Genomic DNA, 57671 nt, shown 5'->3' with positions numbered 1-57671 from the left:
CTTCTATCGTGAAGAAATACAAGGGTCGCGAAAAAATGTTGATTTTGGTGCTTATGCCTTTGTTTGCCCTTGGTGGTACAACTTATGGTATGGGTGAAGAAACCATGGCCTTCTATCCTCTCCTTGTGCCAGTTATGATGGCCGTTGGATTTGATAGCTTGACTGGGGTAGCCATTATCTTGCTTGGTTCACAGATTGGATGTTTGGCATCTACCTTGAACCCATTCGCGACAGGTATTGCATCTTCAACTGCAGGTGTTGGTCTTGGTGAAGGGATCATCCTTCGTTTGATCTTCTGGGTTGTCTTGACTGGTCTTAGCACTTGGTTTGTATACAAGTATGCAGATAAGATTCAAAAAGATCCAACTAAATCCCTCACTTATGCAACTCGTGAAGAAGATATGAAATTCTTCAATGTTGGTGAAGATGAAGAAAATGTTAATTCAACTCTTTCAAAGAAACAAAAACAAGTCTTTGTACTCTTTGTATTGACCTTTGTTTTGATGGTCTTGAGTTTCATCCCATGGGGTGACTTAGGTATTTCCTTCTTTAAAGACTTTAACACTTGGTTAACTAGTCTTCCAGTAGTTGGTAAGATTGTTGGTGGCTCAACTGCAGCTCTTGGTACTTGGTACTTCCCTGAAGGAGCAATGCTCTTCGCCTTTATGGGTATCTTGATTGGTATTGTCTACGGATTGAAAGAAGAACAAATCATTTCTTCATTCATGACTGGTGCAGCTGACTTGCTCAGCGTAGCCTTGATCGTAGCGATCGCACGTGGTATCCAAGTTATCATGAACAACGGTATGATTACAGATACGATCCTTAACTGGGGTAAACAAGGACTCAGTGGTCTATCTTCTCAAGTCTTCATCGTCTTGACTTATATCTTCTACTTGCCAATGTCATTCTTGATCCCATCTTCATCTGGTCTTGCCAGTGCGACAATGGGTATCATGGCTCCATTGGGAGAATTCGTCAATGTACGTCCTAGCTTGATTATCACTGCCTACCAATCTGCATCTGGTGTCTTGAACTTGATTGCACCAACTTCTGGTATCGTAATGGGAGCTCTTGCTCTTGGACGTATCAACATTGCAACTTGGTGGAAATTCATGGCAAAACTTGTTGTTGCCGTTATTGTGATCACCATTGCCCTCCTTCTTCTCGGAACTTTCGTTCCATTCCTATAAGAAGTAAAGAGGTGATTCCATGAAAATTGAGATTACAAATCAAGTCAAAGATGACTTTCTAGCTTCATTAAAGACTCTGATTTCTTATCCTTCGGTTTTAAACGAAGGTGAAAATGGAACACCGTTTGGACAAGCTATCCAAGATGTCCTTGAGAAAACGTTAGAAATTGCTCAAGAAATGGGCTTTCAAACCTATCTAGATCCTGAAGGATACTATGGATATGCAGAGATCGGTCAGGGGGAAGAACTCCTGGCCGTTCTTTGTCACTTGGATGTTGTTCCAGCCGGTGATTTAGAAGATTGGCAAACGCCACCTTTTGAGGCGACTCTGAAAGATGGATGGTTGATTGGACGTGGAGTACAAGATGATAAGGGACCATCGCTTGCGGCGCTTTACGCAGTTAAGAGCCTGCTCGACCAAGGAGTTGTCTTTACCAAACGGATCCGCTTTATATTTGGTACGGACGAAGAAACTCTCTGGCGCTGTATGAACCGCTACAATCAGCTAGAAGAAAAAGCAGATCTTGGCTTTGCTCCAGATTCGGCCTTCCCATTAACCTATGCTGAAAAAGGCTTGCTTCAAGTGAAGCTCCATGGACCAGGCTGGGAGGATCATCCCTTACAAGCTGGTCGTGCCCTTAATGTGGTGCCAGATAAGGCGACTTATAAGGGTGACCGCTTAGAGGAACTCTTACCAGTCATCGAGCAAAGTGGTGTGAAGTATACAGAAGAAGCAGGAGCAGTAACCGTTCTTGGTCTGTCTAAACACTCCAAGGATGCGGCTGAGGGTGTCAATGCTATTGTCGGTTTAGCTGAAAGTCTTTCCTTGATTCAGCCTCATCCAGCCCTTCTCTTTATCGCAGATGCCGTTGGGGAAGATGCGACAGGAGCAGCTCTCTTTGGTAAAATCAAAGATGAACCAAGTGGTGCTCTTTCCTTCAATATTGCAACTCTCTCCATTGATGAACAGCAATCTGAAATCGGGATCGATATTCGGATCCCTGTCTTAGCGGATAAGGATGCCTTGGTAGAGCGTTTAACTGAAGTAGCGGCTAGCTATCAACTTCAGTATGAAGAGTTTGATTATGTAGCTCCGCTTTACGTCCCATTAGACAGTCCATTGGTGAGTACTCTGATGGCGGTCTATCAAGAGGAAACAGGAGATCAGACCCCAGCTATGTCCTCAGGGGGAGCGACCTTTGCGCGAACCATGGAAAATTGTGTGGCTTATGGGGCCCTCTTCCCTGATGCTCTCCAAACAGAGCACCAGGCGAATGAACGAGCTAAACTGGATGATTTATATCGTGCAATGGAAATCTATGCAGAGACCATTCGACGATTAGCAGCCAAGGAAGCCTGATAGAGATTAGAAAAAAGAGGCTGGGACAAAAGTCCTAGCCTCTCAATTATTTTTGGATTGTCGAGAAAGACGCAGTGGTTGAGTGGGCTCTACTACGCTGATTTCATCAGCTTTTACAGCCCTACTCAACTGTGCGGAGGTGGGACGACGAAATCGAATTCTAACGAATTACCGATTTCTGTCCCACTCTCTTTCTTTTATTTGCTAAAGAAGAAGGGAGGGGTGAATTCTTTTAATTTTTCAAAGCAGTCCAAAGCTCCCTGATTGTCTTCACAAATGATGAGGCAGACGTCATCCCCACAGACGGTTGCGACAATTTGCGGCAATTCAAGGGCATCTAAGATGGCTCCGAAGGACTGGGCCAAACCAGGTAGGGTTTTGACGACTACTTGGTTTTGGACGGGACGAAGCATGACAAGGGCATCCTCCATATAAAAACGCAGTCGGTTTTCCCAGCGAGATGGGGCAATGCTATTGATGGCATAGTAAGAGCTATCCCCTTCGTTAATTTTTACCAGATTCAAGGATTTGACATCTCTTGAGAGAGTGGACTGGGTCACGATGATACCGTTCGCTTCCAGGCTGTCCTGCAATTCTTGTTGGGTTCGAATTTTCTTTTCTGAAATAATAGACCGGATCAGGCGGTGGCGACTTTCAATCTTATTCATAAGGGGATCTCCTTATTTGATAAACATAGCATCTCCAAAGCTAAAGAAACGGTAGCCTTGGTCGATAGCGTGCTGATAAGCATCCAGAGTGAGTTCTCGACCTGCGAAGGCAGAAACGAGCATGACTAAGGTTGATTTTGGTAAGTGGAAGTTGGTTGAAAAGGCGTCGACAACCTGCCACTGATAGCCTGGTTTGATAAAGATATTGGTCCAACCAGAGTCGGCTTGTAACTCTCCATTAAACTTGTTCCCAATTGTTTCTAAAGTTCGGATAGAAGTGGTCCCAACGGCAACGATGCGGTGTCCACTTGCTTTGACTTGTCGAAGAGTTTGAGCGGCTTCTTCAGAGAGTTGATAAAATTCAGAATGCATTTCATGTTGGTCGAGATCATCGACGGATACAGGACGGAAGGTACCTAGTCCGACATGAAGGGTTAGATAAACCAAGTGAACCCCTTTGTCTTCGATCCTCTGTAAGAGCTCAGGTGTGAAATGGAGGCCAGCAGTAGGAGCTGCGGCAGATCCATTTTCTTTGGCATAGACTGTCTGGTAACGTTCCTGATCTTCTAATTTTTCATGGATGTAAGGTGGTAGGGGCATTTCTCCTAAACTTTCCAAGACTTCAAGGAAAATTCCTTGGTAAGAAAACTCTACGATACATCCACCGTGTTCCAGCTTTTTGATTAGGGTCGCTTGAAGACGTCCATCGCCAAAGCTGACGACCCCTCCCTCTTTGAGACGTTTGGCAGGTTTAGCAAGAACCTCCCATTGATCGCCCTCAATATTTTTTAAGAGAAGAAGCTCCACATGCCCTCCTGTATCCGGTTTGACCCCATGGAGACGAGCCGGAAGGACACGGGTATTGTTCATGACCAAAGCATCCCCTGGTTCTAATTCATTGATAATGGCGTCAAAATGCTGGTCTTCCATCTGACCTGTTTGTCGATTGAGGATTAGTAGTTTTGAGGCATCGCGCTTCTCTAGTGGAGTTTGCGCAATTAACTCCTCGGGGAGGTGGAAATCAAAGTCATTCGTGTTCATGTTCTCTCCTTGTATCTAAATTCTTCTATTTCTTACATTTAACCTTCCCCATTATATCATGAAATAAGAGTGAAACAAAGGAAATCACTAGCCGAATTTTAAAGGGATGAAGGTAAAAAATCCTTTTCTAACATCAAGAAAGCGCTTGACAAAAATTGGTCTATACCATATAATGAATATAAGAAATAAGCGGAGGATTTATCATGAAAGTTATTGAAGTAGCTAATCAAATCGAAGGGGGACAGGTTGCTTTTGACCTGCTAAAAGAAAAGTTAGAGCAGGGTGCCAAAACTCTGGGGCTTGCGACTGGAAGCAGTCCACTTGAATTTTATAAATTGATTCGGGAGAGTGATTTGGATTTCTCAGACATGGTCAGTGTCAACTTGGATGAGTATGTCGGCTTGACGGGAGAAGATCCTCAATCTTACCGTTACTTTATGCAAGAAAATTTATTCAATGAGAAGCCGTTTAAAGTTAGCTATCTTCCAAAAGGAAACGAAGATACTGCAGAAGAAGAAACAGCCCATTACAATGAAATCTTGGCCCAACATCCAGTAGATCTGCAAATTCTAGGGATCGGTCGCAACGGCCACATTGGTTTTAACGAACCAGGTACGCCATTTGACAGCCAAACGCATTTGGTCCATTTGGATCAATCAACGATTGAAGCCAACTCTCGTTTCTTTGAAAAAATTGAAGACGTTCCAACTCAAGCCATCTCTATGGGGATTGCAAACATTCTCGCTGCTAAATCCATCATTCTCTTTGCCTATGGAGAATCAAAGGCGCAAGCAATCGCAGGAACGGTCAATGGTCCAAAAACAGAGAGTTTACCAGCGAGTGCCCTTCAAGGTCATCCAGATGTCGTGATTATTGCAGACCAAGCAGCCTTGAGCCTACTGTAACCAGTTGAAAAAAAGAGACCTATCTGAAATATCCTGAAAGATAGGTTTTTTTATAGATTGAAGTATGGTACAATAAGATAAAATTCTATATTTGAGGAAAATATATTTTGAAAAAGAAGTTGCTCGTTTTAGGAATCGTCATTCTATCTCTACTCCGCCCTCTGTCGATTGCGGCGGATGAGCTAGTGGATATGGCGCAAAAAATGTATCCCAATGATCATGTGCAGGCCTATAACCGACCAAGGTCTTCTCTCGTTATCGATGCGAATACCGGGGATGTTTTGTGGAGAGACAATATTGATGAAGTGCGGGATCCAGCAAGTATGAGTAAGCTCATGACCCTGTATCTGCTCTTCGAAACCATGAAAGAGGGAAAAATTACCAAAGATACGGTTGTCACTGCAACAGCTGCGGATCAATCCATGTCAAAAATCTATGAGATTTCCAACAATAACATCGTTGCAGGCGTGGACTATACGGTCTCTGAATTGATTACCATGACAGCTGTTCCATCCTCCAATGTGGCTACGATTATGTTGGCCAATCTCCTTTCTAACCACGATGCGGATGCCTTTATTCAGCGGATGAACGAAAAGTCCAAGGAGTTGGGGATGACCAATACCATTTGGAACAATCCGAGTGGAGCGGCCATTTCAACCTTCCAAGGTTTATATACCTGTTATAACTATCCAAATGATGCTGCCAACCAGACAACTGCAAGAGATTTGGCGATTCTCGTCTATCATTTCGTGAAAGAATATCCAGAGATCCTTAGCTATACCAATCAGGCTAAGGTGACTGTAAAACAAGGAACGCCTTATGAGGAGACTTTTGATACCTATAACTATTCCTTGCCAGGAGCTAGATATGCTCTTGAAGGAGTAGATGGTCTGAAGACAGGTTCGAGTCCACGTGGTGCCTTTAACTATATCGCAACCGCTAAACGAGGAGACCAACGAATTATCTCCGTAGTCATGGGAGTTGGTGATTGGTCCGACCAGGATGGCGAATACTATCGACATCCATTTGGTAATGCCTTGATCGAAAAGGCTTTTGCAGATTATAGTTATAAGAAGTTGTTGGACAAGGGTGTTCAGACGATCGATGGAAAGACCTACACCTTAGATCAACCTTTCTATGCCACGGTCAAAAAGGGAGAAGAGGATCCGAAACTCGTTGTCAAAGATGGACAGGTTGAAGCGGATTCAGGCTTGGTGACCCTATCAGAAAAGATTTCTGATGGACTTCCAGTCAAAGAAGGAGCAGTGAATCAATCGGATTCCCAAAGTACTGCGGCCCCAGCAAGAGAGAAATCCTTCCAGTTTCCTCTTGAAAGCCTGGTCATTCTGATTCCAATTTTCATTCTCGCTATGATTCTGTATTTAGAAAGAGCCCGTCGCAAAGGACGTGCGCGCAAGGCTCAGGATCGCTACAAAAAATAACTGATCAAAACTCAACTGAAATCCAGTTGGGTTTTGTCATTGCCTTTTATTTCTCAAATTGAAAGGAAACTTATGAAAGCATTTCGAAATTCCTATCCTGCTTATTTATTTTTATATAGTTTTTACTTCATGTCGACTGCTCTCTTTACGACTTTGATCTCTGTCTATCTGATAGGGCGGCAGTATTCAGCCAGTCAGGTCTCTAATTTGGTATCGACTGCCTTTTTCCTATCCATGATTACCCAGCCCTTATTTGGTTATATCAACGAACGGTTTGGCATTGTTAAAATCACGACCTTGAGCTTAGGAGTTCTCATGGCAGGAGTGGGTGGCTTTATCTGGGCCCCTAACTTCTTTTGGTTGACGATCTTTTATGGCTTGGTATTACTGTGTCTAAATGGGACGGCTCCCATGATGGAGATTTTAGCTACCCAGAGTCCCTATGCTTTTGGAAAAATCCGCGTTTGGGGGACGCTAGGGTATGCGGCTGGAGCCCACCTAGCTGGTTGGCTCTATGCTCATCTTAGTCCCCAGTCTGTATACTATTGTGTATTGGTCACGATCCTTCTTAGTTTCTTCAGTTTAGGGGCTATCCGTATCTCCAAGACCAATCGGGTACAGAAAGAAGCTGTCTCGATACGTCCTTTGCTCCATAATGGACCCTATCTCTTTTTCCTACTACTGATGGGGCTTGTGTCGGGCGTGGGTAATATTGGCCATACCTATATTCCAGCTCTCTTGATGGATAGTGGCCTTCCTGTTCAGATAGCCTCTACGGTTGTGGCCCTATCTGTCGTTGTAGAAGCGCCTCTCATCTTTTTTTCAGACCGTTTTATGGACCATTGGCCCTTGCGTTTACTAATCTTGCTTCCTGTGGGGATCCTCTTGCTCCAGTATTTCATTTATGCTCTTCCGACTCCTGTCTTCTTAAAAGTGATGGTCACCCTCTTGGCTAAGCATACGACAGGGATGGTCTTAATCATGGTCTCCTTGCGTTTTATCTCCCAACAGGTGGATAAAAAAGATCTAGTCTTAGCCATGGCTCTTGTGCAAGGAGTCCGCTATCTTGGTACCATTCTCTTGCAACCGCTAGCAGCTTTCTTTGTGGATCACGGAGGATTTTCAATGATGAGTTACTTCTTGGTGGCTGTCCTGGTCCTCGTCCTTCTACTAAGTCTCTTTTTAAAGATGCCAAAAGGAAAATCTCCAGGTCTCTTTGGGAACACGAAGGAGTAAAAAGTTTAGGAAATAGAGTTTGTGAATAGAAGGACTTATGCTATAATGGAGAACGATGATGTTTATGAAAGAAATGAGAGAGAATGAAGTTTAAACGTGCCTTATTTGCGACACTTTCCCTTGGTTGCCTATGTTTCCCAATGCTAGCAAAGGCAGATGATATTTACCAACAAGAAGATATCATGTCGATCACAGAAAAATCTGGGACTTCGGTGGATGAATTTTTCCGTCCCAAGGCTGATATTGTCGTTGATGCTCATACAGGAGCTATTCTTTATGGTGATAATATTGATGCTCCTCGTGACTCGGGTAGTATGGCTAAATTGATGTCTGTTTATGTTCTTCTGAGAGCTATTAAAGAAGGGCAGCTGGATTATGATACCATGATTACCGCGACAGATACAGATGTGATCATTTCTCAAAATCAGAAGTTGAGCAATAGTCCCATTGTGGCGGGTGCTCAATACAAGGTATCGACCCTCCTAAATATGATTTTTGTTCCTTCATCCAGTGCTGCGACCATCATGATTGCCAATAAGGTGTCTGGAGGAGATCCAGATAAATTCTTGGATTTGATGAACCAGCGGGCCCAGGAAATTGGAATGACCAATACCAAGTGGAACAATCCTAATGGTGCCCCAACTGCAGTCTTAGATGGCTACTATAATCCGACCCGCTATGATCAAAATGCCATTAACCAAACAACCGCAAGAGATATGTCTATTTTGGCCTATCACATAGTTAACGAGTTCCCTGAAATTCTCAACTATACTAAAAATGCCAAGATAACTCTCTTCCAAGGTACAGATTATGAAGAAACCCATGAAAATTATAATTATTCCTTGGAAGGTGGAAGATATTCTCTAAAGGGAGCAGATGGCCTAAAAACCGGCTCTAGCCCGACAGCAGATTATAATTACACCTTGACGGTTAATCGCGGAAATCAGCGATTTGTTCAAGTCATTATGGGAGTCGGCAACTATGATGTGGAAATTGCAGAGAGCCTGCGCCACGTCATTGGGAATGCCCTGATTGAAAGACTATATCAGGATTATGAATACAAAGAGGTGCTGCCTGCGGGGGATCACACGATTCAGGGACAAACCTATCACTTAGACAAACCCTTCTATGCTACAGTGAAAAGAGGGACCAATCCAGAGATCAGTGTTCAAAATGGCCAACTACAAATCGCCAATGGCTTGCAAACAGTATCTCCGTCCATTCAGCAAACGCAGGCTGTAAGCGCCGTAGAAGCGCCCCATCAGAAGACAACGAGTAGTCGTCAAAAAGGCTGGGATCCAATGTGGCTCTTTTGCTTCCTTCCCTTCATTTTCTTAAGAGTTTTCTTTAACATAAGATATAAGAGAAAATAAAAAGATTTCCAGATTTGGAAATCTTTTTTTTGTAGTGAAGCAAAGGAACATCTGCTTTCTGGGAGGAGAGAAGCAGTGCTAGAGCAGTTGTTCTCCCCATTTTCGGATATTATTTCACAATCTATCATCAGTTAGTGCTTGGTTTGACTGTCAAATTATTTGATGATACAATGGTTTCGAATCAATATTAAAGGAGTAATCAAATGAAAAAATTGATTTTATCTACTACAGCCTTGTTGGCAGCTGCTTCGCTTGCAGCTTGTTCAGGTAAGCAAGAAGTAAAAACCGAAGCTTCTTCATCTACTGAGAAGACAGAAAAGGTAACAAGCAAATCTTCTAGCTCATCTAAGGCAGAAAAGACTTCCTCTAATACTAGCTCTCAAACAACCAATGATGAATTACCATCAGACGAAGAGTTTGAAAACTTAAAAACAGTTGGTGATTTTAAAAAGTGTTACGCAAAAATCGTGGAAGAATCCAATCGCCTGATGACTGAATCAATGGAATCTCTTCCTGAAAGTGCCAAAGAGACATTTGCTCAAACGGCAGATTCTCTTAAGGAGACTCTTGCAAAATCTAAGGAAGCATTTAACAAAGCGGTTGAGAAATATGGAGATGATAATGCGGAAGTTCCAAAAGAGTTTCGTGAAACCTTTATTGAACAGTTGAAAGATGCTCGCGACTCTGCTAAAGACTCAGCAGAGTCACCAGTGGACCAAGATTCAGACGATGATGATTCTGATTCTGATGAATAAATAGATTGTTACATTGGACTTTTTGGTTAAAAGCCAAAAGAAGGCGAAGAGTGGAGGGATTTTCTACTTGCAAGAATCTCCCTCTTCCCATAGAGTATCCTCTCTTATACCTCATGTTGGATAAGTTGTAGAGACAGAAGAACTTGTCCACGTGATGCCGATATTTTCTAGGATTCCGACAGTGAATCAATCTTTAAGTATCTGGAGATAAGGGAGAAGTGTGCTTCATCCAAATAAATCGATAGACCGGAGATAGACTGATCTCTGGTCTTTTTTTAAGAAAGTCTCAGGGAGAATACAAGAATTGACGGCAACCTAGCTTGATGCTAAAATGGTAGTGGAAGGTTAAAAAGGAGAGATTGAATGAAAAAAATATTGTTATCGATGCTTGCTTTACTGGGAGTGATGGGGCTAGTAGCCTGCTCGAATCAAGAAGGGACCTCGTCCAGTGAAAAGTCGGTTAAGGGAACACGCCAGTCTACAACCTCCTCTCAGGGCAAGAAAGTGACTAGCTTAAAAGGATCCTCAGAGTCTCCTTTTGTCTTGTATACAGATGAGGAACTTGAAACTGCTAGAACTGTTGGAGACTTTAAAGCGCTCTATGCTTTGATGATGGACCGAACCGTTGCTCATTCGGAGGAAGCAGGAGCATCACTGACGGGCTCAGCTAAAGAGACCTATGAGACCTATCTGAAAGACTTGAAAGAGAAAATGGAAACGAGCAAGGCCCGCTTCAATGAATCCATGGATACGATAGGGTCCGAAGACACCGAAGTCCCGGAAGCTGCTCGTACAACCATTGTTGAAAAATTCGAAACGGCTCGAAAACAAGCTGAAGCATCTGAAAATGGGACTGCTCCATCATCGGAAGCTCCAAATCCGGCATCAGGCGAGAAAACGAGTGAGCCAGGTCAATAAGCGAGGGACGTTTTTAAACGTCTCGTCTAGGATGGATGAGTAGTTGCTTTACATGTAAGAACGATTATATCTAAACAAGGAGCTGGGCTCCTTTCAGATTGAAGATAAAGTAATTTTAGAAACTTTCCTTAGGTGAGTACGGACGTCAGCGAACTTCTACGAAGTTCCATGACTTAGTTTTGAGCCTAAGGTCTCAAAACTCCCGAGTGCCTGAAACACAGTTGTTTCAGGCACTTTTCTCACGGCGGAAAGTTTTTCATTTTTTTAAATGACTAAAAAATGAAAGTCATTTTTTGAAAATCATCCAGCTGTTTTATAAAAAATAATAGTTTGTCTGCATTCAACAAGGAGCTGGGCTCCTTTTTTTCTTTCTCCTCTATAGAAACGTCTTCGGTTACGAATTATATAAGTGGAGGTGATGACATGTTTATTGCGACAGATGCAAAGCAACAGCGTTGGAATTGTTTGGAGAAGATCCCGATGAAAAAGGAAGGTCCTTTTTTCTGTATCCTGTGTGGAAAGGAAGTCCGCTTAAAGAAAGGGCCCGTGATGCGTCCTCATTTTGCTCACATCAGTTTAGAGGATTGTCCCTTTCATCATGAGACGGAGAGTCCAGAACATTTGGAGTTGAAATTGGGGATTTATCAATGGGCCAAGCAAAACTCTAATGCTGAAGTGGAAAGTCCTCTGCAGGCTTTCCAACAGATTGCGGATGTTCTCCTTCCGGATCAAAAGATTGCCTTAGAAGTGCAATGTAGTTCCTTGTCTATGGAGCGTTTAAAAGAACGGAGCGATGCCTATCACAGGCATGGCTATCATGTCTATTGGTTGTTAGGGAAGAACTTATGGCTCAAGAAAAGCTTGTCTGCTCTGCAAGAAGGTTTTGTCTATTTTAGTCAAAATAGGGGCTTTCATCTCTGGGAGTTGGACCTAGAGAAGCAGGAAGTTCGACTCCACTATCTCATTCATCAAGACTTGCGAGGGCGTCTTCATTATCGGACTCAACATTTTCCTTTTTATGGAGGGAACCTGTTAGAAGTTTTGCGGACGCCTTATGCCCAACAGAGCTTGCAACTAATGACAGTCCCTCTAGACAGACAGTTTAAGGACTATCTTCGTCAACAGCTGTATTACCGCCATCCTAAATGGATGGCTCTTCAGGAACAACTCTATCTGAAAGGAAAGCATCTCCTGGAATTGGACTTGGAAGCTTTTTATCCCCTTTGTCGTCCACTGAAGTCTTCCGATTTTATCCAGATTAGGGGAGATTGGCGAAGCTATTACCAGGACTTTATGACCTACTATCGTCGAACTGGAATGAAAGCGACGCAGACTCTTTATTCCCCTCGTTTTTATCAGAATGGGAAAGCTTAAATTTCCGTGAATCAAATACCCCCAAATGCTAATATATATAATTTTATTAACATATAAGACACACCCCCTCCCTATTCGGGAGGTTTTTTTATTTTTCTGAATAAATCCCAAGGTATTCATTGACAAAGCTATTGTATGATGTATAATATAATCATAATGCCTAAACGCAAAAGTTTAAATTTTGGAGGGAACTGCTTTGATTAAATTTGCAAAACAACCCCAATATGCAAAGTCATTTTTACTTGGCATTTCAGCAATTATTTTACCTACATTTATTTGTGGTCAACAAATTCAAAGAATTAATAAAGAAATATTAAGTGATGGTAGAAAAGTTAGAAATGATTATTTGAAATCTGTTGAAGGTATTCAAAACGAGGTAAGAAAATTTGAATATCAAAGATAAAAACGAATTAGAGATCGAAGAAATAGTTGAGGAAGTTGAAAAACTACCTCATGAAAAACGTCAAGTTGTACTGCAAAAACTAGAAATATATCAAGGAGATTTACCTCATCCAGATATTTTGAAAGGGTATAACTCACTATACCCAGATGCAGCCCAAAAAATAATTGATAATGGAATAGCGGAAAGTGATCACAGAAGAAGGATGGAAGAAAAATATCTTTCAGGGAATATTTCTGCTCATAGATTAGGTCAATTTTTTGGCCTAATCGTTGCGATGACCATCATTATTGGTGGAATTTATCTTATTGCAAGTGGAAAACAAGTAGCTGGCAGTATTCTAACTGGCACTACTGCTTTAGGAGTGATCGGCTTGTTTACAGGGAAAAAAGATAGTGATAATTGATATTCCAATTGTTCCTGTTTTTTTCCGTAAGATGATAAGTACGGAGATTTCAATATATGAATTGGACTTTTTTAAGAATCATTCAGAAAAGTCACTCGCTTGAGTGGCTTTTTCTGTTGTAACGGCAATTTTAAAGATTGTCTATTGTAACGGACAAAATAAAAAAGCCCTTGGGCTCGTTCTCTCAATTATGCGGGCAATGAATACGAAATTGAATACGTCTTTTTTTAGCTATCAAAAAATGACGAAAACGATATTTTGATAGAATACGCTATTTTTAAACGATTGAGAACGTGCAACGTACCGATGGAAACGGTCGTCGAATTATGATAAAATAGAAGCATTGGAGGATTTTTGTAATGGTAAAACAACGAAATGAAATTGATGAAAAATACCAATGGGATTTGTCGACCATTTTTGCGACAGACCAAGCTTGGGAAGAAGAAGCAACTGCTTTAGCTGCAGCGATTAAAGATGCTGCCCATTTTGCAGGCTCTTTATTGTCTTCTCCAGCCAACCTATTAGAAACAACAGAAGTTTATTTGGACTTGAGCCGTCGTTTGGAGAAGGTCTATGTCTACGCCCATATGAAGAATGACCAGGATACACGCGTAGCCAAATACCAAGAATTCCAATCAAAAGCCATGTCTCTTTACAGCCTTTTAGGGGAGACCTTTGCCTTCTACGAACCAGAATTTATGGAGATCACCGAAGAGCAATATGCCAACTTCTTGAAAGAAGTCCCTGCCTTAGAAGCTTATGCTCATTACTTTGACAAATTGCTCAAAACCAAAGAGCACGTTCTTTCTCAAAAAGAAGAAGAGTTGTTAGCTGGAGCGGGTGAAATCTTTGCTGCGGCAGGTGAAACCTTTGAGATTCTGGACAATGCCGATATCGTCTTCCCAATGGTGAAAGACGACCAAGGGCAAGAAGTTCAGTTGACTCATGGAAACTATATCTCTTTGGTAGAGTCGAAGGATCGCCAAGTCCGTAAGGAAGCTTACCAAGCCTTGTATGGTGTCTACGAACAGTACCAACATACTTATGCCAAGACCCTTCAGACCAACGTCAAGGTCCACAATTACAATGCTAAGGTTCGCAAATTCTCTAGCGCGCGTGAAGCAGCTCTTTCTGCTAACTTCATCCCAGAGAGTGTCTATGATAGCCTGGTAGAGGCAGTGAACAAGCATTTGCCACTCTTGCAACGCTACGTGAAGTTGCGCTCAAAAATCTTGGGAATTGAAGATTTGAAGATGTATGATGTCTACACGCCATTATCTTCTACTGATTACAAGTTCACCTACGAAGAAGCCCTTGCGAAGTCTGAGCAGGCTTTGGCGGTGCTTGGTGATGATTACCTATCCCGCGTGAAGCGTGCCTTCACAGAACGTTGGATCGACGTGCATGTCAACCAAGGGAAACGCTCAGGTGCCTATTCAGGTGGATCGTATGATACCAATGCCTTTATGTTATTGAACTGGCAGGATACATTGGACAATCTCTTCACCTTGGTGCATGAGACAGGCCACAGTATGCACTCTAGCTATACTCGTGAGACTCAGCCTTATGTCTATGGGGATTATTCTATCTTCCTTGCTGAGATTGCTTCCACAACCAATGAAAATATCTTGACTGAGCAATTGTTGGCAGAAGTAGAAGATGATGAAACCCGTTTTGCCATTCTCAACCACTTCTTGGATGGTTTCCGTGGTACCGTCTTCCGTCAAACCCAATTTGCTGAGTTTGAGCATGCCATTCATAAAGCAGATCAAGAAGGACAAGTCTTGACCAGCGAATTCTTGAATGAACTGTATGCGGACTTGAATGAAAAATACTATGGTCTTTCTAAAGAAGACAATCCAGAAATCCAATATGAATGGGCTCGTATTCCTCATTTCTACTATAACTACTATGTTTTCCAATATTCAACTGGTTTTGCGGCAGCCTCTGCCTTGGCTGAGAAAATCGTTCATGGAACACAGGAAGATAAGGACAAATACCTAGAGTATTTGAAGGCCGGAAATTCGGATTATCCACTCAACGTGATCCGCAAGGCGGGTGTTGATATGGAAAAAGAAGACTACCTCAATGCAGCCTTTGAAGTCTTTGAACGTCGTCTCAATGAATTTGAGGCCCTGGTTGAAAAATTAGGATTGGCCTAAGATGGTAGAGTCTTACAGTAAAAATGCCAACCACAATATGCGCCGCCCAGTTGTCAAGGAGGAAATTGTCTCCTTCATGCGGGAGCGCCAAGCGCCGGTAACGGATGCTTTAAAGGAGCTCGAAGAATTTGCTCGGCGGGAAAATATTCCCATCATCCCTCATGAAACGGTCGCTTTCTTTCGTCTCTTTTTGCAGACTATGCAACCCAAGTCGATCTTAGAAATTGGGACAGCGATTGGCTTCTCGGCTCTCTTGATGGCAGAGCAAGTGCCTGATGCAAGGATTACAACCATTGATCGCAATGAGGAAATGATTGGTTTTGCCAAGGAAAACTTTGCTCGTTTGGACCAACGTAACCAAATCACCCTCTTAGAGGGTGACGCAGAGGACCTGCTGGAGCATATCGAGCAACGATTTGACTTGATTTTTATGGATTCGGCTAAGTCCAAGTACATCGTCTTTCTTCCAGAAGTTCTCAAACGGTTGGAAGTCGGGGGAGTAGTGATTTTAGACGATATCTTCCAAGGGGGAGATGTAGCGCGTGATATTATGGAAGTCCGTCGTGGACAACGCACCATCTATCGAGGTTTGCAACGTCTTTTTGACGCCACTTTGGACCATCCTGGCTTGACGGCCAGTCTGATTCCCCTTGGTGATGGCATTCTCATGATCCGTAAAAACGAGGAAGAGATTTCTTTGCCGACAGAAGAGTAGCTTTTAGTCTTATTTAAGTTATCCTTTTGAATTTGTGGTAAAATAGTAGCAGTGAATTTTAGAATGGAGAAATAAACATGAAGAAAAAATTTGTAGCTGGAGCGGTGACCCTTTTATCCGTTGTAACGCTAGCAGCTTGTGCAAAAGGTGGCAGTGACAAGGATATCGTCACTATGAAGGGTGACACGATCACTGTTGGTGATTTCTATGATGAAATCAAACACAACCAAGGTGCACAACAATACTTGTTCCAAATGACCATTAATAAAGTCTTTGAAAAAGAATACGGCTCAAAAGTCTCAGACAAAGATGTTGAGAAAAAAGTTGATGAGCAGAAAAAACAATTGGGTGAAGCCTTCAATAGCTACCTCACTCAACAAGGGTTAACAGAAGAAACTAACAAACAACAAATCCGTAGTAACCTTTTGTTAGAGTATGCGGTTGACCAAGCTATTTCAAAAGAGTTGACAGACGAAGCTTATAAAAAAGCCTTTGAAACCTATACACCAGAAATCACTGCAAATGTGATCAAAGTGGATTCAGAAGAAAAAGCGAATGAAGTTCTTGCAAGTGTAAAAGCTGAAGGCGCTGACTTTGCACAAATTGCCAAAGAAAATTCTACAGATGCTAGCACCAAAGAAAAGGGTGGAGAAATCAAATTTGACTCTGGAACAACAACTGTTCCAACTCGTGTCAAGGAAGCAGCATCTAAGCTTGATGTAAATGGTATTTCAGATGTCGTTATTGATCCTGCTAGTCAAAAAAGCGCTGGTGCCTACTATATCGTTAAAGTAACTAAGAAGGAAGAAAAAGGATCTGACTGGAAGAAATACGAAAAACGCTTGAAAGAAATTCTGACGGCAGAACGTAAAAATGATGCCAACTTTATCCGTAGCATCATTGCCAAAGCAATGACAAATGCCAATATCAAGGTGAAAGATGATGCCTTCAAGGCAACCTTCAACCAATACATGCAAAATATTGGTGCAACAACAGGAGATAGCTCATCTTCTAAATAAGGATATTAGTTGACGGCCATTGTATTTATCTGTATAATGAGATAGTTGAGAATAAATTATTTAGAATCGGATGCAGAGAAGTGGCGGGGGTGCGAGCCATGGAAGAGGAATGATTTTGCTACTCAATAGAACAATTACATAATCGAATGAAGAATGACAAGTTCATTGAATGAAGGTGGTACCGCGGTTTTTCGCCCTTCGTTAGTGAGCTTGTCTTTTTTTCAGCATCTTCTACCGGAGATCCTTTCTAATAAGAGAAAGGCCTTCCTATGGATTTGCAGGAGGAAACTGATGAAATCGTATCTGGTCAAACAAAAGTTTCGACTTGGAGGGGAACGCTTTGACATCAAAAATGATCTGGGAATGGTAGAATACCATGTAGAAGGTTCATTTTTTAAGATTCCTAAGACCTTTACTGTATTTGATGTGGAAGGCCAGAAGATTAGCCATATCACGAAGAAAACCTTTAGCCTCTTACCCCAATTCACTGTAGAGTTGGCGGATGGCTCCAGTTTTTTCATCCGTAAAAAACTGACCTTATTCCGTGATAAGTACGATATTTCTAATTTAGGACTACGCATCGAAGGCAATATCTGGGATTTGAATTTCAAGTTATTGGATGATCGGGACCAGCTGGTTGCAGAGATTAGCAAACAAGTCTTTACCTTGACGTCGACTTATCAGGTAGCTGTCTATGAAGAAAAATATGCCAATCTCGTGATTTCCTTATGTCTTGCAATTGACTATGTAGAAATGACTGAAAATGGCTCTTAAGCCAACCAATAGAAAACATGAAATAGAGGAGAAAACATGAAACAATTATCTAGTGCACAAGTCCGCCAAATGTGGCTTGATTTCTGGGCTACCAAAGGTCACTCAGTAGAACCATCTGTTAGCTTGGTTCCTGTCAACGATCCAACCCTTTTATGGATCAACTCAGGGGTAGCAACCCTTAAGAAATACTTTGATGGGACTATCATCCCTGAAAACCCACGGATTACCAATGCGCAAAAGGCCATCCGTACCAACGATATTGAAAACGTAGGAAAAACAGCTCGTCACCATACCATGTTTGAAATGTTGGGTAACTTCTCAATCGGTGATTACTTCCGTGATGAAGCCATCACTTGGGCTTATGAACTTTTGACAAGTCCTGAATGGTTTGACTTCCCCAAAGACAAACTCTACATGACCTACTACCCAGCTGATACGGATTCTTACAATCGCTGGATTGAAGTGGGTGTAGATCCAAGTCACTTGATCCCAATTGAAGACAACTTCTGGGAAATCGGTGCTGGACCTTCTGGACCAGATACAGAAATCTTCTTCGACCGTGGGGAAGCCTTTGACCCAGAAAACATCGGTATTCGCCTCCTTGCAGAAGATATCGAAAACGACCGTTACATCGAAATCTGGAATATCGTTTTGTCACAATTTAACGCAGATCCAGCTGTACCTCGTAGTGAATACAAGGAATTGCCACACAAGAACATTGATACGGGCGCTGGTTTGGAGCGTTTGGTAGCCGTGATCCAAGGGGCGAAAACTAACTTTGAAACGGACCTCTTCATGCCAATCATCCGTGAAGTGGAAAAATTGTCTGGTAAAGTTTACGACCAAGATGGTGACAACATGAGCTTCAAGGTCATCGCAGACCATATCCGTTCTCTTTCATTTGCTATCGGTGATGGGGCTCTCCCTGGAAATGAAGGCCGTGGTTATGTCCTTCGTCGTCTTCTTCGTCGTGCATCTATGCATGGTCAAAAATTGGGCATCAATGAGCCTTTCCTTTACAAACTGGTTCCAACCGTTGGTAAAATCATGGAAAGCTACTATCCAGAAGTGCTTGAAAAACGTGACTTTATCGAGAAAATTGTGAAGAGCGAGGAAGAGTCATTTGCTCGTACCCTTCACTCAGGTCAACACTTTGCAGAAACAATCGTAGCAGACTTGAAAGAAAAAGGTCAAACGGTTATCGCTGGTCAAGATGTCTTCAAACTCTACGATACTTATGGATTCCCAGTGGAGTTGACAGAAGAAATCGCTGAAGAAGCTGGTATGACAGTTGACCGTGAAGGTTTTGAAGCAGCTATGAAGGAACAACAAGAACGTGCGCGTGCGTCAGCTGTCAAAGGCGGATCCATGGGGATGCAAAACGAAACCCTTCAAAATATCACTGTTGAGAGCGTCTTTAACTACAATGCTAGCCAATTGCCTTCAAAATTAGTGGCTATCGTAGCAGATAACGCAGAAGTAGAAGCTGTTTCAGAAGGAACTGCATCACTGATCTTTGCAGAAACTCCATTCTACGCTGAAATGGGTGGACAGGTTGCTGACCATGGTCAAATCTTGGATGCTACAGGAAATGTCGTAGCGACTGTAACAGACGTTCAAAAAGCACCAAACGGACAAGCTCTTCATACCGTTGAAGTTCATGCTCCACTTGCTTTGAACCAAGAATATACCTTGGCAATCGATACGAACCGTCGTCATCGTGTCATGAAAAACCACACAGCGACTCACTTACTCCATGCAGCTCTTCACAATATCCTTGGCCACCATGCTACTCAAGCAGGATCTCTTAACGAAGTAGAATTCCTTCGTTTTGACTTCACTCATTTCCAAGCGGTAACTCCTGAAGAATTGCGTGCCATTGAACAACAAGTCAATGAAAAGATTTGGGAAGCGATCGCTGTAGAAACAGTTGAGACAGATATTGATACAGCTAAAGAAATGGGAGCTATGGCCCTCTTTGGTGAGAAATACGGTAAGGAAGTCCGTGTTGTCACCATTGGTGACTACTCAGTCGAGCTTTGTGGTGGTACCCACGTTGGCAATACTTCTGAGATCGGTCTTTTCAAGATTGTTAAAGAAGAAGGGATTGGATCAGGAACTCGTCGTATCTTGGCAGTAACTGGTAAAGAAGCCTTCGAAGCCTACCGTAAACAAGAAGATGCACTGAAAGCAGTCGCAGCAACCTTGAAAGCACCTCAACTCAAAGAAGTCCCTCACAAGGTAGAAGGCCTTCAAGAACAACTCCGTCAATTGCAAAAAGAAAATGCAGAATTGAAGGAAAAAGCTGCAGCAGCAGCGGCAGGTGATGTCTTCAAGAATGTCCAAGAAGCAAACGGTCACCGTTACATTGCTAGCCAAGTTTCTGTTTCAGATGCAGGTGCCCTTCGTACCTTTGCGGATAACTGGAAACAAAAAGACTACTCTGATGTGCTTGTTCTTGTCGCAGCAATTGGTGACAAGGTAAATGTCCTTGTAGCCAGCAAGACAAAAGACATCCACGCAGGTAACTTGGTCAAAGAATTGGCTCCAATCGTTGATGGACGTGGTGGTGGGAAACCAGACATGGCCATGGCAGGAGGAAGCAACCAAGCGAAAATCCAAGAATTGTTGGATGCCGTAGCAGGTAAATTGTAAGCAATAGGAGAGAGTGGGACAGAAATCGGTAATTCGTTAGAATTCGATTTCGTCGTCCCACCTCCGCACAGTTGAGTAGGGCTGTAAAAGCTGATGAAATCAGCGTAGTAGAGCCCACTCAACCACTGCGTCTTGCTCGACAATCCAAAAACAATTGAGAGGCTAGGACTTTTGTCCCAGCCTCTCTTTTTTCAAAAAAAGAAACGTACCCAATTAGAAAAAGATTGCAACAAAAAAACCTTTCCAGATGGAAAGGTTTTTCTTCTTATAATCCATAGTTGTAATCGTCATCCTGCATGGCTTCTACTTCACCGAGGAGGTAGCCATTTCCGACTTGTGAGAAGAAGTCGTGGTTGGATGTTCCGGTTGAGATACCATTCATAACGATTGGGTTGACATCGTCCGCTGAGTCAGGGAAGAGCGGATCTTGTCCCAAGTTCATAAGGGCCTTGTTAGCATTGTAGCGAAGGAAAGTCTTGACTTCCTCTGTCCAGCCCACACCGTCATAGAGGCTCTCTGTATAGCCTTCTTCATTCTCATAGAGGGTGTAGAGTAGGTCATACATCCATTCTTTGAGTTTTTCTTGTTCTTCTTCTGGTAATTCGTTAAATCCGAGTTGGAACTTGTAGCCGATATAGGTTCCGTGAACAGATTCGTCCCGAATGATCAACTTGATGATTTCAGCCACGTTGGCTAACTTGTTGTTTCCAAGATAGTAGAGCGGTGTGAAGAAACCAGAGTAGAAGAGGAAAGTTTCAAGAAAGACGCTGGCTACTTTCTTTTCAAGGGGAGTTCCATTGAGGTAGATTTCATTGATGATTTCTGCCTTCTTCTGAAGGAAAGGATTGGTATTGGTCCATTCGAAAATCTCTTCGATTTCTGACTTGGTATTCAAGGTAGAAAAGATTGAAGAGTAAGACTTAGCATGGACAGATTCCATGAATTGGATGTTGTTAAAGACAGCTTCTTCGTGGGGAGTACGGATATCTGCACGAAGAGCTTGCACACCAGTTTCGGACTGCATGGTATCCAAGAGTGTCAATCCACCAAAGACTTTACCAACCAAGTCTTTTTCTTTGAGAGATAACTTTCTCCAGTCGTCCAAGTCGTTTGACAAAGGAATACGTGTATCCAACCAGAATTGTTCGGTTAGCTTTTCCCAAGTAGATTTATCGATGACATCTTCGATGGCATTCCAGTTAATGGCTTTGTAGTAAGTTTCCATTTGAAATCTCTTTCTTTTTCTAATTCATTCGATCATACAATCATTGTTATTCTAACACAATTGTTAGAATACTGCACAAAAAGTCGGCGGACCGACTTTTGGTAGCAATGGATCAGAGTGTCTTAGATGACACAGCTTTCACATTGGTTCGCGCCAACTTCTCCACCATCATCTGTAAAGGTACGGACGTAGTAGATAGACTTGATTCCCTTATTAAAGGCATAGTTACGAAGGATAGACAAGTCACGAGTGGTTTGTTTATTTTCAGTTTTCCATTCGTAAAGACCTTTTGGAATGTCACTGCGCATAAAGAGAGTCAGTGAGAGCCCTTGGTCTACGTGCTCAGTTGCGGCAGCATAGACATCGATGACTTTCCGCATATCCATATCGTAAGCAGAAGTGTAGTAAGGAATGGTATCTGTTGATAATCCTGCTGCAGGGTAGTAGATCTTCCCGATTTTCTTCTCTTGACGTTCTTCAATCCGTTGTGTAATTGGGTGGATAGAAGCAGACACGTCATTGATGTAGCTGATAGAACCATTTGGTGCTACAGCTAAACGGTTTTGGTGGTAAAGACCATCTGCTTTCACTTTATCACGAAGTTCAGCCCAATCTTCTGCACTAGGGATGAAGATGTCTTTAAAGAGTTCTTTGACACGCTCTGATTTTGGAACAAACTCTCCAGTCGTGTACTTATCAAAGTAGCTACCGTTGGCATAGTCTGATTTTTCAAAGTTGTGGAAGGTAACGCCCCGTTCACGCGCGATGTTATTTGATTCCACGAGGGTCCAGTAGTTCATAAGCATGAAGTAGATGCTAGTGAACTCAACAGACTCAGGTGATCCGTACTCGATCAATTGTTGGGCAAGATAGCTATGAAGTCCCATAGCACCAAGACCAAAGGTATGCGCTCGGCTATTTCCATGGTCGATCGTAGGAACAGCTACGATGTGAGAACTATCAGTAACGAAGGTCAAGGCACGTACCATAGCACGAATAGAACGACCAAAGTCAGGCGAGGTCATCATGTTGACCACGTTGGTTGAACCAAGATTACATGAGACGTCGGTTCCCATTTTAATGAACTCTTGAGCATCGTTGATCAAGCTTGGTTCTTGAACCTGGAGGATCTCTGAACACAAGTTACTCATGATGATTTTGCCATCAACTGGGTTGGCGCGGTTAGCAGTATCAATATTGACTACATATGGGTAACCAGATTCTTGTTGCAATTTAGAAATTTCTGTTTCCAAATCACGGGCTTTAATTTTTGTCTTACGGATGTTTGGATTAGCGACCAACTCATCATATTTTTCAGTGATGTCGATGTAGTTGAATGGCACTCCGTATTCACGCTCTACAGAATATGGACTGAAGAGGTACATTTCTTCATTTTTACGTGCCAATTCGTAGAATTTATCAGGTACCACAACACCAAGTGATAGAGTTTTCACACGAACTTTTTCATCGGCATTTTCTTTCTTAGTAGAAAGGAAGGCGATAATGTCTGGGTGGAAGACGTTGAGGTAAACAACCCCAGCCCCTTGACGTTGACCCAATTGGTTTGAGTAAGAGAAGCTATCTTCAAAGAGTTTCATAACAGGAACGACCCCAGAAGCAGCTCCTTCATAACCCTTGATCGGTGCTCCAGCTTCACGAAGGTTGCTGAGAGAGATTCCAACCCCACCACCGATACGTGACAGTTGAAGGGCAGAGTTGATAGAGCGTCCAATCGCATTCATATCATCTGTTACTTGGATCAAGAAACAGGAAACCAATTCTCCACGGCGGGCACGTCCAGCATTTAAGAAAGAAGGAGTAGCTGGTTGGTAGCGTTGGTGGATGATTTCGTTTGCGATGTCTTTGGCAATGTCTTCATTTCCATCTGCAAAATAGAGAGCATTGAAGAAGACGCGGTCTTCCATGCTTTCGAGATAGTATTCTCCATCATTTGTTTTAAGCGCATACTGGTTATAGAATTTATAGGCAGCCATGAAGGACTTGAATTGGAAGTTTTGGTCTTTGATAAATTGATAAAGTTCTTCCAAGAATTCTGGACGATATTTCTTGATAAAAGCTGTTTCGATATAGTTGTGTTCAATAAGGTAGTTGATTTTATCCGTTATTGAATCAAAGGCCATAGTATTTGGCGCAACATTTTCTTTAAAGAAAGCATCCAAGGCTTCTTTGTCTTTATGAAGCATGATTTGACCGTTTACTGGACGGTTGATTTCATTATTAAGACGGAAGTAGGTTACGTCTTCAAGTGATTTTAATCCCATAATGTTCCTTTTTCTAATTCAAAAACAAAGGGGAGGCAAGCTCCCCTGTACAAGTAAAAGGGCCAGGGAACACAGTAGTCAAGGACTACAGTCATCCATTCCCTAGACCAATCAAATCCTGTTTGATAATGTTAAGATAATTTCTTGAGCTTAGCTGGTTGGAAGCCAGAGAAGACTTCATCTGCCGTTTGGATAACTGGCGCAGCATTGAAACCAAGGTTCTTCACATGGTCTACAAACTCAGGTTGCTCATCTAGATTAATTTCACGGTATTCAACGTGATTGGTATCTAAAAAACGTTTGGTCATTTTACATTGAACGCAATTATTTTTTGAATAAATTGTCACCATAATGTGATCTAACTCCTCTAAATTCATAAATCTGTATCTAGTATAAACAAAAGGTTTTTCCTTGTCAAGAGTTTTAACTAAATATTGTGCACATAAATTAACTATACCGGAAGATACCACAATATGTAGTATTGTAAGAATTAGTGAAAATTGAGGAAAACGTGATAAAATATAGGTTTTTTAAGTCAAAGGAATTCCTATCTTTTTCCTAAAATTCTATATACTGTGTCCGTGAAAGCAATTCTATTTATTTAATAGAAGAAAGTAAAAAAAGAAGATCAAAAGAAGAGAAAAATTGAGTGCTTCCTGTAAGTATTTTCAGTAAGTGTGTGATAAAAATCTTGAAAAATAATGAAGAAGATGATATAATAGCAAATTGTAAGGGTTATCACAGATAACTCAAAACTAATTTTAAAAGGAGAGTCAAACTATGGCTTCTAAAGATTTCCACATCGTGGCAGAAACAGGTATCCACGCACGTCCAGCAACTTTGTTGGTTCAAACTGCTAGCAAATTTGCTTCAGATATTACTCTTGAATACAAAGGTAAATCAGTTAACTTGAAATCAATCATGGGTGTTATGAGCCTTGGTGTTGGTCAAGGAGCTGACGTTGTAATCTCAGCTGAAGGAGCTGACGCTGATGATGCTCTTGCAGCAATCGCTGAAACAATGGAAAAAGAAGGATTGGCATAAACATGACAGAAATGCTTAAAGGAATTGCAGCATCTGATGGTGTTGCCGTTGCTAAGGCATATCTACTTGTTCAACCCGACTTGTCATTTGAAACAATCTCAGTTGAAGATACAAATGCAGAAGAAGCTCGTTTGGATGCAGCTCTTGAAGCTTCACAAAACGAGCTTTCTCTTATTCGGGAGAATGCAGTAGCGAGCCTTGGTGAGGAAGCAGCACAAGTATTTGATGCTCACATGATGGTTCTTTCTGACCCTGAAATGGTTGGTCAGATCAAGGAAACAATTCGCACGAAGAAGGTGAATGCTGAGGCTGGTTTAAAAGAAGTTACAGACATGTTTATCACCATCTTTGAAGGAATGGAAGATAACCCATACATGCAAGAACGTGCAGCAGATATTCGCGACGTGACCAAACGTGTTCTTGCAAACTTGCTTGGTAAGAAATTGCCAAACCCTGCAACCATCAATGAAGAAGCAATCGTGGTTGCGCATGACTTGACTCCATCCGATACCGCTCAATTGAACAAACAGTTCGTTAAAGCCTTTGTTACAAACATTGGTGGACGTACAAGTCACTCAGCTATCATGGCGCGTACACTTGAAATCGCAGCTGTTCTTGGTACAAACAACATTACAGATCTTGTAAAAGATGGTGATGTTTTGGCCGTATCTGGAATCACTGGTGAAGTGGTAATCAACCCAAGTGAAGAACGAATTGCAGCCTTTAAAGCAGCTGGTGAAGCTTACGCGAAACAAAAAGCTGAATGGGCCCTTTTGAAAGATGCGAAAACCGTTACTGCAGATGGGAAACACTTCGAGTTGGCTGCTAACATCGGTACACCTAAAGACGTTGAAGGTGTGAATGAAAACGGTGCAGAAGCAGTTGGACTCTATCGTACTGAATTCTTGTACATGGACTCTCAAGACTTCCCAACTGAAGATGATCAATACGAAGCATACAAGGCGGTTCTTGAAGGTATGAACGGTAAGCCTGTTGTCGTTCGTACGATGGATATCGGTGGGGATAAAGAACTTCCTTACTTCGATCTTCCGAAAGAAATGAACCCATTCTTGGGTTACCGCGCTTTGCGTATTTCCATCTCTGAAACTGGTAACCAAATGTTCCGTACTCAATTACGTGCCTTGCTTCGTGCATCTGTTCACGGTAAATTGCGGATCATGTTCCCAATGGTTGCTTTGTTGACGGAGTTCCGTACCGCTAAAGGTATTCTTGAAGAAGAAAAAGCGAAATTGGTTGCTGAAGGTGTTGCCGTTGCTGACGACATCGAAGTAGGTATCATGATTGAAATCCCAGCAGCAATGTTGGCTGACCAATTTGCCAAAGAAGTTGACTTCTTCTCAATTGGTACAAACGACTTGATCCAATACACAATGGCTGCTGACCGTATGAACGAACAAGTATCATACCTTTACCAACCATATAACCCATCAATCCTTCGTTTGATTAACAACGTTATCAAGGCAGCTCACGCTGAAGGTAAATGGGCTGGTATGTGTGGTGAAATGGCCGGTGACCAAACGGCTGTTCCACTTCTTGTCGGAATGGGCTTGGATGAGTTCTCTATGTCAGCTACTTCAGTCCTTCGTACACGTAGCTTGATGAAGAAATTGGATACAACTAAGATGCAAGAATACGCTAATCGTGCTCTTACTGAATGTTCAACAATGGAAGAAGTTCTTGAACTTTCTAAAGAATACGTGAACGTAGATTAATTGATTTTAAGAATCTGATAACAAAGTTATCACCTTGGAAGAGGTGGTAGCTTTTTTATTTTACTACTTTATTTGTCTTATAAAGGAAGTAGCTGAATAAAAATAGAGTAGATATCCCTATATCAAAACAAAAAATCTAAATTTTCTAAAAATTTTCGGAAATAGGTTTAATTACAATGATTTTTATAGTATAATGTTAGAAAGATAGTTTGAAAGCTGAACAATTGTGAATTGATTTTAGGAAATTTCAGGGAAATAATGGAAGTTTCAAATTCTTTTCATAAATTTTCATCGTATTATTCAAGAAAAAATCTTGAATATTTCAACTATTTATAGTAGAATAATACTAATAGGAAGCGCTTACATAAAAGCGAGAGAGGTGAGTGAATGGATACGAAACAAGCATTGTATACATTTGGAACTGGGGAGAACTTTCATCTTCAACATTATCTAGGGGCTCATAAAGAGCAAGTAGATGGTGTGGAAGGGTATAGTTTCCGTGTATGGGCTCCAAATGCTCAGGCAGTACACCTAGTAGGTGATTTTACCCAATGGGAAGAAAATGAAATTCCTATGGTGCGAAACGAAGCTGGTGTTTGGGAAGTTTTTACAACTGCACCTCAAGTTGGCGATATCTATAAGTTCCATGTTACAAGACAAAATGGCCATCGCTTGATGAAGGTGGATCCTTTAGCAGTCCGCATGGAAAAACGTCCGGGTACTGGAGCAGTCATTACGGAGATTCCTGAGCGGAAATGGAAAGATGGACTCTGGATGGCGAGACGGAGAAAACTTGGCTTTAGATCTCGTCCAGTAAATATTTATGAAGTTCATGCCGGTTCTTGGAAACGCAACGAAGATGGAAGCCCTTATTCGTTTGCTCAGTTGAAGGAAGACTTGATTCCTTACTTGGTAAAAATGAACTATACCCATGTGGAGTTCATGCCGGTGATGGCTCACCCGCTTGGATTAAGTTGGGGCTACCAATTGATGGGTTACTTTGCCTTAGAGCATACCTACGGAACACCGGAAGAGTTTCAGGATTTTGTTGAGGCCTGTCACTTGAATAACATCGGGGTGATTGTGGACTGGGTTCCAGGACACTTTACCATCAATGATGATGCCTTGGCTTATTACGATGGAACACCAACCTTTGAATACCAAGACCATCATCGTGCCCACAACTATGGCTGGGGAGCTTTGAACTTCGACCTAGGGAAAAACCAGGTCCAATCCTTCCTCATCTCTAGTGTGAAGTTCTGGATTGAGTTTTATCATTTGGATGGAATTCGGGTCGATGCGGTCAGCAACATGCTCTACTTAGACTATGATAGTGGACCATGGACACCAAATATTGATGGTGGAAATCTCAACTATGAGGGGATCCATTTCCTTAAGCGGATGAATGCTGTGATTAAATCAGAACATCCGGATGTTATCATGGTAGCGGAGGAAAGTTCATCTGGCACCAAGATTACTGGTCCAGAAGAGTATGGTGGTTTAGGATTTGACTACAAGTGGAATATGGGTTGGATGAATGATATCCTTCGCTTCTACGAGGAAGATCCTATTTATCGGAAATTTGATTTTAACTTGGTGACCTTTAGCTTTATGTATGCTTTCTCTGAAAACTTCTTGTTGCCATTTTCTCACGATGAAGTGGTCCACGGGAAGAAGAGTCTTATGCATAAGATGTGGGGAGATCGCTACAACCAGTTCGCTGGCTTGCGAAACCTCTTGACCTATCAGATTTGTCACCCAGGTAAGAAATTGCTCTTCATGGGTTCAGAGTTCGGCCAATTCTTAGAATGGAAGTCTGAAGAACAGCTAGAATGGTCCAATCTGGAAGATGACATGAACCGCAAGATGCAAGAGTTTACTTCACAGCTCAATCAATTCTACAAAGATAACAAGATGCTCTGGGAAATTGATGATAGCTATGATGGTATTGAGATTATTGATGCAGATAACCGAGATCAAAGTGTCTTGACCTTTACTCGTAAGGATAAAAAAGGGAATCATCTGCTATGTATCTTTAATATGGCCCCAGTAGAGCGCAAGGACTTTACAGTCGGCGTCCCTGTTGCTGGAGTCTATGAAGAAATTTGGAATACAGAATTAGAGAAATGGGGAGGTGTCTGGAAAGAGCACAACCAGGAAGTGAAGACTCAAGAGGGATTATGGAAAGATTATCCACAAACCTTGACCTTCACCTTACCGGCTCTTGGAGCTAGTGTATGGAAAGTGAAACGTAAACTTCGTTCCAATGTGTCTAAAACAAAAAAATAGTTGTTGGTGATCAACTGATCGCAGTCTATGATCCCATTCCTAACTTTGTAGAAGAAGTTACAGCACCTCTTCTCAGAAGTGGGAAGAAGGTCTCGTCAATCCAAAAAGGAGTAATCAATGAAGAATGAAATGCTAGCTCTGATCCTTGCTGGTGGGCAAGGAACTCGCCTTGGAAAACTCACTCAAAGCATTGCCAAACCTGCAGTGCAATTTGGGGGACGTTATCGTATTATTGACTTTGCCTTATCCAACTGTGCCAACTCAGGTATCCACAATGTTGGCGTGATTACTCAGTATCAACCGCTTGCCTTAAACAACCATATCGGAAATGGTTCTAGTTGGGGTCTTGATGGTATTAATACTGGGGTTTCTATCCTTCAACCTTATTCTGCAAGTGAAGGAAATCGTTGGTTTGAAGGAACAAGTCATGCGATTTTCCAAAATATCGACTACATCGATAGCATCAATCCAGAGTACGTATTGATCCTTTCTGGAGACCATATCTACAAGATGGACTATGACGAAATGCTTCAGTCTCACAAAGACAATAATGCCAGCCTTACCGTAGCTGTATTGGATGTCCCTTTAAAAGAAGCTAGTCGTTTCGGAATTATGAATACGGATGCCAACAATCGAATTGTCGAATTTGAAGAAAAACCTGCAGAGCCAAAATCAACAAAAGCTTCTATGGGGATCTACATTTTTGACTGGTCTCGTCTTCGCAACATGTTAGTAGCTGCAGAGAAGAGTGACATGGATATGTCTGACTTTGGTAAAAACGTTATTCCAACTTACCTTGAATCTGGAGAAAGCGTCTATGCTTATGAATTCAAGGGCTATTGGAAAGACGTGGGAACTATTGAATCTCTCTGGGAAGCGAATATGGAATACATTGATCCAAACAATGCCTTGGACAGCCGTGATCGTCACTGGAAGATCTATTCTCGTAACTTGATTTCACCACCAAACTTCTTTGGCGAACATGCCCATATTGAAGATTCCTTGGTAGTGGATGGGTGCTTGGTAGACGGAACAGTAAAACATTCTATCTTGTCTACGGAAGCACAAGTTCGTAAAGGTGCAGTCGTTGAAGATTCTGTCGTCATGAGTGGTGCCATTATCGGTCAAGGTGCTGTAATTAAACGTGCTATTATCGGTGAAGGAGCAGTTGTTTCAGAAGGTGTTGTCATCGATGGAACGGAAGAAGTACAAGTCGTTGGATATAACGAAAAAGTGGGGGTAGCAACAGATGAAGATTGATAAGTATTCAGCTATTTTAGGAAACACAGTAGGCTTCCATGATATGTCATCATTGACAGATCATCGTCCTGTTGCCAGTCTGCCATTTGATGGGAAATATCGCTTGATCGACTTCCCGCTTTCTAGCCTCGCTAATGCAGGAATCCGTAGTGTATTTGGTATCTTCCAGCAAGAAAATATCAGTTCTGTCTTTGACCATATTCGCTCTGGTCGTGAGTGGGGCTTGTCAACTCTTTTGAGCCACTACTATCTCGGTATCTACAACACTCCAGTAGAAAGTTCAAACGTTGGCAAGGAATATTATGAGCAACTATTGACCTATTTGAAACGCTCTGGTTCGAACCAGACAGTCGCTCTTAACTGTGATATCTTAGTAAACATTGATTTGAACCAAGTCTTCCACTTGCACAATACCGTTGACAGACCAATCACAGTGGTCTACAAAAAGATGCATCATCGTGACATCTCTGAAGTAAATGCGGTTTTAGAAATCGATGAGACAGATCATGTACGTGGACAAAAGTTGTTTGATGGAACAGATCCAGATGCTCTCTATAATATGTCAACGGATATCTTTATCGTTGATACACCATGGTTGATTGAAAAATTGGAACAAGAGGTTCACAAGGAACATCCAGAAAAATTGCGTTATATCCTACGTGATTTGGCGGTTGAATACGGAGCATTCGCATTCGAATACACTGGCTATATTGCCAATATTCATTCTGTTGAATCCTACTACCGCGCTAATCTTGATATGTTGGAAACCAATAAATTCATGTCTCTCTTCTCACCAAATCAAAAAGTTTATACCAAGGTGAAAAATGAAGAGCCAACTTACTATGCTCCTGGTTCGCAAATTAAGAATTCGCAATTTGCATCAGGAAGCATTGTCGAAGCTTTGGTACATGATTCTGTCATTTCTCGTCGTGTTCATCTCCACAAGGGGGCAGAAATTCGTAGCAGTCTCTTATTCCCGGGAGTCGTTGTCCATGAGGGAGCTGTCGTAGAGCATGCGATTCTTGACAAGGGCGTCGTAGTTGAGACTGGTGTAACCATTCGTGGAACCAAAGAAGCACCTCTTGTGATTAAAAAAGGTGCTGTGATTACAGAGGATATTGGATAATGAAATTATTGTTTGTTGCCGCTGAAGGAGCTCCCTTTTCAAAAACAGGGGGCCTAGGAGATGTGATTGGGGCACTTCCTAAATCCTTGGCTAAAAAGGGACATGATGTCCGTGTCGTCCTTCCTTATTACGATATGGTGGAGGCGAAATTTGGCGATCAGATTGAAGATGTGCTACACTTTACTACAAAGGTAGGTTGGAGAAGTGAGTATGTTGGGGTAAAACGTATTTTTAGAGATGGTGTTACCTTTTACTTCATTGATAATCAAAAGTACTTCTTTAGAGGACACGTCTATGGAGATTTTGATGATGGGGAGCGTTTTGCCTTCTTCCAATTGGCAACGCTTGAGATGATGGAACGTGTAGATTTCATTCCAGATATCGTCCACGCTCATGATTATCATACAGCCATGATTCCTTTCCTACTAAAGGAGAAATACCGTTGGATTCAAGCTTACAATGGGATTAAGTCTGTCTTAACCATTCATAATCTGGAGTTCCAAGGTCAGTTTGACCCAGGAATGTTGTGGGATCTGTTTGGAGTTGGTTTTGAGCGCTACGAAGATGGTACCCTTCGGTGGAAGGATTGCTTGAACTGGATGAAGGCTGGGATCCTCTATGCTGATCGAGTGACCACTGTTTCACCAAGTTATAGTTATGAAATCAGGACAGCTGAATATGGTTGTGGCCTTGATCAAATCTTGCGCATGGAATCTGGTAAATTGACGGGGATTGTGAATGGAATCGATACAGACCTCTACAATCCTGAGACAGACCCGCTCTTGACCTATCATTTCAGTAAAGATGATTTATCAGGAAAAGCAGCAAGTAAGCGAGCTCTTCAGGAACGTGTCGGACTTCCGGTTCGTGATGATGTTCCCTTGTTTGGAATCGTTTCTCGTTTGACTCACCAAAAAGGGTTTGATGTGGTAGTTGAAGAATTACATAACCTCTTACAAAAGGATATTCAAATCGTTCTTTTGGGAACAGGAGATCCTGGCTTTGAACATGCCTTTTCTTGGTTTGGTCAAGCTTATCCAGATAAACTCTCTGCCAATATTATGTTTGATGTCCAGTTAGCGCAGGAAATTTATGCTGCTTCTGATGTCTTCTTGATGCCAAGTCGTTTTGAACCATGTGGACTATCTCAAATGATGGCCATGCGCTATGGCACGCTACCATTGGTTCACGAGGTAGGAGGACTTCGAGATACAGTACAAGCCTATAATGTGCTTGATGGTAGTGGTACTGGCTTTAGCTTTAACAACCTTTCTGGTTACTGGCTAAACTGGGCTGTAGATCAAGCATTGACAGTCTATACTCATGATAAGGATGCTTGGCTTGGTCTCCAAAGACAAGCCATGAGCCGTGACTTCTCATGGGATACAGCTAGTCAACATTATGCTGATCTCTATCAATCATTATAAGATGAATGGAAAACGCCTATTTTAGGCGTTTTTTTTGCTTTTGCAGGGAAGAGTTTGCCCAAGGAATGTTGCAAACACCATCTGTATCTAATTCAAATGGGGAATACAAAGCTCTGGGTCTCAATATGGCCTACGAACGTCCCAACGATGGAAACCAATGGTACAATACCAATCCAAATGACCTCACCTCACGCGAGGAGATTGATCGGTAAATGAAGGGGTAAAACGATACGCTCATACTTCTGGATTATCTAGAAGGGGAAGCTGTCCTCAATAAATTCAGTCAAGATTGGAATAAAGCTTACTTCAATCAAGTTGTGACAAGTGCCAAAAAAGGAATTCAATCTATTGAAATCGATGGTAAAACCTACAATAGCTATGAAGACTTGAAACGTGCATTTGCTGAAGCAGTTGATAAAGATAAGGCTACCCTAAGTAACGGATCTGTCAAATTTGGCAATACTGTTTCACTGAAAGAAAAAGTCTTTAAGAAATTGCTGCAAGAAACGGACAGTTTCAAAACCTCTATTTTTAAATAGGAAGAAAATGCTCATCTGCTCGTCAGGTGAGTTTTTTCTATCATTGGTAATAATGCTTCCTCTTCTGATAAAAATAATATAAATTTGTGTGGAATACAAAAATAGACAAAGCGTCTAAAAACGATTAGGGTCTTTTGAAAACTAGTGGCAAGAGGAATTTTGAAAGTAGTAACAGAATTGCTATAAAACGTTTTCTTTCTAGGCAAACATTTGACTATTATATCTTTTAGGAGTAAACTAGAGGAGTAAAATATATTTAAGGAGAATTCATCATGAATTTAACATTTTTAGGTCTTTGTTTAGCCTGTTTTGGTGTGTCACTTGCGGAAGGTTTGATGATGAGCAATCTGTTCAAATCTGCATCACGTCAACCAGAAATTATTGGTCAATTGCGTAGTCTCTTGATTCTTGGTGTTGCCTTTGTAGAAGGTACCTTCTTTGTAACCCTAGCGATGGCATTTGTCATTAAATAGACAACTCTATTTAGAAATGGAGGTGTCAAACCATGGAAGAAAGTTTGAATCCAACCGTTAATATTGGACCAATATCCTTTGATTTGACCCTGCTTGCCATGTCTCTTGTAACTGTTTTGATGGTTTTTGCCTTTGTCTATTGGGCAAGTCGTGAAATGACCATCCGTCCAAAGGGCAAACAAAATGCTCTTGAGATGATTTATGACTTTGTGATTGGTTTTACCAAACCAAACATTGGAGAATCATACATTAAGGATTATTCCTTGTTTCTGTTTTCTCTCTTTCTGTTTATCTTGGTTGCCAATAATATTGGCTTAATGGCAAAAGTACAAACAACAAACGGTTATAACTTGTGGACTTCCCCAACAGCTAACCTTGGATACGATTTATCCCTCTCATTATTGATCACTTTGATCGCCCATGTAGAAGGAGTTCGTCGTAGAGGCGTTAAAGAATATTTGAGAGCATTTGTTACACCTGGCTTTATGACTCCGATGAACATTTTAGAAGAGTTCACCAATTTTGCTTCCTTGGCGATTCGGATCTACGGAAATATTTTTGCCGGTGAGGTCTTAGCTGGATTGCTATTGACCTTGTCACAAAATGCTTTGTATTGGTATCCTTTTGCCTTTATCGCAAACATGTTATGGACAGCCTTTTCAATTTTCATTTCATGTATCCAAGCCTATGTATTTACCATGTTGTCATCCATGTACATAGGTAAAAAAATAAACGGTGAGGAAGAGTAAGTAGAGGAGTAGAAGATGGATTTAACAATTGGTACCATTATTGGTGACTTTATATTGATCGCTGGTTCCTTCCTCTTATTAATCTTTTTAGTAAAGAAATATGCTTGGGGTAATATTACTAGTATTTTGGATGCGCGTGCTGAAAAAATTACCAACGATATTGACGAAGCAGAGGCAGCCCGTAAAAAGGCTGAGGAACTAGCTGCAAAACGCGAAGCGGAGTTGGCAGGTAGTCGTCAAGAAGCAACGACCATTCTTGAAACAGCTAAGGAAACAGCCGAAAAAAATAAGGCTCATATTCTCAGTGAAGCTAACCAAGAAGCCCTTCGCTTGAAAGAAAAAGCGCAATTAGAAATTTCGCAAAATAAAGAGGAAGCGATGAACAGTATCAAGGGAGATGTCGCAGACCTAACCGTCAACTTGGCAGGTAAATTGCTAAGCCAACAGTTGGACTCTGAAGGCCATCGCCAACTGATCGATCGCTACCTAAATGAATTAGGAGATGCCTAATGGACAAAAAGCAATTAATGGTAATTGAGAAATATTCCCAGCCTTTTGTTCAATTGGTATTTGAAAAGAATCAGCAAGATGACGTTTATGAAAAATTAAGTCAAATTAAGGCTGTTTTTGAAGAAACAGGCCTTGCTGCATTTTTAGCTCATATCGGTGTAGAGGATGAAGAGAAAGCGAAGAGTCTTCGACTCTTTCAAAACTCGGATTCAGCATTACTAGACCATTTGATTGAAGTGGTTATTCTCAATCATCGTGAAGCCTTATTTTATGACATTGTCAGAGTGAGTATGGATCAAATTCAACAGCTGAGCAACTGTTTCGAAGTAACCGTTTCTTCGGTTGCCGGACTGGATCAGGCTCAAAAAGAAAAGTTGATCCCTATTATTGAAAAGAAATTTGGTATCCAAGTTCGTTCGCTTAAAGAAGAACTGGATCCAGATCTGATTGGTGGTTTTGTGGTTTCAGCAAATCACAAGACGCTTGATACCAGTCTCAAACGTCAATTGCAAGTCATAAAAGCAAATTTGAAATAGAAAGTGGTGTGAATTTTGGCGATTAACGCACAAGAAATCAGCGCTTTAATTAAGCAACAAATTGAAAATTTCCAGCCAAATTTTGACGTCACAGAGACCGGAGTCGTTACCTATATTGGTGACGGGATTGCGCGTGCTCATGGCCTTGAAAATGCAATGAGTGGGGAGTTGTTGATCTTTGAAAACGGCTCATACGGAATGGCGCAAAACTTGGAAACGACAGATGTCGGGATTATCATCCTTGGAGACTTCACAGACATTCGTGAAGGAGACTCGATTCGTCGGACTGGTAAAATCATGGAAGTCCCTGCTGGGGACGCCTTGATTGGTCGGGTTGTCAATCCTCTTGGTCAGCCAGTGGATGGCTTGGGAGAAATCGTAACTGATACCTTCCGTCCAGTTGAAACACCAGCTCCTGGTGTTATGCAACGGAAATCTGTATCAGAGCCTCTTCAAACGGGCTTGAAAGCCATTGATGCCCTTGTTCCGATTGGACGAGGCCAACGGGAATTGATCATCGGAGACCGTCAAACAGGAAAAACCTCAATTGCCATCGATACTATCTTGAACCAAAAGGATCAAGATATGATCTGTATCTATGTAGCAATTGGACAAAAAGAATCAACGGTTCGGACACAAGTAGAAACACTTCGTAAGTATGGAGCCATGGATTACACCATTGTGGTGACGGCATCAGCCTCACAACCATCTCCACTCTTGTTCCTTGCACCTTATGCAGGGGTTGCTATGGCCGAAGAGTTCATGTACAATGGCAAACACGTTTTAATCGTCTATGATGATTTGTCTAAGCAAGCCGTTGCTTACCGTGAATTGTCTCTTCTTCTTCGTCGTCCGCCAGGACGGGAAGCCTTCCCAGGGGATGTTTTCTACCTTCACAGCCGTTTATTGGAACGTTCTGCGAAAGTATCGGATGAATTGGGTGGTGGTTCCATTACTGCGCTTCCAATCATTGAGACACAAGCAGGGGATATTTCTGCTTATATCGCGACTAACGTGATTTCGATCACAGATGGCCAAATCTTCTTGCAAGATAGCCTCTTTAACTCAGGAATTCGTCCAGCCATTGACGCAGGATCATCTGTGTCACGGGTTGGTGGATCAGCCCAAATCAAGGCTATGAAGAAGGTTGCGGGGACTCTCCGTATTGACCTAGCTTCTTACCGTGAGTTGGAAGCCTTCACCAAGTTTGGTAGTGACTTGGATGCCGCTACTCAAGCTAAGTTGAACCGTGGTCGCCGGACAGTAGAAGTCTTGAAGCAACCAGTCCATGAACCATTAACTGTCGAAAAACAGGTAGTCATCTTGTATGCTTTGACACATGGATTCTTGGATAGTGTACCTGTTGATGATATCCTTCGCTTTGAAGAGGAATTGTTTGCCTTTGTAGAAGTGCATCATCCAGAAATCTTTGAAACCATTCGGACGACCAAAGATCTTCCAAGTGAAGAAACAATGGATGCAGTGATTACTGACTTTGTCAACCAATCAAGTTTCAAATAGAAATAGGAGTGGCAGATGGCAGTTTCTTTAAATGATATCAAAAATAAAATTGCATCGACAAAGAATACCAGTCAAATTACAAATGCTATGCAGATGGTATCTGCTGCCAAACTTGGGAAGTCTGAGCAAGCTGCCAAGGACTTCCAAATTTACGCATCTAAGGTTCGTAAGCTATTGACCGACCTCTTACATGGACATGAGGCTGAGAGTGCTAAGTACCATCCATTTTTAAAGAGTCGGCCTGTCAAAAAGTCTGCTTATATTGTCATCACTTCTGACCGTGGACTAGTGGGTGGCTACAACGCCTCTATTCTCAAGTCTGTCATGGAATTGAAGGAAGAATACCATCCAACGGGTGAGGATTTCGAAGTCATCTGTATTGGAAGTATTGGGGCAGATTTCTTTAGAGCAAGAGGCATCCAGCCGGTTTATGAACTACGTGGCCTAGCTGATCAACCAAGCTTTGATGAAGTGTGGAAGATCATTAACAAGACAGTCCAAATGTATCAAAATGAGTTGTTTGATGAATTGTATGTCTGTTATAACCACCACGTCAATAGTTTGACCAGTCAATTGCGGGTTGAGCAAATGCTTCCGATCATTGACTTGGACCCCAACGAAGCAGATGAAGATTATATCTTGAATCTGGAGTTGGAATCAGACCGAGATGCGATTTTGGATCAATTGCTTCCACAGTTTGCTGAAAGTATGATTTATGGAGCCATCATTGATGCCAAAACAGCTGAAAATGCTGCCGGTATGATGGCCATGCAAACAGCAACAGACAATGCCAAGAAGGTAATTGATGAATTGACCATTCAATACAACCGAGCTCGTCAGGCAACCATTACGCAAGAAATTACGGAAATTGTTGCAGGAGCGAGTGCGCTTGAGTAGTTGATTCGATGCACATTTTAACAATACAAAAATAAGCTTGCTTATATGTATGACCAAGCTTAGAAACTTAATAGAATAGGAGAATGACATGAGTTTAGGCAAAATTTCTCAGGTTGTAGGTCCTGTCGTTGACGTAGCTTTTGCTGCGGGCGATAAACTCCCTGAGATTAATAATGCGCTTGTAGTCTATAAAAATGACCAACAAAAATCAAAAGTCGTTCTTGAAGTAGCTCTTGAACTTGGGGATGGTGTCGTTCGCACCATTGCCATGGAATCAACAGATGGCTTGACTCGTGGGATGGAAGTATTGGACACTGGTCGTCCAATCTCTGTGCCTGTCGGAAAAGAAACTCTTGGACGTGTTTTCAACGTCTTGGGAGATACCATTGACTTGGAAGAAGCATTTCCAGAAGATGCTCCTCGTGAATCCATTCATAAAAAAGCTCCATCCTTTGATGAGCTTTCTACTTCAGAAGAAATTCTTGAAACAGGGATCAAGGTCATTGACCTCTTGGCCCCTTACCTGAAAGGTGGGAAGGTCGGCCTCTTCGGTGGTGCCGGAGTTGGGAAGACCGTCTTAATTCAAGAATTGATCCACAACATTGCCCAAGAGCACGGTGGGATCTCCGTCTTTACCGGGGTTGGTGAACGGACCCGTGAGGGGAATGACTTGTACTGGGAAATGAAGGAATCTGGCGTTATCGAAAAAACAGCCATGGTCTTTGGACAAATGAACGAACCACCAGGAGCACGGATGCGTGTAGCCTTGACTGGTTTGACCATTGCGGAATACTTCCGTGATGTGGAAGGTCAAGACGTTCTCTTGTTTATCGATAATATCTTCCGTTTCACCCAAGCCGGATCAGAAGTATCAGCCCTTTTGGGACGGATGCCTTCTGCCGTTGGTTACCAACCGACCTTGGCAACTGAAATGGGTCAATTGCAAGAACGGATTACCTCAACCAAGAAAGGTTCTGTTACATCAATCCAGGCCATCTACGTGCCAGCCGATGACTATACAGACCCTGCCCCAGCAACAGCCTTCGCCCATTTGGACTCAACGACCAACTTGGAGCGTAAATTGGTTCAATTAGGGATTTACCCTGCCGTTGACCCATTGGCATCTAGCTCTCGTGCCCTTTCTCCAGACATCGTCGGAGAAGAGCACTATGCAGTGGCTTCTGAGGTCAAACGCGTCCTTCAACGCTACCATGAACTGCAAGATATCATTGCCATCTTGGGGATGGATGAATTGTCTGATGATGAAAAGACCTTGGTGGCTCGTGCCCGTCGTGTCCAATTCTTCTTGTCTCAAAACTTTAACGTGGCGGAACAATTCACTGGTCAACCAGGTTCTTATGTACCGGTTGCAGAAACTGTACGTGGTTTTAAAGAAATTTTGGACGGGAAACACGACCACTTACCTGAGGATGCCTTCCGTGGTGTCGGTTCGATCGAAGATGTGATTGCAAAAGCTGAAAAAATGGGATTCTAAGAAGAGGTGAAAGATGAGTCAAATGAACGTCCAAATCGTTACACCGGATGGACTGGTTTATGATCATCATGCCGCATTTGTATCTGTCAAGACAATTGATGGTGAATTAGGGATTTTACCTCGTCATATCAATACCATTGCGGTTTTGGCTGTAGACCAAGTCAAGGTCCGTCGGGTCGATGACGAAAAACACATTGATTGGATTGCAGTCAATGGTGGGATTATCGAAGTGGTAGATAATGTCATTACCATCGTAGCGGATTCGGCGGAACGCGCTCGAGACATTGATATTAGCCGGGCTGAGCGTGCGAAATTGCGTGCTGAAAAAGCCCTTGAAGAAGCCAAGGACCAACATTCTGTTGATATGGAACGTCGTGCCAAGATTGCCCTTCAACGCGCTATTAACCGGATTAATGTCGGAAATCGATTATAAAAACTTAAAGAGGCTGGGACAAAAATCCTAGCCTCTCAATTGTCTTTGGACTGTCGCGCAATACACAGTGGTTGAGTGGCTTCTACTACGCTGATTTCATCAGCTTTTACAGCCCTACTCAACTGTGCGGAGGTGGGATGACGAAATCGAATTCTAACGAATAACCGATTTCTGTCCCACTCTCTTTTTTTGAATCTAAAGAATATAAAGGGAAACTTTTTCTTGTGGTATAATAGAGGTATGATTCAAATGATTTTTACTTTTTGCAGTCACCTATTATTTATTTCTTTTGCCTACCACCTTCTTTCAACGGTGGTTCAGTGGGAGCGTTTTTTAAAGGTAAGTGCTGATACAGCCTTGAAAATTCGTCTTCTTATTCTATTGATCAGCATTAGTTTAGGGTATTTGACGAGTAGCTTCTTTATCAGTATCTATGAATTCAGTCGGCAGTTGTTTAACGGGAACTTTTAGCTTCTTTTTTGATGAATTTATGGTATGATAGTAGTCGTGACTGAATGAAATGGAGTAATAACGAGTATGGATAAAATTATTGTAAACGGTGGTCAAAATCGCCTAGTTGGAACTGTGAAGATTGAAGGAGCAAAGAATGCCGTCCTTCCCCTTTTAGCAGCAACTGTTTTGGCCAGTGAAGGAACAACGACTTTGACCAATGTTCCTGTTTTATCTGATGTCTTTACCATGAATAATGTCGTTCGTGGCTTGAACACTCAAGTGACATTTGATGAAGAGACCAATACAGTAGTCGTTGATGCAACTCAACCATTAACAGAAGAAGCGCCTTACAAATATGTCAGCAAGATGCGGGCTTCGATCGTCGTTTTAGGTCCTGTCTTGGCTCGGAATGGTCATGCCAAAGTTTCCATGCCGGGTGGATGTACCATTGGTAGTCGTCCAATCGACTTGCACTTGAAGGGATTAGAAGCCATGGGGGCGAAGATCACTCAAACTGCGGGATATATTGAAGCAAAAGCAGATCGTCTTCATGGAGCGCATATCTATATGGATTTCCCATCTGTAGGTGCCACCCAAAATATCATGATGGCAGCAACTTTGGCAGATGGAACTACGGTTATCGAAAATGCAGCCCGCGAACCTGAGATTGTGGATTTGGCCTCTCTTTTGAATAAGATGGGCGCTAAGGTGCGTGGAGCAGGCACAGAAACCTTGACGATTGTTGGGGTGGATCGCCTGCATGGAGCGGTTCATAATGTCGTTCAAGACCGAATTGAGGCAGGCACTTTCATGGTTGGTGCAGCCATGACAGGTGGAGACGTTTTAATCGAGGATGCTATCTGGGAACACAACCGTCCTCTTCTTTCTAAGATGCAAGAAATGGGTGTTGAAGTAACGGAAGAAGAAAATGGTATTCGCATTCGCTCAGATGTCTCTAAATTGAAACCAGTGACGGTAAAAACCTTGCCTTATCCAGGCTTTCCTACAGATATGCAAGCCCAATTCACTGCTTTGATGGCCATGGCCTCTGGTGAATCGACTATGATTGAAACAGTCTTTGAAAATCGCTTCCAACACTTGGAAGAGATGCGTCGGATGGGCTTACACTCAGACATTATGAGAGATACAGCCCGCATCCAAGGTGGAGCTAGCTTACAAGGGGCTGAAGTGATGTCGACAGACTTGCGTGCTAGTGCGACCTTGATTTTAATGGGGCTTGTAGCTGAGGGAGAAACCAAAGTTAGCAAGTTAACACACCTTGACCGTGGATATTTTAAATTCCATGAGAAATTGGTAGCTCTTGGAGCTGATGTACGTCGTGTGAAGGAAGATGATGATGAAAACTAAATTAAAAGCAATTGGAAAACAATTGGGAATCGTCCTATTGGTTCTTACTATTTTAGCGATTGTCTTCGCTCTTGGCTTGGTCATTGGATATGGTGTCATTGGTAATGGGAAGGATCCTTGGTCTATTCTCTCGCCAGATACATGGAAGGAAATCCTTCAGAAATTTACAGGTAAGTAACTATTTATCAAAAGAGGAGCTTGAGATTGTGATCCCAGGCTCTTTCCCATTCAGTAGAAATATGAGGAAACCATTGTGGTAAACAATCAAAAGAAACCACTTAAAATGAAAAAATCGGGACAAACCTTACTAGGCTTGGTGGTGGCTGCAGCTCTCTCGATCGGCGGGTATTATTTTAGTCAACCCCAGCCAATCGCTAGTCACTCTCAAGTTCAAACGGTTGTCACTTCGAGTCAACAAGCAACACCGAGTAAGGAACTAGCCGAGAGTGTTCTGACGGATGGTGTTCGTACGAAACTAGGAAAGAACATTCAATGGAACGAAGCAGGAGCTTTCATCATTAACCAGAACAAAACCAATCTGGATGCGGATGTTGCGAGTCTCCCTTATGCAGATACGAAGACAAAGACTGTAAAAGGACGAGAAATTCCCACAGTTGCCAACGCTTTGATGACCAAGGCGACTCGTCAATACCAAAAGAGAGAACAGACAGATGTAGATTGGACGCCAGCTGGCTGGCATCAAGTAACCAATTTAGCTGGGGAATACGACCATGCGGTTGATAGGGGACACCTTCTCGGCTATGCCTTGATTGGTAAGCTTGATGGTTTTGATGCCTCAACGAGCAATCCAAAAAATATAGCGGTTCAAACAGCTTGGGCGAATCAAGCGCGTGATAGTTTTTCGACAGGACAAAATTATTATGAGACCCTTGTTCGGAAGGCCTTAGACAATAATAAGCGGGTTCGTTATCGGGTGACTCTCCACTATGCATCGGATGATGATTTGGTACCAGTCGGCAGTCAAATTGAAGCAAAATCTAGTGATGGTAGTCTAGAGTTTAATGTTTTTGTTCCAAATGTTCAGAGTGGGATTAGTTTGGATTATCGTACGGGAAAAGTAACAGTGCATCGTTAAGCTAAACGGAAAAGAAGAATCAAGATAAGAAGGATTCGGTTGGCTTTGTAGTCAACTGAATCTTTTTCTATTCATGACTGCAATCTTTAGTTTATTTTAAGAAAACTAAGGTATACTATTCTCTTCTAGACCTAAACAGAGGTCTTCCCAAGGAAAGGAGGAGCTTGTGAGAACTATTATAGCCATGATTCGTTTTCTAATACGGGCCATTTGGAGTCTTATTTGGGGCTTGTTTTGGACCCTAGCTCTCAGTTTTGCCCTAGTAGTTGGTGTTCTGTTCTTTAGTGGCAAAACCGGTAGCGGGATAGAGGGCGTCAGTCGTGCGGCCCAAACGGTTGTCACGCAGGTGGATGCTTACTTTCATCGAACTGGTCCTATGCTAAGTCAAGGGAGCCCATCTGCTCAAGAAGGCCTAGCAACTGATGGCCATACCTCTACAGGAGCAAGGTGGGATCAGGCAACTGCAAAAGTTTATCTAGATCCTGCGATGGATGAGACCTTTACCCTTGCTTATGAGGAAGCGCTTGAGTCTTGGAATCAGACAGGGGCCTTCACTTTCCAACTTGTCACCAGTGAAGAAGAGGCGGATATCCTCCTAACAGAGATGGATGATAGCACGGTTTCTGCAGCAGGTGAAGCAGAATCCCAGACCAATGTTTTAACCCATCGATTCAAACGTGTGATTGTTCGTTTGAATCGCTATTACCTATTAAATAAGCAGTACAACTATTCCCATCAACGGATTGTGAATACAGCTGAGCATGAACTAGGCCATGCCATTGGTTTGGACCATAATGAGGAAGAGTCCGTCATGCAGTCGGCTGGTTCCTTTTATAGCATCCAAGCGAGGGATATTGAAGCTGTTCGTCAACTATATAAGGAGTCAGAATGATCAAACGGATACTGTATCTTATTCGAACCTTTCCAGAACAAGTGGCACTCTTTGTGTTTAACTCTGGAATCTTTCTTTGGATATCCCAAAAAGGGCAAGTAATTTCCCATGAATTAGGCATTCAACAGGCTTGGGAAAATTATGCTCCTGAGGGAGTCCGTCAATTTTTCGGGAACAATAGGGAAGCTGTTCAAGCTTTCTTCTCCCATTCGGCCATTACTTGGCTGATTGGCTCCATGATTATCCTGCTTGTGATTCGCTTTGTGAAGGGCGTCATCAAATGGGGCTTGTTTTTGCTAGTGATTGGCATCGGGCTTTTCCTAGCCTATCAGTACAGTCAAATGGCTTCCAATGTCTCAGCGATTTAAAAAGTGAAGAAAGGTCAAGCGCATCTAGCGTTTGGCCTTTTCTTCAATTGTCAATTTGTCAAAAGTAAGGTACAATGAAACTATGATTATTTTACAAGCCAACAAAATTGAACGCTCTTTTGCAGGGGAGGTTCTTTTTGATAATATCAGCCTGCAAGTGGATGAACGGGATCGAATTGCTCTGGTCGGAAAGAACGGCGCAGGCAAGTCCACGCTCTTGAAAATCTTGGTGGGAGAAGAAGAGCCGACCTCAGGAGAAATCAATAAAAAACGCGACCTTTCTCTCTCTTATCTGGCCCAGGATAGCCGCTTTGAGTCGTCTAATACCATCTACGATGAGATGCTCCATGTCTTTGACGATCTTCGTAAGACGGAAAGAACCTTACGGCAGATGGAGCTCGAGATGGGGGAAAAAACTGGAGCCGATTTGGAGAAACTCATGCAGGATTATGACCGGCTCTCGGAAGAATTCCGTCAGGCTGGTGGCTTTACCTATGAGGCAGATATCCGTGCCATTTTAAACGGCTTCAAGTTCGATGAATCTATGTGGCAGATGAAGATTGAAGAGTTGTCTGGAGGGCAAAATACCCGTTTAGCTCTGGCCAAGATGCTCTTGGAAAAGCCAAATCTTTTGGTACTGGATGAGCCGACCAACCACTTGGATATTGAGACCATCGCCTGGTTGGAAAATTACTTGGTCAATTATAGTGGGGCCCTTCTCATTGTCAGTCACGACCGGTATTTTCTAGATAAGGTAGCAACCATTACTCTGGACTTGACCAAGCATTCTTTGGACCGCTATGTCGGCAATTACTCCAGCTTTGTCGAGCAAAAAGAGCAAAAACTCCTGACCGAAGCCAAGAACTACGAGAAGCAACAAAAAGAAATCGCTGCTCTCGAAGACTTTGTTAATCGCAATTTAGTGCGGGCTTCGACCACCAAGCGGGCCCAGTCTCGTCGCAAGCAGTTGGAAAAAATGGAGCGCCTAGACAAGCCCGAAGCTGGGACCAAGTCTGCCCATATGACCTTCCATTCTGATAAGACCTCTGGCAATGTCGTCTTGACAGTAGAAGAGGCAGCTGTCGGCTATGACGATCAAGTCCTATCAGAGCCCATCAATCTGGATATCCGCAAGATGAATGCGGTCGCTATTGTAGGACCAAATGGGATCGGGAAATCGACTCTTATCAAGTCCATCGTTGGACAGATTCCTTTTATCAAAGGAGAAGCCCGTTTTGGGGCCAATGTCGAGGTAGGCTACTATGACCAGACCCAAAGTAAGCTAACCCCTCATAACAGTGTCTTGGATGAGCTCTGGAATGACTTTAAACTGACACCAGAAGTAGAAATTCGCAATCGCCTAGGAGCCTTCCTTTTCTCAGGGGACGATGTCAAGAAAACCGTCGGCATGCTGTCAGGTGGAGAGCGGGCGCGCCTGCTCTTGGCTAAACTATCCATGGAGAATAACAACTTTTTGATTCTCGATGAGCCGACCAACCACTTGGACATCGATAGCAAGGAAGTGCTGGAAAATGCCTTGATTGATTTTGACGGGACTCTTCTCTTTGTCAGCCACGACCGTTACTTTATCAATCGGGTAGCCACCCAAGTCTTAGAACTCTCAGAAGAGGGTTCAACGCTTTACCTAGGAGACTATGATTATTATCTGGAGAAAAAAGCAGAGTTAGAAGCCCTTGCTGCAGCGCAAGCAGAAGCGGTGCCAGCTGCTTCAATGGAAGAAGTCACCAGCAATGATTATCACTTGCAAAAGCAAAACCAAAAGGAACTCCGTAAAATCACTCGTCGCATTGAGCAATTGGAAGCGGAGATGGAAGAGCTGGATCAAAAAATTCAAGCCATTACCGAAAGCATGCATAGCACCAATGATGCGGAAGATTTAGTTCAATTGCAAAGCAATCTGGACCAATTGACCATCCAACAGGAAGCGGTCATGGAAGAGTGGGCAGAACTGGCGGAGAGAGTGTAGTTTTCTAATTTGCCTAAGGAGAACATTGTGATGACTGAAAATGATTGGTTTATGAATCAGATTAAAGGTGTGGCCGATATAATTGGTACAACTTTGCGCCTACAGATTCAGAATCTAGATTTGGGGCAGTATGAGGATGAGGAAGGAAGACTCATCAACGGGAATCACTATCTTCAGCAAGTTTTAGAAGAGCAGCGCTTTGCAGAGGCCATTTCTTTTGTTGAAGAGCAGATGAAACGCCTACCTCTTCATCAGTATGATCTATTGGTTGATTGGCTGATTTCTTACTTAAGACAATTAGATTTTTCCGTTAAAGAAAATCAGGGATTCTACGAAGGATACTTGCAAGAGTTAGAAAGGTACTTAAAGGAATTTAAGTGGTAATCAAATGGAAGATTTAGGAAAAGTTTTTCGTGAATTTCGAATGAGTAAAAATTATTCATTGAAAGAAGCTGCAGGAGAAGCCTGCTCGACGTCTCAGTTATCCCGCTTTGAATTGGGCGAGTCGGATTTAGCTGTCTCGCGTTTCTTTGAGATATTAGATAATATCCATGTGACGATTGAGAATTTTATGGATAAGGCCAGAAATTTTCAACACCATGAGCATGTGGACTTGATGGCTCAGATTATTCCGCTTTACTATGCAAATGATATTGCTGGTTTTCAAAGGCTTCAAAGAGAACAACTGGAAAAGGCTACAAGTTCGACCAATCCCCTTTATTTTGAATTGAACTGGATTTTGTTACAAGGCTTGATTTGCCAGAGAGATGCCAGCTACACGATGAAGCAAAGTGATCTGGACAAGGTGGCAGATTATCTCTTTCAAACGGAAGAATGGACCATGTATGAGTTGATCCTTTTTGGCAATCTCTATAGCTTTTATGATGTGGATTATGTCACTCGGTTTGGTAGAGAAGTGATGGAGCGTGAAGATTTCTACAAGGAAATTGGTCGCCATCGAAAACTGGTCTTGATTCTAGCTCTGAATTGTTACCAGCATTGTTTAGAACACCGTTCTTTTGAAAATGCTAGTTATTTTGAAGCCTATGTGGAAAAGATTATCGGCAAGGGAATTAAACTCTACGAGCGCAATGTCTTTCATTACCTCAAGGGATTTGCCCTCTATCAGAAGGGGCAAAAGAAAGAAGGCTGTCAGCAAATGCAGGAAGCCATGAATATTTTTGATGTGTTGGGACTACCAGAGCAGGTAGCTTACTATCAAGAACACTTTGATAAATTTGTAATAGATGAATGTTCCTAAATAAGCAAGAGATAAAGGAGATTTTATGAACCGACATGCGGTCCAATTAATTAGTCGTGGAGCGATTACCAAAATTGGAAATATGCTCTATGATTATGGGAATAGTGTCTGGCTGGCTTCAATGGGGACTATAGGAAAGACGGTATTAGGAATCTATCAGATTTCTGAGTTAGTGACAGGGATTCTCGTGAATCCTTTTGGAGGAGTGATTTCAGACCGTTTTTCTCGTCGCAAGATTTTGATGACGACCGACTTGGTTTGTGGACTCCTTTGTTTGGCGATTTCTTTTATCAGAAATGATTGTTGGATGATTGCGGCACTGATTTTTGCCAATATTGTTCAGGCCATTGCATTTGGTTTTTCTCGACCTGCCAATAAAGCCATTATCACAGAGGTGGTAGAGAAAGAAGAGATTGTAACCTATAATGCGCACTTGGAGTTGGTCTTACAGGTTGTTAGTGTTAGTTCACCTGTGTTTTCTTTCCTAGTTCTACAATTTGCCAGTCTCCATGCGACCCTCTTACTAGATGCGATGACCTTTTTCATTGCCTTTGTCCTAGTGGCATTCCTTCCGAAAGAAGAAGCTAAGGTTCAAGAAAAGAAACAGTTTACGGTGAAAGATATTTTTTCTGATATCAAGGAGGGGTTAGACTATATCTGGCATCAGAAAGACATTTTCTTTCTCCTCTTGGTGGCTTCCGGTGTTAATTTCTTTTTTGCGGCTTTTGAGTTTTTACTTCCCTTTTCCAATCGACTCTACGGGGTCAAGGGGGCTTATGCGACCATCTTAACATTGGGAGCTATCGGATCTATTCTAGGAGCACTTGTTGCCAATAAAATTGCATCAAGTATGAAAACTCTCCTGTTTTTACTGATTCTGGCAGGTGTAGGAGTGTTCATGATGGGCTTGCCCCTTCCACCTTATCTTTCCTTTTCGGGAAATCTGGTCTGTGAATTTTTTGTGACCATTTTCGACATCCACGTTTTTACTCAAGTGCAAACCAAGGTGGAAGATGATTATCTGGGGAGAGTCTTGAGCACGATTTATACTTTGGCTGTTCTTTTTATGCCCATCGCCAAAGGTTTGATGACTTGGTTACCAAGTGTCCATGTAGAATCCTTTCTCCTGATTGGAGCTGGAGTTATTCTCTTTTCACTCTTGGCTCAGCTAGTAGCTAAGCAGTTTCAATCAAAAGAACAGTAGGTATCCTTTTATAAAATTGCAACCTATTATTTTTCCCAAATAAGGGACAAAATGAAAACCTCTTTCATGAACTGATACAATAGTTTCAGAAAATGAAGGAGGTTTTTTTATGAAGCGACATGCAGTCCAATTAATTACTCGTGGTGCGATCAATAGAATGGGAAATATGCTCTATGATTATGGGAATAGTGTCTGGCTGGCCTCGATGGGGACGGTAGGAAAGACAGTATTGGGGATTTATCAGATTTCTGAACTTGTTACCTCCATTCTAGTTAATCCATTTGGAGGCGTGATCTCAGACCGTTTTTCTCGTCGTAAGATTTTGATGACAACCGACTTGGTGTGTGGTCTCCTTTGTTTGGGCATTTCTTTTATCAGGAACGATCGTTGGATGATTGCAGCCCTGATTGTTGCAAATATTGTCCAGGCCATTGCCTTCGCTTTTTCTAGAACTGCCAATAAAGCCATTATTACAGAACTTGTAGAGAAAGACGAGATTGTGACTTATAATGCCCACTTGGAGTTGGTCTTACAGGTTATTGGTGTCAGTTCTCCCGTGTTCTCTTTTCTTGTTTTACAATTTGCCAGTCTCCATGCGACCCTCTTACTGGATGCACTGACCTTTTTCATTGCTTTTGTACTGGTTGCTTTACTGCCGAAAGAAGAAAAGGTTCAAGAAAAGAAAGGGTTTACGGGAAAAGATATTTTTTCTGATATCAAGGATGGAGTGCACTACATCTGGCAGCAGAAAGAAATTTTCTTTCTCTTATTGGTGGCTTCCAGTGTCAATTTCTTCTTTGCAGCTTTTGAGTTTTTACTTCCCTTTTCCAATCGACTTTACGGAGTCAAGGGGGCTTATGCGACCATCTTAACCTTGGGGGCTATTGGCTCCATCATCGGAGCCTTGATCGCTAATAAATTTAAATCAAGCATGGAGATGCTTCTCTTCTTATTGATCTTAACAGGAGTAGGAGTATTCATGATGGGCTTGCCTCTTCCTCCTCTTCTTTCCTTTTCTGGAAATTTAGTCTGTGAACTCTTTATGACGATTTTTAATATCCATTTTTTTACCCAAGTACAAACCAAGGTGGAAGGAGACTATCTAGGAAGGGTCTTAAGCACCATTTTTACCCTGGCCATTCTCTTTATGCCCATCGCAAAAGGCTTGATGACTTGGTTGCCAAGCGTCCGAGTAGAATCCTTTCTCCTGATTGGCGCTGGCGTCATTCTCTTTTCCTTCCTAGCCCAACTCGTAGCCAAGCATCTACCATCAAAAAGTCATTAGATCAGTATGAAAAAAGCACCGACTGGTGCTTTTTTGATCTAGACAAACTGTTTTACAGAAAACAACCGAAGCGATGCTAAAAAATCAATCGGTGCTTTTGTTTTCGATTTGTTCGATTTTTTCTTCTTTTTCACCCGACATCTTTTGTTCTAGTTGTTTTTTCGCAGATTTTAATTCATGTTTTAATGAGAAATTTTTTGGAAGGCTGACTAAGAAAGTCACCAGCGAACCGAGAAGGACACAGACCAGAATCAAAATGATGAGAGGGAGTTTAAATTGGACCAGCAAAAAGTTCACAGTCACCGTTTGCATATTGGCCAAGGAAATAATTGCAATGAGCAGTACAGAAATCAGTAGTGCAACATATTGTAGTTTTCGTTTATTCATTTTGTCTCCTTATTCTTCTAATTCAGCCTTGCTTTTCACATCAGCGTATTCTTCTGCTTTTTCAAGGCTTAAGATATCATTGTAAGTCGCTAGGTCGATGTCTTGCCCATATTTTTTCTTTAGAGCGGTTGTCACCAAGCGATAGGCTAAATTGGCGTTACGAGAGAGGATAGGGCCGTGGAAGTAGCTACCAAAGACGTTTTTGTAATGAACGCCTTCGCACCCATCTTTCTTGTTGTTCCCATTTCCATAGACGACCTTGCCCAGCGGTTTTTCATCCTCTGCCAAGAAGGTCCGACCCTGGTGATTTTCAAAGCCATAGTAGGTTTCATTGAACTCTTCGTTATGGATCTTGATATCGCCAATATAGCGGTTGTTTTCTTGGTTGAGAGTGTAATGCCCCATAATACCAAGACCTTCAATGCGTTTACCAGAAGCTTCAATGTAGTACTGGCCTAGAAGCTGAAAGCCACCACAGATAGCAAGGACTACACCATCGTCGTGAATAAAGCGTTCGAGATCTTCTTTTTTATCTGGCAGATCTTCTGATACAATGGTCTGTTCGTAGTCTTGGCCTCCACCAAAAAAGGCGATATCGTAGACTTCTGGATCAAAGCGGTCTTTGAGAGAAACGATATCCACAGTGACACGAGCACCAAGCTTCTCAGCAACGTACTTGAGCATGAGGATATTTCCATTGTCCCCATAGGTATTCATCAGATTCCCATAAAGATGGGCGATTCTCAATTCGAATTGGTAGGTTTCCTGATCAGGGGATTGTAGTGAAGTGTAGGTCATTAATTCATCTCCTTTCCAATCAGGTGTTCTTGAGCTAGAAGTTCACGGAATTCTAGCATGGCCGTATAGGTGGCTAAAATATAGGCGTGAGGGGTTTCCTGTTGCTGGATGCGTTGGAAGACCTCTTTTAATTCAGCTATTTCTGTAATCTTTTCAGCAGGATAGCCTGTAACCCGAAGTCGCCGAGCAATTTCAGAGTGGCGCACCCCTCCAGCATTGATCTCTGGAATGTCCATTTGAGTGATTTGTTCAAAGTCCGCATCCCAGATCCAGCTGGTGTCTATTCCGTCAGCATAGTTGGCATTGAGAAGCACGGACAAGCTGAATGGATAAGGTGCTAGCTTGATCATTTCAATAGCCTGCGTCGCACCGACTGGATTTTTGATCAGGACCAAGGTACATTCCTTGTCCCCAATCTTAAAGGTTTCTTGACGACCAAAGACAGCCTTACTCTTGTCGAAACCACGCTTAATGACGTCTGGACTTACTTCAAAATAATGGGCAACAGCAACTGCAGCGAGGGCATTATAAATATTATAGAGGCCCCCAATATTGATGTGGTAGTTTGTCCCGTTGATCTTAAAGTGAGAAGAAGTATTGGTTAGCTCGGTCAATTCATCGACAGCGACTGTCAAAGGAGGACGGTGGAAGCCACAGTGTTCACAGAGGTAATCCCCCAAATTCGCATAGGTATTCAACTGGTAGGTCAAGATGCCATGACATTCTGGACAGACAATTCCTTCTGTATTGTAATGGGCCAACTTGGGAGCAGTTTTTTCTATATCAAAGCCAAAATATTGAACGGTATTTGGTAGGGGAAGGGTATGGAATAGAGGACTATCCCCATTCATCAGAACAGTCGCCTGTGGCGCTTTTTTAATCCCATCCAAGATCATCCGATAAGTCGTGTAGATTTCCCCATAGCGGTCCATTTGATCCCGGAAAATATTGGTGATTACAAACAAGGTCGGAGTGATGTAGTCACAAATTCGAGACAGGCTGGCTTCATCGATTTCAAGAACAGCGATAGGACGACCAGAAGAACCCTTTGCGTTCAAGAAAGTAGTCGTAATCCCTGAAATCATATTGGCTCCACTAGGATTGGTCACGATAGGTCCGAAAGCCTCCTGAAGGATTCCAACAGTGAGAGCTGTTGTCAGTGTTTTCCCGTTCGTACCAGTGACAACTACAATTTCGTAGTTCTGGGCCAGGTGTTGTAAAATGTCTTTATCAATTTGAAGGGCGATTTTTCCAGGAAGGGTAGAGCCACGTCCAAGCATGCGCAAGAGGTGACTACTCATTTTTCCGGCAATAAGCCCCATACTAGTCTTAATCTTCATAATTCATATTTTATCACAAAAACCAATAGAAGGTTACAGAAAAATCTGTTGAAACATGATATAATGATGTAGAGTAGTTTGAACGCGCTATCCTTTGCTAGAATCCTTACTTTTGCTAGTAAGCATCCACAATGGTTAGCTGCGCGAAAAGCCTAGAAGAGAAGTGGTAGGTATGAGATTGTGAACATCCAACAATTGTCAAATCCCCAGTATTGGGCCAGTTTATTTCCCACTCCCTGGAGTGTGGTTGTCAACCTGATTGACATTGCCCTAGTAGCTTGGTTATTGTATTATTTTATAAAAGCCATTGTCGGCACTAAAATTATGATTTTAGTCCGTGGTGTCTTGACCTTTTTCTTATTTGAGTTAGTTGCCAATATGATTGGTCTGACGACCATTTCTTGGTTGATCAACCAAATCATCACCTACGGGGTCATTGCTGCGGTAGTGATTTTCTCTCCGGAAATTCGGACGGGATTAGAACGATTAGGTCGAGCAACTGAATTTTTCTCAACCAACCAGATTAGTCCAGAAGAAAAATTGGTTCAATCCTATGTAAAAGCCGTTGCTTATAAGAGTCCTCGAAAGATTGGTGCCTTGGTTGCTATTCAAGGGAGTAGAACCCTTCAAGAATATATTTCTACGGGTATTCCCCTCGATGCAGATGTTTCGGGTGAACTGCTGATTAATATTTTTATTCCCAACACCCCGCTTCACGATGGGGCAGTGATTGTCACCAATGATAAAATTGCTGTATCTTGTGCTTATCTCCCCTTAACAGAAAGCACGGGAATTTCAAAAGAGTTCGGTACGCGACACCGGGCTGCAATCGGCTTGTCTGAGGTAAGTGATGCCTTCATCTTTGTTGTTTCGGAAGAAACGGGTGGTATCTCCATTGCGAGAAATGGGAGCTTTAGACACGACCTCAGTATCGAAGAATTTGAACAAGAATTGCGTTCCTTCATTATTCCAGAAGATCAAGGAAAAAAAGATTTGAAATCAAGAATTTTTGGAGGACGTATCAAATGATTCCAAAAAGAAAAATTGTCTATATTGTGACATCAGTCTTTTTCTCAAGTCTCTTATTCATCATTGCCACCTCTGTTAATTTCCAGAATAACAGTAGTGCGCGTCAAGTGAGCTCTGAAACTTACACGAACACCTTAACCAATATTCCGATTGATGTAAAATATAACGATAGTAAATATTTTGTTAGCGGGATTAGTTCAGAAGTAACAGTTTTTCTGAAGGGATCTAACCGTGTCGCCTTAGCATCCGAAATGCAGGCTAGTACTCGTAAATTTAAAGTGGTAGCTGATCTTAGCAATCTGAAAGAGGGCCAGCATGAAATCACCTTAAAGGTCGAAAACCTGCCTTCAGGATTGACTGCAACCATCGAACCTCAGAAAGTTACTGCAAAAATTGGTAAGAAAAAAACGAAAAAGTTTGATGTTTCCGTCACGGTACCGGACAAACAAATTGCCCCAGGGTGGAGTCTCTCATATGTTACGTTTTCTGAAGATAAGGTCTCTGTAACTAGCGACCAGGACACTTTAGCCAAAGTTGATCATGTAGAAGCCATCTTCCCTGAAGGAGATCTTTTAAGCAATACCTACACAGCAACCGTCTCCTTGAAGGCAGTAGATAGCGAGGGAAATGATTTACCAGTTATTATCTCTCCATCAGAACTATACATGAAGGTTGAGTTGAAACAGACAAGTTCTAGCTCCTCCTCATCTAGTTCCTCATCAAATAATAGCAATTAATAAAGAATCATCGAAAGGATTATCATAATGGGTAAATATTTTGGAACGGACGGAGTCCGTGGAGAAGCAAACGTCGAATTGACGCCAGAGTTGGCCTTTAAGCTCGGTCGATACGGAGGTTACGTTCTCAGCCAACATGAGAAAGAAACTCCCCTTGTTTTCGTGGGACGAGATACCCGTATTTCTGGTGAAATGTTAGAAAGTGCTCTCGTAGCAGGTCTCCTATCTGTAGGGATTAAAGTTTATAAACTCGGTGTCATCGCGACACCAGGTGTAGCTTATTTGGTTCGTTCTGAAGGTGCAAGTGCTGGGGTCATGATTTCTGCCAGTCATAATCCAGCCTTAGACAATGGGATTAAATTCTTTGGAAATGACGGCTATAAATTAGACGATGACCGTGAACTAGAGATTGAAGCCTTATTGGATGCGGAGTCTGATACTCTTCCTCGTCCTAGTGCGGAAGGTCTTGGAACGGTAATGGACTATCCTGAAGGACTTCGTAAGTATCAAGAATACTTAGTTTCAACTGGAACCCAGCTTGAAGGAATGCACGTGGCTCTAGATGCTGCGAATGGTTCAGCATCTACAAGTGCCCGCCAAGTCTTTGCTGACTTAGGAGCACGTTTAACAGTTATTGGAGAAAGCCCAAATGGTCTTAATATCAATGATCAAGTAGGCTCTACCCATCCTGAGGCTTTGCAGGAGGCTGTTCGAGAGTCTGGTGCAGCTATTGGTTTGGCTTTTGATGGTGATAGTGACCGTTTGATTGCGGTTGACGAAAATGGGGACCTAGTCGATGGTGATAAAATCATGTACATCATTGGAACCTACCTTTCTGATAAGGGCCTCTTAAAAGATAACACCATCGTAACGACGGTCATGTCCAATCTAGGATTCCATAAAGCCTTGGATGCTAAAGGTATTCATAAGGTTGTAACTGCGGTAGGAGACCGCTATGTAGTTGAAGAGATGCGGAAGTCCGGATATAATCTTGGTGGAGAGCAATCTGGTCACGTGATTGTTATGGACTACAATACCACTGGAGATGGCCAGATGAGTGCCGTTCAATTGACTAAGATTATGCAAGAAACTGGTCGAACCTTATCAGACCTTGCATCAGAAGTGACCATCTATCCTCAAAAATTGGTCAATATCCGTGTTGAAAATAGCATGAAAGATAAGGCTATGGAAGTTCCGGCTATTCGCGCAATTATTGAAAAAATGGAAGCTGAAATGGCAGGGAATGGCCGCATCTTAGTGCGTCCAAGTGGTACCGAGCCACTGCTTCGTGTTATGGCAGAAGCTCCGACTGATGACGAAGTGGATTACTATGTGGATACAATTGCCGCTGTGGTCAAAGATGAAATTGGTCTTGAAGATTAAATAAAGAAGTAAACTCTCCAAGCGAGAGTTAAGGAGGTCAATATGAAATATTTACGTCGAATGATGTGGTCACTAGCCCTTGTAGCTGCAGTCCTTTTTTCGAATGCATTTGTGCAAACGATTCAAGCGTCAGAAGTCCTGTCTTATACGCAAACAGCAAGCCTAAGCAAGGACAACCAAGTAGTAACCAATGGAACTACAGTCTTATCAAATGAAAAATTGTCAGCTACCATCAATGTAGCCTTTCCAGATACACAATCCATTCAAGCAGGAGACACCCTGACCTTGTCTTTGCCTAAAGAATTAACCTTCTATACAGCTCTAGAATTTGATGTGGTAGAAGAAGGCCAAACAAATGGTCAGACAGTCGGGAAAGCTGTTGTCAATTCGGCAAACAAGACCGTAACGGTTACATTTAACGATTACTTTGCTTCACACCCCCTCAATAAACGCGTTTCTTTGCGTTTTGATGTGAAAGTGGATCCAGAGGTTGTTACAAAAACATCCCCATTGACCTTTAAAATTGGCAATACAGATTTTTCATTAAACTACGAAAAAACAGATGGTCAAGCTGGTGACTATGAAATGAAATATGGCTACCAAGACCAAACGGATCCAACGATTGTAAAATGGCGGATTATCTTAAATGCTCGTCAAGATATTCTTCGTGGCATGGTCATTAAAGATCAATTTGGAGATGGCTTGACACTGGTAGAAGGTAGTTTCCGTGCGGTTCGCTTTAATCCAGTAGAAGGTGGCATTAGAAATGAAGCCCATATTTTAAGTCTGCCAGTTTTAGACAATTTCAGTAAAAAAGCTGTCTTTGACAAGAATGCAACTGGTCAGATTACAGGATTTACAATTGACTTTGGAGATAACTACCATTGGCCAATGTACATCGAATACTCTACTAAAGTAGCTCCTGGTACAAAAGTTGGCGATCTAGTTCATAATACTTTGACATGGACAGCAACCAATTTCCCTGAGCCTCGTAGTTTAACACGAGAGGTGAGACTGGAATCAGGATCTGGAGAAGGATTAGGTGAGAAAGAACAAACCCCATCGACTTCAAGTTCAACAACCACACCAGAATCAACAACGACACCAAGTTCGCCAAGTTCATCAACGACCTCAAAACCTTCCGATCCGACTACAACAGAAAGCAATGATATTCCAAAAACTGGGAAGAAAAAAGTCCTTCCTCGTACGGGTGAGAAGATGACGCCTGTTATCTTCCTGGTCGGTATCTTGGGCTTTGCGGTTGGCTTTACTGTATTACGCTCTAAGAAGCTAACAAAATAATACTCGTTTTTAAAGGCTGGATTTTTTCCAGTCTTTTTTGTTAGTTAGATGAAAAGGGATTTGAACAAGTGTGGATGTTGAAAAAATTATTTCATCCAATAGTCCTCTTTCGTCTAGAGGTGGATGTTTGAAAAATGCCCTTATTCGTGGTAAAATAGGGCTAATGAATTTATTGTAATTGAGGTAAAAAACGTGGCTTTTGGAGACAACGGAAAACGCAAAAAAACTTTCTTTGAAAAATTGACTATGTTGGTCATTGTAATTATGTTGATTGTAACGGTTGGAGCAATCTTTGCTGCAGCTTTGGGTGCACTATCCTACTAAGGGACTACCAAGCAACACTTGGTTATAAAAGGAAAACGATAAACTATGAGTATGTTTTTAGATACAGCTAAGATTAAGGTCAAGGCTGGAAATGGCGGCGATGGCATGGTGGCCTTTCGCCGTGAAAAGTATGTTCCCAATGGCGGCCCTTGGGGTGGTGATGGTGGACGCGGAGGCAATGTCATTTTCGTTGTAGACGAAGGCTTGCGCACGCTGATGGACTTCCGCTATAACCGACATTTTAAAGCCCAAAATGGGGAAAAAGGAATGACCAAAGGGATGCACGGACGGGGAGCAGAAGATCTCTATGTACGGGTCCCTCAAGGAACGACTGTCCGAGATGCTGAGACTGGTAAGGTCATTACCGACTTGGTTGAAAATGGACAAGAGTATATTGTAGCCCATGGAGGACGTGGAGGACGCGGGAATATCCGTTTTGCCACTCCTAAAAATCCAGCACCTGAGATTTCAGAAAATGGGGAACCGGGTCAGGAACGCGAACTCGAATTAGAACTCAAAGTC

55 protein-coding genes and 1 pseudogene (2 of these 56 running past the window's edge) are annotated in these 57671 nt (G+C 42.3%); 48 read left to right on the top strand and 8 right to left on the bottom strand.

Going from position 1 to position 57671, the window contains the following annotated elements; all coding sequences use genetic code 11:
* A protein-coding gene (locus LXO72_RS04870; RefSeq protein ID WP_154858546.1) for a YfcC family protein crosses the window boundary here: on the top strand, positions 1-1193 show its 3' portion. 322 nt of this gene lie to the left of the window's left edge; only the last 1193 of its 1515 coding nucleotides appear in the window; the start codon falls outside the window, past its left edge; its stop codon occupies positions 1191-1193.
* 19 nt (positions 1194-1212) lie between these two features.
* Positions 1213-2553, top strand: coding sequence for a dipeptidase (locus tag LXO72_RS04865; protein ID WP_233331683.1), 1341 nt, complete (start codon positions 1213-1215; stop codon positions 2551-2553).
* Between the two features lie 197 nt (positions 2554-2750).
* Here LXO72_RS04865 and LXO72_RS04860 read toward each other — a convergent pair whose 3' ends face one another.
* Positions 2751-3221: an arginine repressor gene (locus LXO72_RS04860; RefSeq protein WP_048689219.1), complete on the bottom strand. Its 471-nt coding sequence runs from the start codon at positions 3219-3221 to the stop codon at positions 2751-2753.
* A 12-nt stretch (positions 3222-3233) separates the two neighbouring features.
* On the bottom strand, positions 3234-4262 hold the full coding sequence (gene queA / locus LXO72_RS04855; RefSeq protein ID WP_061563762.1) for a tRNA preQ1(34) S-adenosylmethionine ribosyltransferase-isomerase QueA: 1029 nt from the start codon (positions 4260-4262) through the stop codon (positions 3234-3236).
* Positions 4263-4465: 203 nt separating this feature from the next.
* Here queA and LXO72_RS04850 point away from each other — a divergent pair, with 203 nt between their 5' ends.
* The 14 genes from LXO72_RS04850 (at position 4466) to alaS (ending at position 20396) form a co-directional block, all read left to right on the top strand.
* Positions 4466-5167 (top strand): glucosamine-6-phosphate deaminase, encoded by a 702-nt coding sequence (locus LXO72_RS04850; RefSeq protein ID WP_233331682.1) that lies wholly within the window; start codon positions 4466-4468, stop codon positions 5165-5167.
* 107 nt (positions 5168-5274) lie between these two features.
* Positions 5275-6609 (top strand): DUF1958 domain-containing protein, encoded by a 1335-nt coding sequence (locus tag LXO72_RS04845; RefSeq protein WP_233331681.1) that lies wholly within the window; start codon positions 5275-5277, stop codon positions 6607-6609.
* Positions 6610-6681: 72 nt separating this feature from the next.
* Positions 6682-7845, top strand: coding sequence for an MFS transporter (locus LXO72_RS04840; RefSeq protein ID WP_233331680.1), 1164 nt, complete (start codon positions 6682-6684; stop codon positions 7843-7845).
* An 83-nt stretch (positions 7846-7928) separates the two neighbouring features.
* Complete coding sequence (locus LXO72_RS04835) at positions 7929-9218, top strand: DUF1958 domain-containing protein (protein WP_233331679.1); 1290 nt, start codon at positions 7929-7931, stop codon at positions 9216-9218.
* A 203-nt stretch (positions 9219-9421) separates the two neighbouring features.
* Positions 9422-9973, top strand: a complete 552-nt coding sequence (locus LXO72_RS04830) for a hypothetical protein (protein WP_233331678.1) — start codon at positions 9422-9424, stop codon at positions 9971-9973.
* Between the two features lie 363 nt (positions 9974-10336).
* Complete coding sequence (locus LXO72_RS04825; protein ID WP_233331677.1) at positions 10337-10891, top strand: hypothetical protein; 555 nt, start codon at positions 10337-10339, stop codon at positions 10889-10891.
* Between the two features lie 423 nt (positions 10892-11314).
* On the top strand, positions 11315-12265 hold the full coding sequence (locus LXO72_RS04820; protein WP_233331676.1) for a competence protein CoiA: 951 nt from the start codon (positions 11315-11317) through the stop codon (positions 12263-12265).
* Between the two features lie 196 nt (positions 12266-12461).
* The gene (locus LXO72_RS04815; RefSeq protein ID WP_233331675.1) at positions 12462-12668 is read left to right on the top strand and encodes a hypothetical protein; all 207 of its coding nucleotides are present in this window, start codon (positions 12462-12464) and stop codon (positions 12666-12668) included.
* A complete protein-coding gene (locus tag LXO72_RS04810; RefSeq protein ID WP_233331674.1) occupies positions 12652-13071 on the top strand; it encodes a DUF2335 domain-containing protein in 420 nt (139 codons plus the stop codon). The genes LXO72_RS04815 and LXO72_RS04810 overlap by 17 nt, the downstream gene beginning before the upstream one ends.
* Before the next feature lie 359 nt (positions 13072-13430).
* The gene (gene pepF / locus LXO72_RS04805; RefSeq protein ID WP_023022717.1) at positions 13431-15233 is read left to right on the top strand and encodes an oligoendopeptidase F; all 1803 of its coding nucleotides are present in this window, start codon (positions 13431-13433) and stop codon (positions 15231-15233) included.
* A 1-nt stretch (position 15234) separates the two neighbouring features.
* Complete coding sequence (locus LXO72_RS04800) at positions 15235-15948, top strand: O-methyltransferase (protein ID WP_233331673.1); 714 nt, start codon at positions 15235-15237, stop codon at positions 15946-15948.
* A 77-nt stretch (positions 15949-16025) separates the two neighbouring features.
* Positions 16026-16967 (top strand): peptidylprolyl isomerase, encoded by a 942-nt coding sequence (locus LXO72_RS04795; RefSeq protein ID WP_233331672.1) that lies wholly within the window; start codon positions 16026-16028, stop codon positions 16965-16967.
* A gap of 291 nt (positions 16968-17258) precedes the next feature.
* Positions 17259-17741: an LURP-one-related/scramblase family protein gene (locus tag LXO72_RS04790; RefSeq protein ID WP_229050191.1), complete on the top strand. Its 483-nt coding sequence runs from the start codon at positions 17259-17261 to the stop codon at positions 17739-17741.
* A gap of 36 nt (positions 17742-17777) precedes the next feature.
* Positions 17778-20396 carry an alanine--tRNA ligase gene (alaS, locus tag LXO72_RS04785; RefSeq protein WP_195348174.1) on the top strand — a complete coding sequence of 873 codons (2619 nt, stop codon included), beginning with the start codon at positions 17778-17780 and terminating at the stop codon, positions 20394-20396.
* Positions 20397-20661: 265 nt separating this feature from the next.
* On the opposite strand, the gene nrdF is transcribed toward alaS, so the two are convergent.
* The 3 genes from nrdF to nrdH all read right to left on the bottom strand — a co-directional run bounded on the left by nrdF (position 20662) and on the right by nrdH (position 24253).
* On the bottom strand, positions 20662-21621 hold the full coding sequence (nrdF, locus tag LXO72_RS04780; protein ID WP_023026617.1) for a class 1b ribonucleoside-diphosphate reductase subunit beta: 960 nt from the start codon (positions 21619-21621) through the stop codon (positions 20662-20664).
* A 122-nt stretch (positions 21622-21743) separates the two neighbouring features.
* Positions 21744-23903, bottom strand: coding sequence for a class 1b ribonucleoside-diphosphate reductase subunit alpha (nrdE, locus tag LXO72_RS04775; protein WP_023026618.1), 2160 nt, complete (start codon positions 23901-23903; stop codon positions 21744-21746).
* Positions 23904-24034: 131 nt separating this feature from the next.
* Positions 24035-24253: a glutaredoxin-like protein NrdH gene (gene nrdH / locus LXO72_RS04770; RefSeq protein ID WP_006596951.1), complete on the bottom strand. Its 219-nt coding sequence runs from the start codon at positions 24251-24253 to the stop codon at positions 24035-24037.
* A 430-nt stretch (positions 24254-24683) separates the two neighbouring features.
* Here nrdH and LXO72_RS04765 point away from each other — a divergent pair, with 430 nt between their 5' ends.
* From LXO72_RS04765 to LXO72_RS04640, 26 genes and pseudogenes are all read left to right on the top strand, one after another.
* Positions 24684-24947: a phosphocarrier protein HPr gene (locus LXO72_RS04765; protein ID WP_006596636.1), complete on the top strand. Its 264-nt coding sequence runs from the start codon at positions 24684-24686 to the stop codon at positions 24945-24947.
* A gap of 2 nt (positions 24948-24949) precedes the next feature.
* Complete coding sequence (gene ptsP / locus LXO72_RS04760) at positions 24950-26680, top strand: phosphoenolpyruvate--protein phosphotransferase (protein ID WP_233331671.1); 1731 nt, start codon at positions 24950-24952, stop codon at positions 26678-26680.
* Positions 26681-27067: 387 nt separating this feature from the next.
* Positions 27068-28969, top strand: a complete 1902-nt coding sequence (glgB, locus tag LXO72_RS04755; RefSeq protein WP_120702147.1) for a 1,4-alpha-glucan branching protein GlgB — start codon at positions 27068-27070, stop codon at positions 28967-28969.
* Positions 28970-29086: 117 nt separating this feature from the next.
* Positions 29087-30229, top strand: coding sequence for a glucose-1-phosphate adenylyltransferase (locus tag LXO72_RS04750; protein WP_117744046.1), 1143 nt, complete (start codon positions 29087-29089; stop codon positions 30227-30229).
* Positions 30219-31355, top strand: a complete 1137-nt coding sequence (glgD, locus tag LXO72_RS04745; RefSeq protein ID WP_117744047.1) for a glucose-1-phosphate adenylyltransferase subunit GlgD — start codon at positions 30219-30221, stop codon at positions 31353-31355. Before LXO72_RS04750 ends, glgD begins: the two co-directional genes overlap by 11 nt.
* Positions 31355-32782, top strand: a complete 1428-nt coding sequence (gene glgA, locus LXO72_RS04740; RefSeq protein ID WP_233331670.1) for a glycogen synthase GlgA — start codon at positions 31355-31357, stop codon at positions 32780-32782. The genes glgD and glgA overlap by 1 nt, the downstream gene beginning before the upstream one ends.
* A gap of 47 nt (positions 32783-32829) precedes the next feature.
* A pseudogene (locus LXO72_RS04735) lies at positions 32830-33321 on the top strand (ZmpA/ZmpB/ZmpC family metallo-endopeptidase); the annotation flags it as partial.
* Positions 33322-33593: 272 nt separating this feature from the next.
* Positions 33594-33794 carry a F0F1 ATP synthase subunit C gene (locus tag LXO72_RS04730; protein WP_023022742.1) on the top strand — a complete coding sequence of 67 codons (201 nt, stop codon included), beginning with the start codon at positions 33594-33596 and terminating at the stop codon, positions 33792-33794.
* Between the two features lie 32 nt (positions 33795-33826).
* The gene (atpB, locus tag LXO72_RS04725) at positions 33827-34543 is read left to right on the top strand and encodes a F0F1 ATP synthase subunit A (protein ID WP_023026623.1); all 717 of its coding nucleotides are present in this window, start codon (positions 33827-33829) and stop codon (positions 34541-34543) included.
* 15 nt (positions 34544-34558) lie between these two features.
* A complete protein-coding gene (gene atpF / locus LXO72_RS04720; protein WP_023026624.1) occupies positions 34559-35053 on the top strand; it encodes a F0F1 ATP synthase subunit B in 495 nt (164 codons plus the stop codon).
* Positions 35053-35589: a F0F1 ATP synthase subunit delta gene (locus LXO72_RS04715; RefSeq protein ID WP_120702143.1), complete on the top strand. Its 537-nt coding sequence runs from the start codon at positions 35053-35055 to the stop codon at positions 35587-35589. The genes atpF and LXO72_RS04715 overlap by 1 nt, the downstream gene beginning before the upstream one ends.
* A gap of 15 nt (positions 35590-35604) precedes the next feature.
* A complete protein-coding gene (gene atpA, locus LXO72_RS04710; protein WP_023022746.1) occupies positions 35605-37110 on the top strand; it encodes a F0F1 ATP synthase subunit alpha in 1506 nt (501 codons plus the stop codon).
* A 15-nt stretch (positions 37111-37125) separates the two neighbouring features.
* Positions 37126-38007 (top strand): F0F1 ATP synthase subunit gamma, encoded by an 882-nt coding sequence (locus LXO72_RS04705; protein WP_233331669.1) that lies wholly within the window; start codon positions 37126-37128, stop codon positions 38005-38007.
* 88 nt (positions 38008-38095) lie between these two features.
* Positions 38096-39502 (top strand): F0F1 ATP synthase subunit beta, encoded by a 1407-nt coding sequence (gene atpD / locus LXO72_RS04700; protein ID WP_031573407.1) that lies wholly within the window; start codon positions 38096-38098, stop codon positions 39500-39502.
* 13 nt (positions 39503-39515) lie between these two features.
* Complete coding sequence (locus LXO72_RS04695; protein ID WP_031573404.1) at positions 39516-39935, top strand: F0F1 ATP synthase subunit epsilon; 420 nt, start codon at positions 39516-39518, stop codon at positions 39933-39935.
* A 240-nt stretch (positions 39936-40175) separates the two neighbouring features.
* A complete protein-coding gene (locus tag LXO72_RS04690) occupies positions 40176-40406 on the top strand; it encodes a DUF1146 family protein (protein ID WP_023022750.1) in 231 nt (76 codons plus the stop codon).
* A gap of 66 nt (positions 40407-40472) precedes the next feature.
* The gene (gene murA, locus LXO72_RS04685; protein WP_023026629.1) at positions 40473-41756 is read left to right on the top strand and encodes a UDP-N-acetylglucosamine 1-carboxyvinyltransferase; all 1284 of its coding nucleotides are present in this window, start codon (positions 40473-40475) and stop codon (positions 41754-41756) included.
* Complete coding sequence (locus LXO72_RS04680; protein WP_126404019.1) at positions 41746-41934, top strand: DNA-directed RNA polymerase subunit beta; 189 nt, start codon at positions 41746-41748, stop codon at positions 41932-41934. Before murA ends, LXO72_RS04680 begins: the two co-directional genes overlap by 11 nt.
* Positions 41935-42039: 105 nt before the next feature.
* The gene (locus LXO72_RS04675; RefSeq protein ID WP_233331708.1) at positions 42040-42852 is read left to right on the top strand and encodes a DNA/RNA non-specific endonuclease; all 813 of its coding nucleotides are present in this window, start codon (positions 42040-42042) and stop codon (positions 42850-42852) included.
* A 166-nt stretch (positions 42853-43018) separates the two neighbouring features.
* Positions 43019-43744 carry a matrixin family metalloprotease gene (locus LXO72_RS04670; protein WP_233331668.1) on the top strand — a complete coding sequence of 242 codons (726 nt, stop codon included), beginning with the start codon at positions 43019-43021 and terminating at the stop codon, positions 43742-43744.
* On the top strand, positions 43741-44112 hold the full coding sequence (locus LXO72_RS04665) for a hypothetical protein (protein ID WP_117744058.1): 372 nt from the start codon (positions 43741-43743) through the stop codon (positions 44110-44112). The genes LXO72_RS04670 and LXO72_RS04665 overlap by 4 nt, the downstream gene beginning before the upstream one ends.
* Before the next feature lie 82 nt (positions 44113-44194).
* Positions 44195-46099 (top strand): ABC-F family ATP-binding cassette domain-containing protein, encoded by a 1905-nt coding sequence (locus LXO72_RS04660; RefSeq protein ID WP_233331667.1) that lies wholly within the window; start codon positions 44195-44197, stop codon positions 46097-46099.
* A 30-nt stretch (positions 46100-46129) separates the two neighbouring features.
* Positions 46130-46483, top strand: coding sequence for a hypothetical protein (locus tag LXO72_RS04655; protein ID WP_023026634.1), 354 nt, complete (start codon positions 46130-46132; stop codon positions 46481-46483).
* A gap of 4 nt (positions 46484-46487) precedes the next feature.
* A complete protein-coding gene (locus LXO72_RS04650; protein WP_023026635.1) occupies positions 46488-47360 on the top strand; it encodes an XRE/MutR family transcriptional regulator in 873 nt (290 codons plus the stop codon).
* 25 nt (positions 47361-47385) lie between these two features.
* The gene (locus LXO72_RS04645) at positions 47386-48564 is read left to right on the top strand and encodes an MFS transporter (RefSeq protein WP_233331666.1); all 1179 of its coding nucleotides are present in this window, start codon (positions 47386-47388) and stop codon (positions 48562-48564) included.
* 109 nt (positions 48565-48673) lie between these two features.
* Complete coding sequence (locus LXO72_RS04640; RefSeq protein ID WP_219075123.1) at positions 48674-49849, top strand: MFS transporter; 1176 nt, start codon at positions 48674-48676, stop codon at positions 49847-49849.
* 84 nt (positions 49850-49933) lie between these two features.
* Here LXO72_RS04640 and LXO72_RS04635 read toward each other — a convergent pair whose 3' ends face one another.
* Genes LXO72_RS04635 through murT form a run of 3 tightly spaced genes read right to left on the bottom strand, consistent with a single transcriptional unit; the run spans position 49934 to position 52374 of the window.
* Positions 49934-50236, bottom strand: a complete 303-nt coding sequence (locus LXO72_RS04635) for a LapA family protein (protein ID WP_117744063.1) — start codon at positions 50234-50236, stop codon at positions 49934-49936.
* A gap of 9 nt (positions 50237-50245) precedes the next feature.
* A complete protein-coding gene (gene gatD / locus LXO72_RS04630; RefSeq protein WP_117744064.1) occupies positions 50246-51034 on the bottom strand; it encodes a lipid II isoglutaminyl synthase subunit GatD in 789 nt (262 codons plus the stop codon).
* Positions 51034-52374, bottom strand: coding sequence for a lipid II isoglutaminyl synthase subunit MurT (murT, locus tag LXO72_RS04625; protein WP_117744065.1), 1341 nt, complete (start codon positions 52372-52374; stop codon positions 51034-51036). Before murT ends, gatD begins: the two co-directional genes overlap by 1 nt.
* Positions 52375-52554: 180 nt before the next feature.
* Here murT and cdaA point away from each other — a divergent pair, with 180 nt between their 5' ends.
* From cdaA to obgE, 6 genes are all read left to right on the top strand, one after another.
* Positions 52555-53403: a diadenylate cyclase CdaA gene (gene cdaA / locus LXO72_RS04620; RefSeq protein WP_233331665.1), complete on the top strand. Its 849-nt coding sequence runs from the start codon at positions 52555-52557 to the stop codon at positions 53401-53403.
* Complete coding sequence (locus LXO72_RS04615; protein WP_233331664.1) at positions 53400-54140, top strand: CdaR family protein; 741 nt, start codon at positions 53400-53402, stop codon at positions 54138-54140. Before cdaA ends, LXO72_RS04615 begins: the two co-directional genes overlap by 4 nt.
* Before the next feature lie 27 nt (positions 54141-54167).
* Positions 54168-55523: a phosphoglucosamine mutase gene (gene glmM, locus LXO72_RS04610; protein WP_233331663.1), complete on the top strand. Its 1356-nt coding sequence runs from the start codon at positions 54168-54170 to the stop codon at positions 55521-55523.
* A gap of 42 nt (positions 55524-55565) precedes the next feature.
* Positions 55566-56825 carry an LPXTG cell wall anchor domain-containing protein gene (locus tag LXO72_RS04605; RefSeq protein WP_233331662.1) on the top strand — a complete coding sequence of 420 codons (1260 nt, stop codon included), beginning with the start codon at positions 55566-55568 and terminating at the stop codon, positions 56823-56825.
* Positions 56826-57017: 192 nt separating this feature from the next.
* A complete protein-coding gene (locus tag LXO72_RS04600; protein ID WP_006596603.1) occupies positions 57018-57149 on the top strand; it encodes a DUF4044 domain-containing protein in 132 nt (43 codons plus the stop codon).
* 45 nt (positions 57150-57194) lie between these two features.
* Positions 57195-57671: the 5' end (the start) of a GTPase ObgE gene (obgE, locus tag LXO72_RS04595; protein WP_233331661.1), read on the top strand. It continues 837 nt past the right edge of the window; only the first 477 of its 1314 coding nucleotides appear in the window; its start codon is at positions 57195-57197; the stop codon falls past the right edge of the window.

Source organism: Streptococcus sp. XMC (assembly GCF_021341835.1).
In the GTDB taxonomy this organism is placed as follows: Bacteria; Bacillota; Bacilli; order Lactobacillales; family Streptococcaceae; genus Streptococcus.
The sequence above is the reverse complement of the archived record's forward strand: the minus strand, read 5'-3'. Positions and strand labels throughout refer to the sequence as shown.

What these genes read in the sequence shown, in the direction of transcription:
- LXO72_RS04865 (WP_233331683.1), top strand. Translation starts at nt 1,213, where the DNA reads ATGAAAATTGAGATTACAAATCAAGTCAAAGATGACTTTCTAGCTTCA.
- LXO72_RS04860 (WP_048689219.1), bottom strand. Translation starts at nt 3,221, where the DNA reads ATGAATAAGATTGAAAGTCGCCACCGCCTGATCCGGTCTATTATTTCA.
- queA (WP_061563762.1), bottom strand. Translation starts at nt 4,262, where the DNA reads ATGAACACGAATGACTTTGATTTCCACCTCCCCGAGGAGTTAATTGCG.
- LXO72_RS04850 (WP_233331682.1), top strand. Translation starts at nt 4,466, where the DNA reads ATGAAAGTTATTGAAGTAGCTAATCAAATCGAAGGGGGACAGGTTGCT.
- LXO72_RS04840 (WP_233331680.1), top strand. Translation starts at nt 6,682, where the DNA reads ATGAAAGCATTTCGAAATTCCTATCCTGCTTATTTATTTTTATATAGT.
- LXO72_RS04835 (WP_233331679.1), top strand. Translation starts at nt 7,929, where the DNA reads ATGAAGTTTAAACGTGCCTTATTTGCGACACTTTCCCTTGGTTGCCTA.
- LXO72_RS04830 (WP_233331678.1), top strand. Translation starts at nt 9,422, where the DNA reads ATGAAAAAATTGATTTTATCTACTACAGCCTTGTTGGCAGCTGCTTCG.
- LXO72_RS04825 (WP_233331677.1), top strand. Translation starts at nt 10,337, where the DNA reads ATGAAAAAAATATTGTTATCGATGCTTGCTTTACTGGGAGTGATGGGG.
- LXO72_RS04820 (WP_233331676.1), top strand. Translation starts at nt 11,315, where the DNA reads ATGTTTATTGCGACAGATGCAAAGCAACAGCGTTGGAATTGTTTGGAG.
- pepF (WP_023022717.1), top strand. Translation starts at nt 13,431, where the DNA reads ATGGTAAAACAACGAAATGAAATTGATGAAAAATACCAATGGGATTTG.
- LXO72_RS04800 (WP_233331673.1), top strand. Translation starts at nt 15,235, where the DNA reads ATGGTAGAGTCTTACAGTAAAAATGCCAACCACAATATGCGCCGCCCA.
- LXO72_RS04795 (WP_233331672.1), top strand. Translation starts at nt 16,026, where the DNA reads ATGAAGAAAAAATTTGTAGCTGGAGCGGTGACCCTTTTATCCGTTGTA.
- LXO72_RS04790 (WP_229050191.1), top strand. Translation starts at nt 17,259, where the DNA reads ATGAAATCGTATCTGGTCAAACAAAAGTTTCGACTTGGAGGGGAACGC.
- alaS (WP_195348174.1), top strand. Translation starts at nt 17,778, where the DNA reads ATGAAACAATTATCTAGTGCACAAGTCCGCCAAATGTGGCTTGATTTC.
- nrdF (WP_023026617.1), bottom strand. Translation starts at nt 21,621, where the DNA reads ATGGAAACTTACTACAAAGCCATTAACTGGAATGCCATCGAAGATGTC.
- nrdE (WP_023026618.1), bottom strand. Translation starts at nt 23,903, where the DNA reads ATGGGATTAAAATCACTTGAAGACGTAACCTACTTCCGTCTTAATAAT.
- nrdH (WP_006596951.1), bottom strand. Translation starts at nt 24,253, where the DNA reads ATGGTGACAATTTATTCAAAAAATAATTGCGTTCAATGTAAAATGACC.
- LXO72_RS04765 (WP_006596636.1), top strand. Translation starts at nt 24,684, where the DNA reads ATGGCTTCTAAAGATTTCCACATCGTGGCAGAAACAGGTATCCACGCA.
- ptsP (WP_233331671.1), top strand. Translation starts at nt 24,950, where the DNA reads ATGACAGAAATGCTTAAAGGAATTGCAGCATCTGATGGTGTTGCCGTT.
- glgB (WP_120702147.1), top strand. Translation starts at nt 27,068, where the DNA reads ATGGATACGAAACAAGCATTGTATACATTTGGAACTGGGGAGAACTTT.
- LXO72_RS04750 (WP_117744046.1), top strand. Translation starts at nt 29,087, where the DNA reads ATGAAGAATGAAATGCTAGCTCTGATCCTTGCTGGTGGGCAAGGAACT.
- glgD (WP_117744047.1), top strand. Translation starts at nt 30,219, where the DNA reads ATGAAGATTGATAAGTATTCAGCTATTTTAGGAAACACAGTAGGCTTC.
- glgA (WP_233331670.1), top strand. Translation starts at nt 31,355, where the DNA reads ATGAAATTATTGTTTGTTGCCGCTGAAGGAGCTCCCTTTTCAAAAACA.
- LXO72_RS04730 (WP_023022742.1), top strand. Translation starts at nt 33,594, where the DNA reads ATGAATTTAACATTTTTAGGTCTTTGTTTAGCCTGTTTTGGTGTGTCA.
- atpB (WP_023026623.1), top strand. Translation starts at nt 33,827, where the DNA reads ATGGAAGAAAGTTTGAATCCAACCGTTAATATTGGACCAATATCCTTT.
- atpF (WP_023026624.1), top strand. Translation starts at nt 34,559, where the DNA reads ATGGATTTAACAATTGGTACCATTATTGGTGACTTTATATTGATCGCT.
- LXO72_RS04715 (WP_120702143.1), top strand. Translation starts at nt 35,053, where the DNA reads ATGGACAAAAAGCAATTAATGGTAATTGAGAAATATTCCCAGCCTTTT.
- LXO72_RS04705 (WP_233331669.1), top strand. Translation starts at nt 37,126, where the DNA reads ATGGCAGTTTCTTTAAATGATATCAAAAATAAAATTGCATCGACAAAG.
- atpD (WP_031573407.1), top strand. Translation starts at nt 38,096, where the DNA reads ATGAGTTTAGGCAAAATTTCTCAGGTTGTAGGTCCTGTCGTTGACGTA.
- LXO72_RS04695 (WP_031573404.1), top strand. Translation starts at nt 39,516, where the DNA reads ATGAGTCAAATGAACGTCCAAATCGTTACACCGGATGGACTGGTTTAT.
- LXO72_RS04690 (WP_023022750.1), top strand. Translation starts at nt 40,176, where the DNA reads ATGATTCAAATGATTTTTACTTTTTGCAGTCACCTATTATTTATTTCT.
- murA (WP_023026629.1), top strand. Translation starts at nt 40,473, where the DNA reads ATGGATAAAATTATTGTAAACGGTGGTCAAAATCGCCTAGTTGGAACT.
- LXO72_RS04680 (WP_126404019.1), top strand. Translation starts at nt 41,746, where the DNA reads ATGAAAACTAAATTAAAAGCAATTGGAAAACAATTGGGAATCGTCCTA.
- LXO72_RS04675 (WP_233331708.1), top strand. Translation starts at nt 42,040, where the DNA reads ATGAAAAAATCGGGACAAACCTTACTAGGCTTGGTGGTGGCTGCAGCT.
- LXO72_RS04665 (WP_117744058.1), top strand. Translation starts at nt 43,741, where the DNA reads ATGATCAAACGGATACTGTATCTTATTCGAACCTTTCCAGAACAAGTG.
- LXO72_RS04660 (WP_233331667.1), top strand. Translation starts at nt 44,195, where the DNA reads ATGATTATTTTACAAGCCAACAAAATTGAACGCTCTTTTGCAGGGGAG.
- LXO72_RS04655 (WP_023026634.1), top strand. Translation starts at nt 46,130, where the DNA reads ATGACTGAAAATGATTGGTTTATGAATCAGATTAAAGGTGTGGCCGAT.
- LXO72_RS04650 (WP_023026635.1), top strand. Translation starts at nt 46,488, where the DNA reads ATGGAAGATTTAGGAAAAGTTTTTCGTGAATTTCGAATGAGTAAAAAT.
- LXO72_RS04645 (WP_233331666.1), top strand. Translation starts at nt 47,386, where the DNA reads ATGAACCGACATGCGGTCCAATTAATTAGTCGTGGAGCGATTACCAAA.
- LXO72_RS04640 (WP_219075123.1), top strand. Translation starts at nt 48,674, where the DNA reads ATGAAGCGACATGCAGTCCAATTAATTACTCGTGGTGCGATCAATAGA.
- LXO72_RS04635 (WP_117744063.1), bottom strand. Translation starts at nt 50,236, where the DNA reads ATGAATAAACGAAAACTACAATATGTTGCACTACTGATTTCTGTACTG.
- gatD (WP_117744064.1), bottom strand. Translation starts at nt 51,034, where the DNA reads ATGACCTACACTTCACTACAATCCCCTGATCAGGAAACCTACCAATTC.
- murT (WP_117744065.1), bottom strand. Translation starts at nt 52,374, where the DNA reads ATGAAGATTAAGACTAGTATGGGGCTTATTGCCGGAAAAATGAGTAGT.
- LXO72_RS04615 (WP_233331664.1), top strand. Translation starts at nt 53,400, where the DNA reads ATGATTCCAAAAAGAAAAATTGTCTATATTGTGACATCAGTCTTTTTC.
- glmM (WP_233331663.1), top strand. Translation starts at nt 54,168, where the DNA reads ATGGGTAAATATTTTGGAACGGACGGAGTCCGTGGAGAAGCAAACGTC.
- LXO72_RS04605 (WP_233331662.1), top strand. Translation starts at nt 55,566, where the DNA reads ATGAAATATTTACGTCGAATGATGTGGTCACTAGCCCTTGTAGCTGCA.